This window comes from Nonomuraea sp. NPDC026600, assembly GCF_040638335.1.
Taxonomy (GTDB): domain Bacteria; phylum Actinomycetota; class Actinomycetes; order Streptosporangiales; family Streptosporangiaceae; genus Nonomuraea.
In genome coordinates this window covers 1-56,550 of the sequence record NZ_JBEZYD010000008.1, presented here as the reverse complement: position 1 = coordinate 56,550, position 56,550 = coordinate 1, and the positions used below count along the sequence as shown (strand labels likewise).

53 protein-coding genes and 2 pseudogenes (1 of these 55 only partly in view) are annotated in these 56,550 nt (G+C 70.0%); 18 read left to right on the top strand and 37 right to left on the bottom strand.

Going from position 1 to position 56,550, the window contains the following annotated elements; translation table 11 throughout:
* Together AB0F17_RS20500 and AB0F17_RS20495 are read right to left on the bottom strand one after the other, a co-directional pair.
* A protein-coding gene (locus tag AB0F17_RS20500) for a hypothetical protein (RefSeq protein ID WP_358025086.1) crosses the window boundary here: on the bottom strand, positions 1-373 show its 5' portion. Its footprint begins 605 nt before the window's first position; 373 of the gene's 978 nt are visible here — the first part of the coding sequence; it begins with the start codon at positions 371-373; its stop codon lies beyond the left edge, outside the window.
* The gene (locus AB0F17_RS20495; protein WP_358025084.1) at positions 373-1,713 is read right to left on the bottom strand and encodes a Rieske 2Fe-2S domain-containing protein; all 1,341 of its coding nucleotides are present in this window, start codon (positions 1,711-1,713) and stop codon (positions 373-375) included. Before AB0F17_RS20495 ends, AB0F17_RS20500 begins: the two co-directional genes overlap by 1 nt.
* 135 nt (positions 1,714-1,848) lie before the next feature.
* Between AB0F17_RS20495 and AB0F17_RS20490 the strand changes: the two genes are divergently transcribed.
* Positions 1,849-2,820, top strand: a complete 972-nt coding sequence (locus AB0F17_RS20490; protein ID WP_358025082.1) for an NAD(P)/FAD-dependent oxidoreductase — start codon at positions 1,849-1,851, stop codon at positions 2,818-2,820.
* Between the two features lie 30 nt (positions 2,821-2,850).
* The gene (locus tag AB0F17_RS20485) at positions 2,851-3,192 is read left to right on the top strand and encodes a ferredoxin family protein (protein ID WP_358025080.1); all 342 of its coding nucleotides are present in this window, start codon (positions 2,851-2,853) and stop codon (positions 3,190-3,192) included.
* A 42-nt stretch (positions 3,193-3,234) separates the two neighbouring features.
* Here AB0F17_RS20485 and AB0F17_RS20480 read toward each other — a convergent pair whose 3' ends face one another.
* The 3 genes from AB0F17_RS20480 to AB0F17_RS20470 form a co-directional block, all read right to left on the bottom strand.
* Positions 3,235-4,002 carry an enoyl-CoA hydratase-related protein gene (locus AB0F17_RS20480; RefSeq protein ID WP_358025078.1) on the bottom strand — a complete coding sequence of 256 codons (768 nt, stop codon included), beginning with the start codon at positions 4,000-4,002 and terminating at the stop codon, positions 3,235-3,237.
* A 14-nt stretch (positions 4,003-4,016) separates the two neighbouring features.
* Positions 4,017-6,473: a CoA transferase gene (locus AB0F17_RS20475; RefSeq protein ID WP_358025076.1), complete on the bottom strand. Its 2,457-nt coding sequence runs from the start codon at positions 6,471-6,473 to the stop codon at positions 4,017-4,019.
* Between the two features lie 90 nt (positions 6,474-6,563).
* Positions 6,564-8,255: an AMP-binding protein gene (locus AB0F17_RS20470; RefSeq protein WP_358025074.1), complete on the bottom strand. Its 1,692-nt coding sequence runs from the start codon at positions 8,253-8,255 to the stop codon at positions 6,564-6,566.
* Between the two features lie 167 nt (positions 8,256-8,422).
* On the opposite strand from AB0F17_RS20470, the gene AB0F17_RS20465 reads away from it, so the two are divergent.
* Positions 8,423-8,551, top strand: coding sequence for a hypothetical protein (locus AB0F17_RS20465; RefSeq protein ID WP_358025072.1), 129 nt, complete (start codon positions 8,423-8,425; stop codon positions 8,549-8,551).
* A gap of 7 nt (positions 8,552-8,558) precedes the next feature.
* On the opposite strand, the gene AB0F17_RS20460 is transcribed toward AB0F17_RS20465, so the two are convergent.
* Positions 8,559-9,458: a DUF4097 family beta strand repeat-containing protein gene (locus tag AB0F17_RS20460; RefSeq protein WP_358025070.1), complete on the bottom strand. Its 900-nt coding sequence runs from the start codon at positions 9,456-9,458 to the stop codon at positions 8,559-8,561.
* A 111-nt stretch (positions 9,459-9,569) separates the two neighbouring features.
* A complete protein-coding gene (locus AB0F17_RS20455; protein ID WP_358025068.1) occupies positions 9,570-10,727 on the bottom strand; it encodes a serine hydrolase domain-containing protein in 1,158 nt (385 codons plus the stop codon).
* A 235-nt stretch (positions 10,728-10,962) separates the two neighbouring features.
* Between AB0F17_RS20455 and AB0F17_RS20450 the strand changes: the two genes are divergently transcribed.
* Positions 10,963-11,688, top strand: a complete 726-nt coding sequence (locus AB0F17_RS20450) for a MarR family transcriptional regulator (RefSeq protein WP_358025066.1) — start codon at positions 10,963-10,965, stop codon at positions 11,686-11,688.
* 31 nt (positions 11,689-11,719) lie between these two features.
* Here AB0F17_RS20450 and AB0F17_RS20445 read toward each other — a convergent pair whose 3' ends face one another.
* Positions 11,720-12,364, bottom strand: a complete 645-nt coding sequence (locus AB0F17_RS20445) for a DUF1707 domain-containing protein (protein WP_358025064.1) — start codon at positions 12,362-12,364, stop codon at positions 11,720-11,722.
* Positions 12,365-12,523: 159 nt separating this feature from the next.
* A complete protein-coding gene (locus tag AB0F17_RS20440; RefSeq protein ID WP_358025062.1) occupies positions 12,524-13,114 on the bottom strand; it encodes a TetR/AcrR family transcriptional regulator in 591 nt (196 codons plus the stop codon).
* Between the two features lie 176 nt (positions 13,115-13,290).
* Between AB0F17_RS20440 and AB0F17_RS20435 the strand changes: the two genes are divergently transcribed.
* Positions 13,291-14,139, top strand: a complete 849-nt coding sequence (locus AB0F17_RS20435) for an LLM class flavin-dependent oxidoreductase (protein WP_358025060.1) — start codon at positions 13,291-13,293, stop codon at positions 14,137-14,139.
* 64 nt (positions 14,140-14,203) lie between these two features.
* Positions 14,204-15,157 carry a chlorophyllase gene (locus tag AB0F17_RS20430; protein ID WP_358025058.1) on the top strand — a complete coding sequence of 318 codons (954 nt, stop codon included), beginning with the start codon at positions 14,204-14,206 and terminating at the stop codon, positions 15,155-15,157.
* Positions 15,158-15,198: 41 nt separating this feature from the next.
* On the opposite strand, the gene AB0F17_RS20425 is transcribed toward AB0F17_RS20430, so the two are convergent.
* The 4 genes from AB0F17_RS20425 to AB0F17_RS20410 all read right to left on the bottom strand — a co-directional run bounded on the left by AB0F17_RS20425 (position 15,199) and on the right by AB0F17_RS20410 (position 17,945).
* Positions 15,199-15,582 carry a hypothetical protein gene (locus AB0F17_RS20425; RefSeq protein ID WP_358025056.1) on the bottom strand — a complete coding sequence of 128 codons (384 nt, stop codon included), beginning with the start codon at positions 15,580-15,582 and terminating at the stop codon, positions 15,199-15,201.
* Between the two features lie 138 nt (positions 15,583-15,720).
* Entirely contained in the window at positions 15,721-16,113 is a 393-nt protein-coding gene (locus AB0F17_RS20420) for a tautomerase family protein (protein ID WP_358025054.1), read from the bottom strand.
* Between the two features lie 39 nt (positions 16,114-16,152).
* Positions 16,153-16,716: a TetR/AcrR family transcriptional regulator gene (locus tag AB0F17_RS20415; protein ID WP_358025052.1), complete on the bottom strand. Its 564-nt coding sequence runs from the start codon at positions 16,714-16,716 to the stop codon at positions 16,153-16,155.
* 74 nt (positions 16,717-16,790) lie between these two features.
* Positions 16,791-17,945, bottom strand: coding sequence for an FAD-dependent monooxygenase (locus tag AB0F17_RS20410; protein WP_358025050.1), 1,155 nt, complete (start codon positions 17,943-17,945; stop codon positions 16,791-16,793).
* A 180-nt stretch (positions 17,946-18,125) separates the two neighbouring features.
* On the opposite strand from AB0F17_RS20410, the gene AB0F17_RS20405 reads away from it, so the two are divergent.
* Positions 18,126-18,515 (top strand): nuclear transport factor 2 family protein, encoded by a 390-nt coding sequence (locus tag AB0F17_RS20405; protein ID WP_358025048.1) that lies wholly within the window; start codon positions 18,126-18,128, stop codon positions 18,513-18,515.
* On the opposite strand, the gene AB0F17_RS20400 is transcribed toward AB0F17_RS20405, so the two are convergent.
* A complete protein-coding gene (locus AB0F17_RS20400) occupies positions 18,505-18,882 on the bottom strand; it encodes a hypothetical protein (protein ID WP_358025046.1) in 378 nt (125 codons plus the stop codon). The genes AB0F17_RS20405 and AB0F17_RS20400 overlap by 11 nt on opposite strands.
* Complete coding sequence (locus AB0F17_RS20395; RefSeq protein WP_358025044.1) at positions 18,882-19,316, bottom strand: hypothetical protein; 435 nt, start codon at positions 19,314-19,316, stop codon at positions 18,882-18,884. The genes AB0F17_RS20400 and AB0F17_RS20395 overlap by 1 nt, the downstream gene beginning before the upstream one ends.
* Positions 19,317-19,495: 179 nt before the next feature.
* Between AB0F17_RS20395 and AB0F17_RS20390 the strand changes: the two genes are divergently transcribed.
* The gene (locus AB0F17_RS20390; RefSeq protein ID WP_358025042.1) at positions 19,496-20,905 is read left to right on the top strand and encodes a glycosyl hydrolase family 28 protein; all 1,410 of its coding nucleotides are present in this window, start codon (positions 19,496-19,498) and stop codon (positions 20,903-20,905) included.
* Positions 20,906-21,055: 150 nt separating this feature from the next.
* Here AB0F17_RS20390 and AB0F17_RS20385 read toward each other — a convergent pair whose 3' ends face one another.
* Complete coding sequence (locus tag AB0F17_RS20385; protein ID WP_358025040.1) at positions 21,056-22,066, bottom strand: helix-turn-helix domain-containing protein; 1,011 nt, start codon at positions 22,064-22,066, stop codon at positions 21,056-21,058.
* Positions 22,067-22,156: 90 nt separating this feature from the next.
* Here AB0F17_RS20385 and AB0F17_RS20380 point away from each other — a divergent pair, with 90 nt between their 5' ends.
* A complete protein-coding gene (locus AB0F17_RS20380; RefSeq protein ID WP_358025038.1) occupies positions 22,157-25,477 on the top strand; it encodes a S8 family serine peptidase in 3,321 nt (1,106 codons plus the stop codon).
* Between the two features lie 67 nt (positions 25,478-25,544).
* On the opposite strand, the gene AB0F17_RS20375 is transcribed toward AB0F17_RS20380, so the two are convergent.
* Positions 25,545-25,817: a hypothetical protein gene (locus tag AB0F17_RS20375; RefSeq protein ID WP_358025036.1), complete on the bottom strand. Its 273-nt coding sequence runs from the start codon at positions 25,815-25,817 to the stop codon at positions 25,545-25,547.
* Between the two features lie 20 nt (positions 25,818-25,837).
* Positions 25,838-26,305 (bottom strand): hypothetical protein, encoded by a 468-nt coding sequence (locus tag AB0F17_RS20370; RefSeq protein ID WP_358025034.1) that lies wholly within the window; start codon positions 26,303-26,305, stop codon positions 25,838-25,840.
* Positions 26,306-26,468: 163 nt separating this feature from the next.
* On the opposite strand from AB0F17_RS20370, the gene AB0F17_RS20365 reads away from it, so the two are divergent.
* The gene (locus tag AB0F17_RS20365; protein ID WP_358025032.1) at positions 26,469-27,176 is read left to right on the top strand and encodes a TetR/AcrR family transcriptional regulator; all 708 of its coding nucleotides are present in this window, start codon (positions 26,469-26,471) and stop codon (positions 27,174-27,176) included.
* Here AB0F17_RS20365 and AB0F17_RS20360 read toward each other — a convergent pair.
* The 15 genes from AB0F17_RS20360 to AB0F17_RS20290 all read right to left on the bottom strand — a co-directional run bounded on the left by AB0F17_RS20360 (position 27,169) and on the right by AB0F17_RS20290 (position 42,660).
* Complete coding sequence (locus AB0F17_RS20360; RefSeq protein ID WP_358025030.1) at positions 27,169-27,660, bottom strand: hypothetical protein; 492 nt, start codon at positions 27,658-27,660, stop codon at positions 27,169-27,171. The two genes, AB0F17_RS20365 and AB0F17_RS20360, sit on opposite strands and share 8 nt — an antisense overlap.
* A gap of 123 nt (positions 27,661-27,783) precedes the next feature.
* Entirely contained in the window at positions 27,784-28,473 is a 690-nt protein-coding gene (locus AB0F17_RS20355; protein WP_358025028.1) for a hypothetical protein, read from the bottom strand.
* Positions 28,470-29,021, bottom strand: a complete 552-nt coding sequence (locus tag AB0F17_RS20350) for an RNA polymerase sigma factor (RefSeq protein ID WP_358025026.1) — start codon at positions 29,019-29,021, stop codon at positions 28,470-28,472. The genes AB0F17_RS20355 and AB0F17_RS20350 overlap by 4 nt, the downstream gene beginning before the upstream one ends.
* A gap of 76 nt (positions 29,022-29,097) precedes the next feature.
* Positions 29,098-30,354, bottom strand: coding sequence for a hypothetical protein (locus tag AB0F17_RS20345; RefSeq protein ID WP_358025024.1), 1,257 nt, complete (start codon positions 30,352-30,354; stop codon positions 29,098-29,100).
* 9 nt (positions 30,355-30,363) lie between these two features.
* Complete coding sequence (locus AB0F17_RS20340; protein ID WP_358025022.1) at positions 30,364-31,683, bottom strand: MFS transporter; 1,320 nt, start codon at positions 31,681-31,683, stop codon at positions 30,364-30,366.
* Positions 31,680-32,093 carry a hydroxyphenylacetyl-CoA thioesterase PaaI gene (gene paaI, locus AB0F17_RS20335; protein ID WP_358025020.1) on the bottom strand — a complete coding sequence of 138 codons (414 nt, stop codon included), beginning with the start codon at positions 32,091-32,093 and terminating at the stop codon, positions 31,680-31,682. The genes AB0F17_RS20340 and paaI overlap by 4 nt, the downstream gene beginning before the upstream one ends.
* Positions 32,090-32,938, bottom strand: coding sequence for an SDR family NAD(P)-dependent oxidoreductase (locus tag AB0F17_RS20330; protein WP_358025018.1), 849 nt, complete (start codon positions 32,936-32,938; stop codon positions 32,090-32,092). The genes paaI and AB0F17_RS20330 overlap by 4 nt, the downstream gene beginning before the upstream one ends.
* Entirely contained in the window at positions 32,935-34,188 is a 1,254-nt protein-coding gene (locus AB0F17_RS20325) for an MFS transporter (RefSeq protein ID WP_358025016.1), read from the bottom strand. The genes AB0F17_RS20330 and AB0F17_RS20325 overlap by 4 nt, the downstream gene beginning before the upstream one ends.
* Positions 34,185-35,414, bottom strand: coding sequence for an AMP-binding protein (locus AB0F17_RS20320; RefSeq protein ID WP_358025014.1), 1,230 nt, complete (start codon positions 35,412-35,414; stop codon positions 34,185-34,187). Before AB0F17_RS20320 ends, AB0F17_RS20325 begins: the two co-directional genes overlap by 4 nt.
* The gene (locus tag AB0F17_RS20315) at positions 35,411-36,403 is read right to left on the bottom strand and encodes a hypothetical protein (protein WP_358025013.1); all 993 of its coding nucleotides are present in this window, start codon (positions 36,401-36,403) and stop codon (positions 35,411-35,413) included. The genes AB0F17_RS20320 and AB0F17_RS20315 overlap by 4 nt, the downstream gene beginning before the upstream one ends.
* A complete protein-coding gene (locus AB0F17_RS20310; RefSeq protein ID WP_358025011.1) occupies positions 36,400-37,761 on the bottom strand; it encodes a lysine 2,3-aminomutase in 1,362 nt (453 codons plus the stop codon). Before AB0F17_RS20310 ends, AB0F17_RS20315 begins: the two co-directional genes overlap by 4 nt.
* A gap of 8 nt (positions 37,762-37,769) precedes the next feature.
* Positions 37,770-39,473 (bottom strand): class I adenylate-forming enzyme family protein, encoded by a 1,704-nt coding sequence (locus tag AB0F17_RS20305; RefSeq protein ID WP_358025009.1) that lies wholly within the window; start codon positions 39,471-39,473, stop codon positions 37,770-37,772.
* The gene (locus AB0F17_RS20300; protein WP_358025007.1) at positions 39,466-40,812 is read right to left on the bottom strand and encodes an FAD-dependent oxidoreductase; all 1,347 of its coding nucleotides are present in this window, start codon (positions 40,810-40,812) and stop codon (positions 39,466-39,468) included. Before AB0F17_RS20300 ends, AB0F17_RS20305 begins: the two co-directional genes overlap by 8 nt.
* Positions 40,809-41,027, bottom strand: a complete 219-nt coding sequence (locus tag AB0F17_RS20295) for an acyl carrier protein (protein WP_358025005.1) — start codon at positions 41,025-41,027, stop codon at positions 40,809-40,811. The genes AB0F17_RS20300 and AB0F17_RS20295 overlap by 4 nt, the downstream gene beginning before the upstream one ends.
* 13 nt (positions 41,028-41,040) lie before the next feature.
* Complete coding sequence (locus AB0F17_RS20290; protein ID WP_358025003.1) at positions 41,041-42,660, bottom strand: amino acid adenylation domain-containing protein; 1,620 nt, start codon at positions 42,658-42,660, stop codon at positions 41,041-41,043.
* 202 nt (positions 42,661-42,862) lie between these two features.
* On the opposite strand from AB0F17_RS20290, the gene AB0F17_RS20285 reads away from it, so the two are divergent.
* The 4 genes from AB0F17_RS20285 (at position 42,863) to AB0F17_RS20270 (ending at position 47,706) form a co-directional block, all read left to right on the top strand.
* Positions 42,863-45,154: a BTAD domain-containing putative transcriptional regulator gene (locus AB0F17_RS20285; RefSeq protein ID WP_358025001.1), complete on the top strand. Its 2,292-nt coding sequence runs from the start codon at positions 42,863-42,865 to the stop codon at positions 45,152-45,154.
* A 48-nt stretch (positions 45,155-45,202) separates the two neighbouring features.
* Positions 45,203-46,210, top strand: a complete 1,008-nt coding sequence (locus AB0F17_RS20280) for a hypothetical protein (protein ID WP_358024999.1) — start codon at positions 45,203-45,205, stop codon at positions 46,208-46,210.
* A 198-nt stretch (positions 46,211-46,408) separates the two neighbouring features.
* Positions 46,409-46,993: a hypothetical protein gene (locus AB0F17_RS20275; RefSeq protein WP_358024997.1), complete on the top strand. Its 585-nt coding sequence runs from the start codon at positions 46,409-46,411 to the stop codon at positions 46,991-46,993.
* A 74-nt stretch (positions 46,994-47,067) separates the two neighbouring features.
* Positions 47,068-47,706 carry a class I SAM-dependent methyltransferase gene (locus tag AB0F17_RS20270; protein WP_358024995.1) on the top strand — a complete coding sequence of 213 codons (639 nt, stop codon included), beginning with the start codon at positions 47,068-47,070 and terminating at the stop codon, positions 47,704-47,706.
* Between the two features lie 57 nt (positions 47,707-47,763).
* On the opposite strand, the gene AB0F17_RS20265 is transcribed toward AB0F17_RS20270, so the two are convergent.
* Positions 47,764-48,258, bottom strand: coding sequence for an NmrA family NAD(P)-binding protein (locus AB0F17_RS20265; protein ID WP_358025620.1), 495 nt, complete (start codon positions 48,256-48,258; stop codon positions 47,764-47,766).
* Between the two features lie 59 nt (positions 48,259-48,317).
* Positions 48,318-48,650 (bottom strand): annotated as a pseudogene (locus AB0F17_RS20260) (NmrA family NAD(P)-binding protein); the annotation flags it as partial.
* Between the two features lie 120 nt (positions 48,651-48,770).
* On the opposite strand from AB0F17_RS20260, the gene AB0F17_RS20255 reads away from it, so the two are divergent.
* The 4 genes and pseudogenes from AB0F17_RS20255 to AB0F17_RS20240 form a co-directional block, all read left to right on the top strand.
* Positions 48,771-49,493: a helix-turn-helix domain-containing protein gene (locus AB0F17_RS20255; protein ID WP_358024993.1), complete on the top strand. Its 723-nt coding sequence runs from the start codon at positions 48,771-48,773 to the stop codon at positions 49,491-49,493.
* Between the two features lie 223 nt (positions 49,494-49,716).
* Positions 49,717-51,897 (top strand): substrate-binding domain-containing protein, encoded by a 2,181-nt coding sequence (locus AB0F17_RS20250; RefSeq protein ID WP_358024991.1) that lies wholly within the window; start codon positions 49,717-49,719, stop codon positions 51,895-51,897.
* A gap of 137 nt (positions 51,898-52,034) precedes the next feature.
* On the top strand, positions 52,035-52,259 hold the full coding sequence (locus AB0F17_RS20245) for a helix-turn-helix transcriptional regulator (RefSeq protein ID WP_358024989.1): 225 nt from the start codon (positions 52,035-52,037) through the stop codon (positions 52,257-52,259).
* Positions 52,223-52,993 (top strand): annotated as a pseudogene (locus AB0F17_RS20240) (serine hydrolase domain-containing protein); the annotation flags it as partial. The gene AB0F17_RS20245 and the pseudogene AB0F17_RS20240, both read left to right, overlap by 37 nt.
* Positions 52,994-53,020: 27 nt before the next feature.
* Here the strand turns inward: AB0F17_RS20240 and AB0F17_RS20235 are convergent.
* On the bottom strand, positions 53,021-54,364 hold the full coding sequence (locus tag AB0F17_RS20235; RefSeq protein WP_358024987.1) for an MFS transporter: 1,344 nt from the start codon (positions 54,362-54,364) through the stop codon (positions 53,021-53,023).
* 98 nt (positions 54,365-54,462) lie between these two features.
* On the bottom strand, positions 54,463-55,497 hold the full coding sequence (locus AB0F17_RS20230) for a hypothetical protein (protein WP_358024985.1): 1,035 nt from the start codon (positions 55,495-55,497) through the stop codon (positions 54,463-54,465).
* Positions 55,498-56,550: the final 1,053 nt, after the last annotated feature.

Genomic DNA, 56,550 nt, shown 5'->3' with positions numbered 1-56,550 from the left:
GGCTCTGGCCGTGGTCGATCTGCAGCTTCGCCGAGATCGCCACCTCGGTGCCCGCGGCCACCAGGGATTCGGCGACGGCCTGGGCGACGGCGGGGCGGGTGCGCTGCGGTCCCGACGGCGTTCCCGACTCTCCCGAGGAGATGACCTCGTCCACCCCGAGGGTGAAGGCGGGAATCAGGTCCAGCCAGAAGCCGCGGAAGTGGTTCGAGCCGATGATGATCGCCACGTCCGGACGGGCGGCGGCGAGGGCGTCTCGGGCCGTGCCGAGCGCGTCGCGGAAGCGTTCGGCGCGGTCTTTGTGCTCGACCTGCTCCCAGTGCGTGTTCATCAGCGTCGAATGGGAGGCCCCCACGCCCAGGACGATCATGCCCATCAGCCGGCCTGCTTCGAGGGGTTCTCAACGGCCAGCCCGGAGGCGTGCAGCCGTTCGATGCGCTCCTCGGTGACGTCCTCGGCGAGCTTGCGCCACTGCAGGAGCGAGTCGTCGGGGCGGTAGAGCCGCTCCGGCGGCGCGTCGGTGACCTCGACCATCCATTTGTCCTGGGCGGAGAACTGGCCGTGGAAGAGCCAGCGGACGGCGCCGAGATACTTGGCGTAGAAGGGCAGCGTCCTGATGCCCTTCTCGAAGTTGGCCATCACGCCGACATAGAGGTGGTTGTCTGCGTCGACCGGCACGTAGAACTCGTAGTGGATGAAGGTCGGGTAGACGATGCGCAGGACGCCCGGCATGCTGACCGAGGCGAACCCAGGGAAGTCCTCGGCGGCGATGGCCGGGTTCACCTGCCGGTGGCTGCCCGTGTTCCCGATGTTGGCGACCTGCTTCGGCGGCTTGAGCTTGAACCACGCCTGGTTGTTCCACCGGCCGAGGCCGGGGAAGTCGGCATCCCAGTGCTGAGCCTCCTGCACCCGGTAGATCCAGCGGCCGCGGCGCTCGATCCGGGTCTCGTTCCACACCGGCATGGCCTTGAACAGCCGCCACAGCGCCGTGCGGTGCAGGTACTTGGCGTGCCCCTCGTCATAGCCGTTCTCGCAGGCGAAGCGCCAGTTCCCCTCGCGCGGCTGAATGCGCGCGCCGATCACGGCCGGGTTGTCGCGCAACTCCTCGGGGAGCTGGTCGTCGATGGGCGGCGCGTCCTCGCCGTCTCCCACGAAGATCCACACCATGCCGAGGCGTTCCTCGACGTCGTAGGTGGGCTGGGTCACCTTTCCGCAGATCGGTGACTGCGGGCCGTCGGTGATCGCCGCCTTGAGATCGCCTGTCTCCAGGTCGAACGTCCAGCCGTGGTACGCGCAGGAGATCGTGCCGGGGAACTGCTGGTTGCCGTAGCTCAGCGGCACGCCCCGATGCGGGCAGCGGTCCTTCAGCGCGTACGCCTTGCCGCCGTCGCGGATGACGACGATACGCTCGCCGAGCAGCGTGATCGCCTTGGGCTTTCCGGTGATGTGCGAGGAGAACGCCACCGGATACCAGTAGCCGCGAAACCCGCTGCCCGCGCCCTGGTAGTGGGGCCAGCTCGACCAGTCCTGGCGGCCCGGCAGCTTGCCGCGCCGTGACGGCCGGCGCCTGGCAGCGCCTCCGGCCGCAGTCGGCGCATCCGCCTCTGCACTCATTCTCGCCTCCGCTTCCCATGGCTGTGCTCGCGGCGCCCCGATGCGGCCGCCGACCACGACACGCAGTTCACCACCGGCCCGGCCGAGCGCCCAGCGGATCATCCCGCCCAGCGGACCGTGTCCCGCTGAGCGAGCCGCGTTCCGGTCAGCGGTCCGCGACCTGCGGGTTCCCGCTGCCGGGGTGTGTAGCTTCCGTGGCCTGACAGGCGACTACCGGGAGACCTAGGTGGAACCAGCGTGATCGAGACCGACATCGTGATCATCGGGGCGGGGCCGACCGGCCTCTACGGCGCCTACTGCGCGGGCTTCCGCGGCTTGCGGTCCGTGGTCGTGGACGCGCTGCCACAGGTCGGCGGGCAGATTTCGGCGCTGTACCCGGAGAAGGAAGTACGGGACGTGGCCGGCGTCCCCGGGCTGCCCGGACGTTCGCTGGTGGCCGCGCTCTCGGCCCAGGCGGCGGCCTACAGCCCGGTCTACCTGCTGGGCAGGCAGGCCGTCGAGCTGCGCCGCGACGAGGACGAGCGACCCGTCGTGCTGCTGTCCGACGGCACGGCCGTCCAGGCGCAGGCCGTCATCCTCACCTCGGGCATCGGGACGTTCACCCCGCGCCCGCTGCCGGCCGGCGAGGAATGGCTCGGCCGGGGCCTTTCGTACTTCGTGCCAGATCTGTCCGAACACACCGGCCGCGACGTCGTCGTCGTGGGTGGCGGGGACAGCGCGGTCGACTGGTCGCTGGCGCTGGCGCCGCTGGCCAGGTCGGTCACCCTGGTGCATCGCCGGGCGGCGTTCCGCGCGCACGCCGCCGGCGTCGAGGCCGCCCGGAAAGGCGGGGTTCGCATCGTCGTCGACAGCCAGGTGGTCGCCCTGTCCGGTGGCGAGCGGGTCGAGCAGGCGCACCTGCGTAAACGCGGTGAAGAGGACCGGGCGCTGCCCGCGGAGTCCGTCATCGCGGCCCTCGGGTTCATCAGCGACCTCGGCCCGCTCGCGGACTGGGGCCTGGAGCTGCGCGGCAGGTCCGTCCTGGTGAATCGGCGCATGCGCACCAACCTGCCCCGCGTGTACGCGGCGGGCGACCTCGCCGACCACGAGGGCAAGGTCCGCCTGATGTCGGTGGGGTTCGGCGAGGTGGCCACCGCCGTGAACAACGCCGCCGTCGAACTGGACCCCGAACTGGCCCTCTTCCCCGGGCACTCCACGGACACCGCCTGACCCCGTACTCCAGCAGACAGGAGAAGATCCATGAGCTACGTCATCGGCCCCGCCTGCATCGACGTCAACGATCGCGCGTGCGTGGACGTATGTCCCGTCGACTGCATCTACGTCGGCGACCGCAAGAGCTACATCAACACCGCCGAGTGCATCGACTGCGGAGCCTGCGAACCGGAGTGCCCGGTCGAGGCGATCTTCGTCGATCGCACGGCGCGCGGCGACGAGACGCGCACGCTCTTCCTGCACGACTCCAAGGCCTTCTTCACCGAGGTGCTGGCCGGACGTGACGAGCCGCTGGGCAACCCAGGCGGCGCCCGCAAGGTCGGCGACATCGACACCGACACCTCGCTGGTCACCGGCTACAGCGGCTGAGAAACGGCGGAGGTCCGGCTGTCCGCCGGACCTCCGTTGTTCTCAGCGGCCGGTGAACCGCGGCACGCGCTTGTCCAGGAACGCCTGGAGCCCTTCGGCGGCATCGTCGGTGTGGATCAGCTCCATGACCGCCTGGCGCTCCATTTCCAGCGCCTCTTCGATCGGCAGGCCGTACCCGGCGTCCACGATCTGCTTGAGCAGGCCGATGGTCCCCGTCGGCTTGGCCGCCAGGTTCTCGGCGTGCTCGGCCACCACGCGGTCGAAGTCCTGGTCGTCCGCCACCACGTCGACCAGCCCCAGATCGAGCGCTTCGGCCGCCGACAGGCGGGCGCCCTCGATCATCAGGCGCTTGGCGCGATGCGGGCCGAGCAGGCGCGGCAGCCGCTGGCTGCCGCCCGCTCCCGGGAACAGGCCCAGGTTGATCTCGGGGAAGCCGATCGTCGCCGAGGCCGTCAGAATCCGCAGGTCACAGGCGAGGGACAGCTCGGCGCCGCCGCCCAGGGCGTGACCGTTCATCGCCGCGATCACCGGCTTGGGCGCCAGTTCGAGCAGCCGCTGTACGTCGATCCAGCGGCGCATCTTCACGTGGTTGGCCGGCGAAAGGTCACGCATCACGGCGATGTCCGCCCCCGCCACGAAGAAGCGGCCGGTCCCTCGGATGACCAGGCAGCGGACCGTGACGTCCTTGGCCAGCTCGGGGAGCAGCGCCAGGAACTCCTCGATCATCGCGGGGTCGACGGCGTTGGCGGGCGGGCGATTGATGACGATCGTCGCCGTCCCCCCGTCGCGCCGCACGTCCAGCACGTTCATTTGCTCTCCCCATTTCATTCCAGGACCCCGGCCTCGCGTAGCCGGGAGAGCTCGTCGTCGTCCATGCCGAGCAGGCCCTTCAGCACCGCGTCGGTGTGCTCGCCCAGCAGGGGGGCCGGTGCCGTGATCGCTCCGGGGGTGGCGGACATGCGGACCACGATGCCCTCGTGCCGGACCGGACCCGCGAGCACGTGTTCCAGCACCGGGTAGAAGCCGCGCGCGGCCAGGTGTTCGTCGGCGTCCACCAGGTCCCGGCCGGTGGCGACGACGGCGGCGGCTATGCCCAGCCCTTGCAGCTCGGCCGCCAGAGACTCACCGTCGTGTTCCGCGCACCACACCGCCAGGGCGTCGTCGATCTCGTCCTCGCGCCGGCGCCGCTCCTCCAGTCCGGCGGACGCCAGGTCCGGCAGTCCAGCCTGCTCGGTGAGGCGCCGCCATTCCGCGTCCCCGCGTACGGCCAGTGCGAGCCAGCGATCGTCGCCTCTGGTCGGGTACACACCGTGCGGGACCATCCGCCGGTGCCGGTTCGGCTGGGCCGCCGTACGGGCATCCGTACCGGGGTCGCCGAGCTCCGCCTCGAGCACGGCCGGCCCCATCGACGCGGCCATCGACTCCAACTGGGAGAGGTCCACGTGTCCCCCGCGACCGGCCGCGATCATGTCCAGGACGGCCAGGACGGCCGAGTTGGCGGCCACCATGTCGCCCAGCCCGAAGGTCAGCCCCTGCGGCTCCTCGCCGGGGTCGGCGGTCTCGCTGGTGAGCCCGGACATGGCGGCGAGCGTGTCGGCGAAGGTCACCGCGTCCCGCCAGGGCCCGCTCTGCCCCACTCCGGCCATCGACACCAGGATGACGCCGGGGTTCAGCTCCACCATCCGGTCGAAGGACAGCCCCCACCTGTCGAGCACGCCGGGACTGAAGTTCTCGATGACCACGTCGCATTCGGCGACGAGCCGCCGCAGCACCTCACGACCGGGCTCGGTACGCAGGTTGAGCGCTACGCCGCGCTTTTCGCGGTTGAAGTTGATGAAGTAGCCGCTGTCGTCGAAACCCGCTTCGGGGCGCAGCCGCATCGACGGGGCGAAGCGCGTGGGGTCCTGCCGATGCCGGGATTCGATCTTGATGATGTCCGCGCCGTGCTCGGCCAGCGTCTTGGTCGCGTACGGGCCCGCGAGCACCCAGGTCAGGTCCAGGACCCGGACCCCGGCGAGCGAACGCCCGCCGGGCCCATCGCTGGCCCCCTCCCGGATCCCGGCGAGCGAACGCCCGCCGGACCCGTCACTGATCCCCTCCTGGCGCCCTCGGGGGCGCGAGGTCTGCCAGGGAGCCTCGGCGTCGGCGGGAAGCGGCTCGCTGAGGCGTACCGGACGTGGCAGGCCCAGGGCGGCGAAGGGGAAACCCACGTCCGTGACGCCGTCGCGCGGCAGCCCTTCGCCCAGGATGCGGGTGAAGAAGGCACGCTCGGTGAGCTGGGGGTTGGCGGGCAGGCGGGCGGCCGTGGCGACCTCCGCCCAGGGCAGCGCCCGGGCGCGTCCTTCCGCGGCGATGGACGCGGCGGAGCGTTTCGCGGCGAACCTGGCCACGATCTCGTCCACGTGGGCACGGCCCCGCCAGCGGAAGACGGGATCGGACCACTTCTCCTCCGTCAGGTCCTCGGCCTCGCCTGACTCCGCCATCCAGGCGAGCAGATCCGTCCACATGCGGTCGCTGCCGGAGTACCCGCCCGCGACGTGGCCGTCCGCGGTACGGAAGACGCGGTGCGCCACGTGCTCGTACACCCCGCCGTTACGGGACGGGTACCGGCCGGCGTGGATCCAGGAGATGGCGGCCGTCTCCAGCGTGGCGGCCACCGCCTCCTGCACGGAGACGTCGATGAGCTGCCCCTGCCCGGTACGGTCGCGGGCGATGACGCCGAGCAGCGCCGCGATGGCCGCGTGCGCCCCCGCGAGCTGGGTGGCCTGCTCGCGGGGCGGCGGCTTGGGCGGCTGGCCGGGCTGCCCGCCCAGCCAGGCCATGCCACCGGCGGCCGCGGCCACGAGGTCGTCGGCTCGCCACATGCGGCGGGGGCCGGTCGTGCCGAACGGCGTGACCACGACGTGGACGACCCCCGGCCAGCGCGACGACACCGTGCCGTCTCCTGTGCCGTCCTCTGTGCCGTCTTTCGGGCCGTCTTTCGGGCCGTCTTTCGTGCTGGATGCCGGGTCGGCTCCCGCGCGCACGCCGAGGAGCTGGTCGAGGGGGCCGCTCTCGATGACCACATCCGCCTGCTCCACGAGCCGGTCGAGCGCGGCGGGGCTCTCCGGGACGCCCACGACCCGCTTTCCCGCATGCCAGTGCAGCGTCTCCGCGCGCGACAGTGCCGGATCGGGCGAGCGTTCCACACGTACGACATCCGCCCCGAGACCCACCAGTAGCCGGGCCCCGTGGAAGGCCAGCTCATCGGTGAGGTCGAGAATCCGCAACCTGTCCGGCATGCCGGTCTCCTCCCATGTGCAGAAGGCTCGAACGTAGAGCGCGGGATCGCCGGGGCGCGACCATCCCGGTCTGTCCAGCGGTCCGCGTGGTCAGGCTCGGGCGTCCCAGGCGTCCGGTGGGACTCCGTGACCGCGCAACTCCCCCTTGATCACCTTGGTGTTGGTGTTGCGCGGCAGGTCGTCGAGCACGCGCACGTAGCGGGGGACGGCGTGCCGCGGGAGCCGATCCAGACACCAGGCGTGCACCTGCGGCGCACGCAGTACGGCTCCGGACGCCACGGTCACCGCCACCAGCACCTCCTCCTCGGTCAACTCCGATGGCACGCCCACCGCGGCCACCTCCAGGACACCGGGCATCGCGGCCACCACCTGCTCCACGTCCCAGGTCGCGATGTTCTCGCCGCGCCGTCTGATGACATCCGCGCGGCGACCGGCGAAATACAGGAACCCGTCCTCATCGAGCCGCCCGCGATCCCCCGTCCAGAACCACCCGTCGCGCAGAACCTTCCCGGTGGCGTCGTCATCACCGGCATACCCGGCGAAGACGATCGACCGCGTCCTGGGCCGGGCGGTGATCTGCCCGACCTGTCCCGCCGGCAGCGGAAGTCCATCCTCGTCCCTGATCACCACCTCGTACTCCGGGACGGGCCGCCCGGCCGACCCCGGCCGCCGGACCCCGGCCGTGCTCGCCGCCACATCACCGAGCTCGGTACACGCATACGCCTCCAGCAGCAACACACCGAACCGATCCAGAAAACGCCTCGTCAGGGCCTCGGGCGCCGGTCCCCCGTAGGCGCGGCGTACCTGGTGGTGGTGGTCGGTGTCGGTGGCGGGGGCGCGTTCGAGGATGGCTGCCACGGCGCCCATGAAGTTGAAGGCGGTGATGCCTTCGTGTCGGCAGGTGTCCCAGAACCGGGAGGCGGAGAAGCGGGAGTGGGCCACGAGGGTGGCGCCGGAGATCAGCGCGGGTAGCAGGCCGGCGTGTCTGACGTTGATGTGGTTCCAGGGGAAGACGTTGTACAGCACGTCGTGCGGGCCGTAGTCCATGGTGCGCACCACCCGGCGGGCGTGCCGGACGCCGGCGAAGTGCGGCAGCAGCGCCGCCTTGGCCCGGCCGGTGGTGCCGGAGGTCGCCATGACGACGGCCGGATCCGCCGGCCCCGGCCGCCAGGCCGGAAGACGCCCCGGCGAGGCGAGCAGGTCGTCCAGATCAACCGAACCCGGCACCCCGGCCTCCTCCCGCCCGATCCCCCGCTCGGCCTGCCGCTCGATCTCGCGCTCGATCCCCCGCCCGGTGCCCCACTCGGCCTCTTCCCGCCCGGTCCCTCGCCCGGTCCCCCGGCCGATCCCCCGTTCGGTGACGAGCACGACGTGGTCCATCCGTGCGGCCAGTGTGCGCAGGTCAGGGTTGTCGTGTACGGCGTCGGTGCCGGTGATGAGCACCCGCGCCCCTGTGGTCGCGGTGAGCTGTTCGGCGGCGGCAAGGCGGGTGTCCAGGGCCAGGGGCACTTCCACGGCGCCGAGCCTGGCCAGGGCGAAGAGCACCTCGATCAGTCGCGGGCCGGGACGCAGGCACGTGAGGACCCGGTCGCCGGGCGACACCAGGCCCGCGAGCCCTCGCGCCACGGCGATCGCACCCTCGCGGCACTCCCCCACCCGCAGCGACGCCCCGTCCTCGAACCGCACGAGCTCCGCCTCCGGCGTGCTGGCCGCGCGGCGTTCCAGCACGTCGAGCATCGTCTCGGGCAAGGCCGTGACATCGTCCGCACCACGACTGTCCATGTTCTCCCCCGATCGGCACGGTCCGCCCACCGGACCCCGGATGGAGGGACGCCCGGCCATTCCCGCACCATATGAGGATGTCTTATACCTCATCGCACAGACCGCAGGGGGTCGCCGCTGATGGGAGACTTCATCCACATTCGCGGAGCCTGGCGCGCGAGGAGGGGGTGCCGATCGGCTACCGCGTCGTCGACCCGCGTGCCGGCCGTACCGTGGCGACCGGACGCCGGGAGCCCGGCCGGCTGATCGAAGATCAAGAGCACGGGGCCCGGGTCATCATCTTCTACGACGAGTGACCTGGGATCAGGCGCGTCTGATCACGATGTCGCCGTCGTGGCTGCGGGCGCGTACTTCGACGACCTCGTCGGAACCCTCCGCGTTGTCGTGCGGATCGAGGGAGTTGTGCAGGCTGCCGTTGGCCGTGCTCACGTCGAGCCACGCGGCGGTGCCCCGCTTGATGCCGACCTCGACGTCGCCGGACTGGCTGGCCAGCACGACCGAACCGCGGGTGACCTCGCCGATCCGCACGCTGCCGTGCACGGACTTGGCCTCGACCGCGCCGTGGGCGCGGTCGACGGTCATGTCGCCGCTGTCGCTGATCAGCCGGAGGTCGCCGGTGATGTCGCGGATGTGGCTCTCGCCGTCGTCGTTCGTGATCGACGCGGTGCCGTCGATCTCGTGGACCGTGATCTCGCCGGACGCGCTGGTGATCTCGGCGTGGCCGGTGACCCGTTCCACGGCGATCTCGCCGCTGTCACTGGTCAAGTCCACCGGGCCGGCCTGATCCAGACGGATGTCGCCGTAGTCGGTACGGAGCCGGCACTCGCCGAGCGTGCCCGAGCAGTGGAAGCCGCCTCCCATCGTCTGGCCGTGCACGTGCGAACCCGACGGCAGCTCGATCGTCACCTGCACCGATTCGCAGCCGCCGACCAGCAGGTCCCGGCTCAGCTGTTTCATGGCCTGGACGATCAGATTGCCACCACGGGGGCGGGGCGGCTCCGAGTCCTGACGGCTCGCGCTCGTGACGACCAGGTTGCCGCGCTCGTACCCGACCTGGATCGCGGCCTCCTCGTCGTCATCGTCGTGCCGCACCTGGACCACCGTTTCCGTGCGGTCGCTCGCGATGATCCGCACGTCGCCGCCGGGCAGGTCGATCCTGACCGAGATCGGCTCAGGGGTGTCGAACGTGGGATTGGGTTCCATGACGCCATTCTGGCGCTATTTCGACGCCATGACAAGTCATCGCGTCATCGGTGATGTCACATTGGCGTCATGGCGTAGAGGCGATGGTGGAGGTCCCCGGTAGGCGGCTTGTCAGGACTCAGCCGGGCAGAACTCCGCCGCGAGCACGTCGTTGAAGGCACCGAGGCCGCTCCAGTCGCCGTTGACCTGGCTGACGACCATGTGCTTGCCGTCGCGGGAGCCCATGGCGTACGTCCACGACCCGTACGTGGCGCCGGCGTTGCCCCAGACCGTGACGCCGCACGACAGCTTCTGGGCGAAGACACCGAGGCCGTATGTGGTGCCGGGGATCCAGTTCTGGGTCGTGACCATGGTGAACATCTCCCGCTGCTGGGCAGCCGGCAACAGGCGTCCGCCCAGCAGCGCGCCGAAGAACCGGCCGAGATCCCCGGTGGTCGAGACGATGCCGCCGGCCGCCCAGGCGAAGGACTGGTTCATCTCGGTCGCGTCGTAGATCTTGGGATCGGCGTCCTGGGAGAACAGCGTGGAGTAGTGCACGGGGTGCACCCCGCGGATCTTCGCCTCGCCACCCGGCAGGTACGTCCCGGTCAACCCCAGCGGGCGGAAGATCCGCCGCGAGAGCTCTTCGGCGTACGTCCTGCCGGTCGCCCGTTCGACGATCATGGCGGCCAGGAAGTAGTTGGTGTTGGAGTACGCGAAGCCCCCGCCCGGCTGGAAGTAGGGCGGGTTGGCCAGGCCGATCCGCACCAGTTCCTCGGGGGTGTACGTGTCGTAGCGGTGCTTGAACCACGCGGCACCCACGCCCTTGGCGAAGAAATCCTTGTCGTTGCCGTAGTTGAAGATCCCGCTGGTGTGGTTGAGCAGCCGCCGGATGGTGACCTTCCTGCCGTCGTAGCCGTTGCCCTCGACCAGGCCGGGCAGCCACTTGTCCACCGTGTCGTCCAGGCTCAGCTTGCGTTCGGCCGCCAGTTGCAGGACCACGGCGGCCGTGAACGCCTTGGTGGCGCTGCCGATCCGGAACCGCTCCTGCGACTGGCGCTTGCGGCCGGTCTTGGTGTCGGCCACGCCCGCCGAGCCGAACCACTTCCCGTGACCGTCGCGGACCTCGGCGACGATGCCGGGAGCACCGCTCTTGGCCACGGCATCGTCGAGCGCCCGCTGGACTCCGGCATGGCCGGACGCGGATGCCGCGGGGGCCGCCATGGTGGCCCCCGCCACCGTCACCGCGGTGATGAGCAGCCTTGCCGCGACAGGGAGGGATCTGGTCATGTCGATTCCTTTGCGATAGTACGTGTTCAGCGCACGGCAAAAGCTACTTTGCCTTCACAAAATTGTCAACGTAAATAATGGCTCTATTTCTATTTATGCAGGTGAATGCATCACATCTTGCAATGAGCATGAAGTCGAATGCAACATCTACCCATCAGCTATTGCAATGAGATGCCCGCGAACGCAATACTGTCGAACGCACTGGGGATGACACAGCAACAGGAGGCGACCACCGATGCCGGGAGGCAGACTCACCCATCAGGACCGCCGCCACATCGCCGAGGGGCTGGCCGAAGGACTCACCTACACCGAGATCGCCAGGCGCCTGGAACGGCCGACCTCGACCATCACCCGGGAGGTGACCCGCAATGGTGGCGCCGGCGGCTACCGGCCCGACCAGGCACACCAGGCGACAGAAAGCCGCGCCCGCCGGCGCAGGCCGACCCCGGCCCCGGGGCCACGGGTCGCCGGCGAGACACCCGGGCGAGACCCAGAAGCGGTCCATGAGCTGGAGGAGCAGTTCACCGTATTGATGATCCAGACGGGGCTGCCGCGCATGACCGCCCGGGTGCTCACCTGCCTGTACACCACCGACAGCGGCAGCCTCACGGCCGCCGAACTCGTCCAGCGCCTCCAGGTCAGCCCGGCGTCCATCTCCAAGGCCATCGGCGAACTCGAACAACAGGAGCTGATCCGACGCGAACGCGACCCGCGCCGACGGCGCGACCGGTACATCATCGACCCCGATGTCTGGTTCCGAGCCTGGCTGGTCAGTGCCCGGCAGAACGCCACGCTCGCCGAGTTCGCCCGCAAAGGAGCCGAGGTCCTCGGCGCCACCACACCCGCCGGCACCCGGCTACAGGACGCGGGCCGGTTCTTCGAGCACGTCGGTCGCGACATGATCGAGGCAGCCGAGCGCTGGCGGCAGCTCTTCTCCGGCAGCCGGACGACAGACCGTTAGCACGCCGAAGCGACGCACCGAGTGCGTGGGGTCAGGATTCGGTGGCGATCGCCCTCCTGGCCAGGCCGCGTGCGGACCGGACCTTCACGCGGCCGTAGCCGAGCCTCCCGGTGATCTGGACGTGCAGCGTCCCTGGACGCGGCCGACCCGCCGTCTTGCAGATCACGCTGCCCCATTCGGTCTGCGTCCCGTCGACGTTCGCCGTCGCGCCGGGCGGCAGGACGATCGTGGCGGAGCCGTACGCGAGCTGGAGGTCGATCTCGATCACGGAATGCGCGATGACGGCCCGCGACAGATCGAGGATCACGCCGCCGTACTCGGACTCGATCCGCAGCACGCGCGGGACCTGCCAGTCGCCCGTCCGCCTGACGCGCCCGTTGGCGGTCTTCAGCCGGACCACCTCGTCGGGGGGCTCGGGCAGGTCGGCGACCGCCCGCGCCAGATCGGCCTGGGTCACGGCGGTGAGAGCCGTTTCGAGCCGCTCTTCCATCTCGGCGAAGCCGAGGCGTCCATCGGCGAACGCCCGCTGGACGCGCGCGACGATCGGGTCGCGATCGACGTCGTGGAGCCGGGCCAGGGGGTGGGCCATTGGCTGACCGCTCACTTCTACCCCCGGGTGTCCAGCGGGCGAGCGCGCGACGCGGTGGAGGTGCTCGACGTGCGGCACAGAATCCATGACACAACTATGACGCCATAGTGGCGTCATCGCAAGCCCAAATGGCCTAGTACGACGTCAAGCGGGCCGCCGTTCCACCTCGCGACGCACATCGGGACGAATATTCGGAACATCGTTCCTAATGTTCGTCAAGAGCCGCGTTCTCGATACGCGTGGCGGCTAGCGCGGCCGGCACAGGCCCGCGACGAGGAGTTCGACCAGCCGACGCGCGTCGTAGCGGGGATCGTTGTCCGCGCCGATGCAGAGGTTCCCGACGCCGCGCATGAGTTCGTAGGCATCGATGTCGGAGCGGATCTCGCCGGCGACGGCTGCGGCGTCGAGCAGTTGGGCGCACACGGGCACGAGCCGGTCGAGGAAGTAGGCGTGCAACGTGTCGAAGCCGGCGCTGTCGGACTGCAGCACGGCGGCGAGCCCGTGCTTGGTGACCAGGAAGTCGACGAAGAGGTTGATCCATCGCCCCAGCGCGGCGTGCGGAGTCGCGCCGCTCGCCAGCAGGGCCGGACCGGCCTCGGCGCAGGCTTCGACCTGGTGCCGGTAGACGGCGATGATGAGATCCGCTCGCGTCGGGAAGTGGCGGTAGATCGTGGCCAGCCCGACCCCCGCCCTCGTCGCGATGTCGCGCACCGGCGCTTCGACGCCCGAGGTCACGAAGACCGCTGCGGCGGCGTCGAGCAGCGTCCTCTCGTTACGCCGGGCGTCGGCCCGCTTGCGCGGGGCCCCGCCCCCTGCGCTCCCGTCGCTGTCGTTCACCGCGCCGTTCCCTCCGTTTCCGAGCTTGCCAAACGGAACAACGTTCCTTATCGTAATCGGAACAAGGTTCCTCTTGCCCATGATGCCAGAGCAGGGGCAGAGCACCAAGCCACGCTTCCCCGTGTTAAAAGGACGAATACCCCATGCCGCAAACACCCCGAACTCGCTTCGGGATCATGACTGCCCCATCACAGGTCGACTACCAGGACATTCTGCGGGTCTGGCGCGAGGCCGACACGATCCCGGAGATCGAGCACGCATGGCTGTTCGATCACCTCATGCCGATCTTCGGCGACCCGAGCGGACCGACCCACGAAGGCTGGACCATGCTCTCGGCCCTCGCCCCACAGACCCGGCGACTGCGTATCGGCGTGCTCGTGACCAGCAACCGCTTCCGGCCGCCCGCGATGCTGGCCAAGATCGCCGCGACCGTCGACATCGTCTCCGGCGGACGGCTCGACTTCGGCATCGGCGTCGGCTCACGGCCCGGCCACCCTCTGGCCCGGCGCGAGTACGAAGCACACGGCCTGCCCTTCCACGACACCGCCCACGCCGTGGGAAGCCTCGCCGAAGCATGCACCGTGATCCGGCGGTTGTGGACCGAGACCGAACCGTTCGACTTCCACGGCACCTACGTCCAGGTCACCAGAGCGTTCGGCAACCCCAAACCCGTCCAGCGCCCCCATCCGCCGATCATCATCGGCGGGCGCTCGGCCTCGACCCTGCGCGTAGTCGCCGAGCACGCCGACCTCTGGAACATCCCCGGCGGCGACATCGACGACGTCATCCGCCGCAGCGCACTGCTGGACCGCTACTGCACCGAGATCGGCCGGGATCCCGCCTCGATCACCCGCTCGATCCACCTGCCGGTCTCCTATGACCAGCCCGGCAGCACCCGGGACGCGATCGGCGAAGCGATCGACGCCGGCTTCCGGCACATCGTCCTCGGACTTCCGGCGCCCTACCCCGCCAACGTCGCACGGTGGGTCACCGACGAGCTCATCACCACGTCGGCCCAGCGATGACGACAGCGGCCCCGCACCGCGTCGACCACATCAACCGCAAAGTAGCTGGAAGGAAGACCTTTTCATGAGCAAATCAGACCTGGCGCCGAGTGCGCCCACTCCAGTCGTCTCGGTGAAGCCGGTAGTGCTGTCAGCCCCAGGACGCGATGAGGATCTGCAAGTGCGCGTGTCCGCGCCCGCGATTGGGCACGAACTGCCGATCATCGTCTTCTCGCACGGCTTTGGCTGGTCGTTGGATGGCTATGCCCCGTTGGTCGACTTCTGGGCTGCCCACGGCTTCGTGGTCATCCAACCCACCCATCTCGACTCCAGGACGCTGAGCCTGCCTCCTGACGATCCGCGTACACCACTGATCTGGCGTTTCCGAGTCGAGGACATGAAACGCGTCCTCGACCAGCTTGATCTCCTTGAAGGCTCCGTTCCCGGCCTCAGCGGGCGCCTCGATCGAAGCCGCATCGCCGCAGCCGGACACTCCTGGGGCGGCCAGACGGCGAGCATGCTGCTGGGCGCGCGAGTCCTCGATCCCGAGGGCGGAACGGGAGAGGACCTGTCCGACTCGCGGATCAAAGCAGGTGTGCTGCTCGCCACTCCTGGCCAGGGCGGAGCTGACCTGACGCCGTTCGCAGCCGAGCATCTCCCCTTCATGAACCCGAGCTTCGCGGACATGACCACGCCGGCCCTGGTGATAGCTGGGGATCGGGACCAGTCCGCCCTGTCCGTTCGGGGGCCGGACTGGTTTACCGACCCGTACTTCTTGAGCCCAGGTGGCAAGTACCTGCTTACGCTTTTCGCGGCAGAACACTCGCTCGGCGGAATCCCCGGGTACAACGTCACGGAAACGACGGATGAGAGCCCCGAACGAGTCGCCCTGATCCAGCGGCTGACGTGGGCTTACCTTCGCCATGCTTTCTATCCTGAAGACCCCGGCTGGCTCGCGGCGCGCTCCGCGTTGACGGAAGGGCCTGATCCGCTGGGCAGGTTGAGTGCGACTGAAGCCCTGACGGCCACATCGACCTGACAGCCGCGACAGTTCCGCGCACGGCCACCGGCCTTGAGGGTTCACTGCGCCAGTTCCCGCTTGCGGCGCAGCAGGGCGGCACGCCGGGCATGGGCCCGCACCGCGAGCACGGCGGCCGCGGCGATGAGAACGGCCCCGACCACGGCTGCTGGGAGCAGACCGGATCCGCGCTGGGCGGCGAGGGTCGTGGTGAGGGCGGTCGTGGTGATCGAAGCGGCCAGGGCGAGCCAGGCGGCGATCACCCGGTCCAAGGCGAACAGCGCGGCCCGCCGCGTGATCGCCCAGCTTCCGTATCCGGCCCACGCCAGGCAGAACAGCGTGAACAGGGCGAAGGCGAGCTGGGTGCGGCCCGGCAACGGACCAGGTTCGGTCGCCCAGAGCAGGACGACGAAGACGGCCCCGGCCAGCCCTGCCAGCAGGGCCACGACGCCACGAAGGCGCCGCCACGGGGACAGAGCCCCCGACAGCCGCTCGATCGTCGGTCATCTCGTTCTCCTGTCGCCCGTCACCAAGCACAGTCGGTGAGCGAGGCCGCCAGGTTCACGCCGGGGGCGGCTGGATCGTCAGCCGGTCTCCGCGTACTGTGCCACGCCGTTGCCGAATGACCAGTCGAGCGGCTCGTTCTCGGTGATCGTGACGAAGACGTTCCGCGGCTCGGTGCCCGCGTACTCCTCGGCGAGCTCGGCGATCCTGCGGTAGAGAGCCTGCTTCTGACCCGCGGTGCGTCCGGAGCGCATGGTGATGGCGACGAACACGATGTCGTCGTCCCGGTGTACGCCGAGGTAGTGGCCGTCGTAGCGGAACACGCGCTGCGTGCCGTCGTGGCTGGTGAGCACCTGGAACAGGTCGTCTTTCGGGATGCCGATGGCGTCGACCAGGGCGTCGTGCACGGCCCGGCCCAGTGCCTCCAACCGCTTCTCGTCTGCACGGAGCGCGTCGATGCGTACAAAGGGCATCGTTTCGTCCTTTCCCTCGGGGTAGAAGAACCGGTCAGCTCAGCGGGCGTGTCCGGCGAGCAGGCCAAGCGCGCCGTCAACAGCCTGTGCGTAAACCTCCGCGTCGCCGGCGGCGCGGGCCAGCACGTATCCCCCCTGCAGTACCGCGACGAGCGCGGTGGCGGTGGCCGCCGGGTCGAGCACGGTGTCGAGCTCGCCGTCCGTCCGCGCTTCGGCGAGAACCCCGGCCAGCCGGGTGCGCAGCCAGGCGAAGGTCTCCTCGACCGGACGGCGCAACGTGGGATCGGCCATCACGTCCCGGTCCTGGGTGAGACGGCCGACCGGGCAGCCCCGGAGAGCCTCCCGCTCCCGGCGCAGGTAAGCGGTGATCCGCTCGACCGGAGCTCCGGGGCCGGAGAACTCCGCCTCCGCGCGATCGCGCAGTTCCTCGGCGCTGCGGGTGATCGCGGCCAGCGCCAGGTCGGGTTTGCCGCGGAAGTGGTGGTACATGCTGCCCTGGCCCGCCCCGGCTCGCTGCTGGATCGCCTTGGGCGAGGTGCCCACGTATCCGTACTCCCACAGCAGCGCGCGGGTGCTCTCGATCAGCCGTTCCCTGGTGTCCACACCGCTGACCGTACATACTAGTAGGTACAGAATGCAAACCCCGACTCGCGATCAGGTCATCCGTTTCAAGCGCCCTACGAGCGCGGCGACGAGAGCCGCCCGGCCACCTGGTCGATCCGGTAGTACAACCACGGCGGGAGGTGCGGGAGCAGCCGGGAATGCCGCTGACCGAGCAGCGCGACCATTTGCGCCGGTGGCAGGTCGATGTAGCGCGGGAGGTTCTCGTACCACCGGGCGCTGTGGCGGGCCGCTTTCTGAGTGCCGCGGATCGCGGCCTTGCGTTCCCGCTCGTAGCGGGCGAGGGCGGGCTGGAGGGGCATGCCCATGTGCAGCGCGCCGACCAGGAAGGAGGCGTCCCCCAGCGCGAGGGCGGTGCCCGTGCCGATGGAGTAGTGCGTGGTGTGCGCGGCGTCCCCGAGCAGGACGAGGTTGTCGTGGTACCACTTCCGGTTGGTCAGGGTGCGGAAGTTCAGCCAGTGCGCGCTGCCGTCGGTGTGCGCCCGGCCGATCAGCGGGTGCCCGTCCAGCATGTCGGCGAAGAGCTTCTCCAGGAGGGCCAGGCCGTCGGCCTCGTTCGCCTCGTGGAGCCCGAGCCCCCTCCAGGTCTCGGGGGAGCACTCGATGACGCAAGTGCTGTGCTGCTTGCCGAATCCGTAGCCGTAGCACCAGATCCAGCCGTGCGCGGTCTCCACGAAGGCGAAGGTGAAGTGGTCGAAGAGCTTCGTGGTGCCGAGCCAGGTATAGAAGTTACGCCCGACCGCGATCTCGGGGCCGAAGTGGTCGGCGTGGCGCTTGCGCAGCACACTGTTGACACCGTCGCCGGCGACGACGAGGTCGGCATCGGCCAGCTCGCCCTCGTCGGTGATCTCACGCTCGAACTCGACGCGCGCGCCGAGGGAGCGGGCCCGCTCGGTGAGGATGCCGAGCAGCTCGTGCCGGCCGATGCCGAAGCCCTCGTCACCGTTCTCCACCGTCACCGTCGCGCGGTCGCCGACGTGGGCGACCCAGCTGTCCCAGCGGACCGAGCCCTCCCTGATGGCACGCGCGGACTCGGGGTCGGCATCGTGAAGGTCGTGGAGCAGTTCGTCCCAGTAGGTCACGCCCCAGCCGTACGTCGATCCGGCCGGATTCCGCTCGTAGACGGTGATGTCATGGGACGGGTCCACCAGCTTCATCAGGATCGAGAAGTACAGGCTGGCGGGTCCGCCGCCGACGCAGGCGACTTTCACACGAGCTCCTATTGGTGACAGAAGGTAATCAATACGTAGCATAGAGTAGCAGACGTGTGTACGGCGGGGCGGTCTGCTCCTGCTCGGCCGCCGGTCACGAGATGCCCAATTATCTGATTTGACCCTGTCACCGGCGTCAACGTTTACCCTCGGTCCCCGACCACCGACGAACGGACGCACATGAGCACGGACCGCGCCACGCTCCTCGAGCACGACCAGAGCTTCTTCGACGCCTTGGTGGCCAACGACCTCGACCGCCTGAAGGAGTTGCTGGCGGACGACTTCATCCTGGTGGGGGTCGAGGACGGGGCGGTCGCCGACAAGGGGATCGTCCTCGACCTGGTGGCGTCCGGGTCCCTGCAGTTTCCGCGGATCGCCTCATTCCCGGACGAGGCGATTGTCCGGGTCATCGGGAAGGTGGGCATCGTCGTTGGACGTACCGGGATGAACTTCACGAACCCCGACGGCACCACGTTCAGCGCCGGGAGCCGCTACACCCACGTGTACGTCGCCGACTCCCCCGGCTCCTGGCGCCTCACCTCCGCCCAGGGCACCACGATCAAGGCTTGACCGGGATGAACAGCGCCTCGAACGGCGGGGCGCCGACGCCGGCCGTGACGTGTCCCACCCCCGTCGTGTCGGCGGCCAGCACCAGGTCGCCGGGGCCGAAGCGGCGGCGGGTGCCGTCGGTGACCGCCACCTCGATCGTCCCGCGCAGCATCACCACCCACTGCTCCCGCGGCGCCGTGTGCGGGGCGCTGTCGAACTCGGCGCTCCGCAGGAAGAGCACACCGCCCGTCGACGGCACACCGCCCACCGCCATGGCCGGCACTCCATCGGCGACCGTCTGGCCGGCGAGCACGATCTCACCGTCCTCGAACGCCGACCCGCCGTCGTCGGTGCGAGTGATCCTGGTGAAACGTACGCTCTCCTCCATCAACTCGCCTCGATGAACTGGTGGTCGGTACGGATCCTGCCGTCGCCGTCCAAGGCCAGGACGTCCAGGCCCCCGCCGACGGCCTCGGCGCCGCGGGCCGACACCATCGACCACCGGACCCCGACCACGTTGGGCAGCAGGAGGAACGCGTCCCCGCGAGCCTGGAAGACGTACTCGCCCGGTGCGACGAACATCTCGTAGGCACGGGCCACCCGGGCGTCCAGGGCGTCAAGGCCACGGACCTCCAGGGGCGGCACGGGAAACGCGAGCCGCTCGGCGGCTTCGCGGATCTCCTGGGGCGGGTCGACCAGGACCTGGATCCCGTCGTGCGCCCATAGCTCGCGGATGAGCGCGCTTCGAGCCGCCGGATCGGGCTCGTTCCACTGGGCGACATATCGGTCGGCCAGCACTTTCACATCAAGCTCGTTGCTCATGCGCAGCAGTGTGCTGCCCCGGCCTGCGGCTTGGCGATTCCCCGCAGGGAATCGCGCGGCCAACGAGCGTCGAAGGCGCCCACCACCCAGCACGAATTAACTTCGTCAAGATTTGAATTCCGAGAGACTCGCATTTACGCTCCAGAGATCCGATGTCTCCGCACCCCCCGGTGGTGACCATGCCCTCTCGACGATCTCTACTGAAGGCCGGTGGAGTTCTCGCCGCCGCCACGCTGGCCCCCGGAACCGCGGGAACCGCGTCGGCGCAGGCCGAGGACCGATCAGGCGATCCATGGCGCAAGGTGCCGGACATCCTGCGTAAGATCCGACCTCCTCGCTTCCCTCGCCGACGGTGGGAGGTCACCGCCTTCGGCGCCGTAGGTGACGGCACGACCGACTGCACGGCCGCGTTCAAGGCGGCGATCGACGAGTGCCATCGCGAGGGCGGCGGCCGGGTGGTGGTCCCGCCGGGCCGCTTCCTCGCCGGTGCCGTCCACCTGCTCAGCAACGTCGACCTGCACGTGTCCGAGGGCGGCGTGATCGCCTTCAGCACCGATCCGAACGCGTACCTGCCGGTCGTCCGCACCCGGTGGGAGGGTACGGAGTGCTACAACTACAGCCCCTTCATCTACGCCCACGGCCAGCGGAACATCGCGGTCACGGGCAAAGGCACGCTCGACGGCCAGGCCAGGCAGGGCCCGTGGGAGAGCTGGTACGCCAACGGCGGCCCCCAGGGCGCCGACCAGCGCGCGCTGCGCAAGATGGGCGACGACGGCGTACCGGTCGAGCAGCGCGTGTTCGGGGCGGGCCACTACCTGCGCCCCTCCATGGTCCAGTTCGTGAAATGTCAGAACATCCTGGTCAGCGATCTCACGATCCTCGAGCCTGCCATGTGGACCGTGAACCCGGTCCTGTCCACGAACGTCACCGTGCGCGGCATCACCGTCGTCAGCACGCTGTACAACACCGACGGCTGCGACCCCGAGGCGTCGTCGTACGTACACATCCACGGCTGCCGGTTCAACACCAACGACGACTGCGTGGCGGTCAAGTCGGGACGTGACGCCGACGGCCGCAGGGTGGGCGTGCCCAGCGAGAACATCGTCGTCCAGGACTGCTTCTTCTCCGGCCGCTGGGGCGGCATCACGGTCGGCAGCGAGATGTCGGGCGGCGTCCGCGATGTCTTCGCCGAGCGGTGCGTGATCAACTCGCCGGACTTCCCCGGCAACTACCCGGTGAAGTATCCCGTCTACATCAAGGCCAGCAAGAAACGCGGCGCCTTCGTCGAAGGCGTCTACGTACGCGGCTTCACCGGCCAGAACGTGGACCGCGAGGTGATGTTCGTCAACATGGCCTATGCGAGCAACGAGCAGGGCACGGAGCCGGTGTCCGTACGTGACATCCGCATGGAGCGGACCAGGCTCGACGGCGCCGACGCCGTGCTCAACCTCGTCGGCCTGGAGAGCGACCACCTGGCCGGGGTGCGCTTGGAGCACTGCGTGTTCACGAACGTCACCGGCCCGAACACGATCACGTTCACCGACGACCTGACCCTGCGGAAGGTGTTGGTGAACGGCGTGGAGCAATAAAGCTGAGGCGGCCCCGCTCCCCAGATCGCGGGGCCGCACGGGAAAGTGGCCACCGCTTCAGGCGGCAGCGCGTCCTACTCGGCCTTCGGAGTCTCCCCCGTCCACGCCGAATCGTAGCGGTTCGACTACTGAGAGTTTCTCTGTTTCGGCCTATACGAGGCCGCGGCGGCTGGCCTGGGCGCCCGCCTGGAAGCGGGTCTCGGCGTTCAACTGGTCCAGGAGGTGACGCAGGCGGCGGCGGAGGCTGCGCGGGCTGGTACCGAGCTGGCGGGCGATGGCGTCGTCCTTGAGCCCGGCCGCGAGCAGCGTAAGGAGCCGCCGATCCTCAGGGCTGAGCTCCGCCAGGTCCAGCTCCTCGTCGGCGGGCTCCGGGGCCGAGGTCGGCTCCTGCCATAACTCGGGGCGCACCGGCAGCGCCTCCCGCCACAGGCGCTCGAACAGCTCCACCAGGGCCACCACCATGGTGGACCCGCTGATCAGCACGCCGCGCGTCAGCGGCGGGTCCATGTGCAGCGGCATGACCGCGCGCCACCGGTCGACGATCGCCATCTTGAACGGCAGCCGGGGCAGGACCCGCGCCTCCTCGCCCGCCTTGATCAGGCTGCCCACCTCGTCGAGCGCCCCCGCGTGATCGAAGGCCTCCGGCACGTAGATGGTCCGGTAGCGGACGCCGCTGCGCAGCAGGCCGGTCTGCAGCGGGTTGTGATAGTCCAGCACGTACGGGGGCCGGTCGAAGGTCAGCACCTCCTCCTTGGCCTCCTGCTGCAGCCGGACGTACCACCGGGCCTGCTCCTCAGGGCCGGCCAGGACCTCGAACTGCCCGCCCTCCTCCGGGTCCTGGCCGACGGTGCGGAACGCGGCCTCCAGTTCGTCGGCCGTGTCGGTGAGCCGGTCCAGCTCGCTCTGCAGGCCGCGCACCAGAGAGCGGATCGAGGTGCCCGGGTTCGTCACCGTCCAGCGGGGCGAGCGCCCCCACAGGCGGCTGACGAGGCCCTTGGCACGGAGCCTGCTCAGCGAGGTCTGGATGCGGGCCGCGCTCTCCCCGCTCCTCATGACGAGCTCCTGCACCGTGATGCCAGGGCTGGCCAGCACCCCGCGGTAGACCCGCTCGTCGAACGCGCTGACTCCCACGACCTCCAGCGCCCGGCCGTCCTCAAGCATGCCTACGATCGTGGCCACTTCCGGCAGTTGCCGCAATAGGCCACACCAATCACCTTGTCAACAAAAGTAACAAACAACTAGAAAGCGGAGGTGCTTCAGAGAACCGCCCTCCTGGGCGTCGCGATAACGGCCCTGTTAGCGGCCACCACTCCGGCCCAGGCAGCACCCACTCCCGCTCCGTCGGCCCAGTCCTCCACCCCCACAGAACAGCCCAAGACCATCACCCTCATCACCGGGGACAAGGTCACCCTCCGCCCGCTCCCCGACAAGCAGACCCAGCTCGACGTCCAGGCCGCCCCCGGCAGGGAGAAGATCACCTTCGTGCACCGCCGGGCCGCGGACGGGCTCAGCATCGTCCCCGTCGACGCGATGCCCCTGCTGGCCGCGGGCCGGCTGGACCCCCGGCTGTTCAACGTCACCCGGCTCGCCGCCCTCGGCTACGACGACGACGCCAGTTCGGCGCTCCCGCTGATCGTGACGTACCCCGGCCAGACCGCCGCCGCCACGCTGCGCGTCGCGGGCGGGCGCCCGCTGCCCGCGATCAACGGGATCGCCCAGAGCGAGCCCCGCGCCGCCGCCGGCACGCTCTGGAAGTCCCTGACCGGGCAGGCCAGGGCGGCGGCCGCGCCCGCGAAGATCTGGCTGGACGGCAAGGCCAAGCTGTCCCTCGACGTCAGCGTCCCGCACATCGGCGCCCCCACGGCCTGGGCGGCCGGCCAGACCGGCAAGGACGTCACGGTCGCGGTGATCGACACCGGCTACGACCCCGGCCATCCCGACCTCCAGGGCCTGGTCGCCAAGGCCCAGAACTTCACCTCCGAGCCCGACGTCCGCGACCTCAACGGCCACGGCACCCACGTCGCGTCGACGATCGCCGGATCCGGCGCCGCCTCGGGCGGCCGGTACAAGGGCGTCGCCCCCGGCGCCCGGCTGCTGATCGGCAAGGTCTGCCTGCAGAGCGGGGACTGCCCGGACTCGGGCATCATCGAGGCCATGACCTGGGCGGCGGAGAACGGCGCCCGCGTCGCCAACCTCAGTCTCGGGGAGGCCGACACCCCCGGCGACGACCCGGTGGAGCAGGCCGTCAACAGCCTGTCGGAGAAGTACGGCACGCTGTTCGTGATCGCGTCGGGCAACGACGGCCCGCAGACGGTCGGCTCGCCGAGCACCGCGGACCGCGCGCTGTCGGTCGGCGCCTCCTTCCGCGACAAGGACACGGTCGCGCAGTTCAGCAGCACGGGCCCGCGCGCGAGTGACGGCGCGGTCAAGCCCGACCTGATCGCGCCCGGCGTGAACATCGTCGCCGCGAGAGCCGCGGGCACCTCCGCCGGCTCCCCGGTCGACGACTCCTACACGACGCTGAGCGGCACGTCCATGGCGACACCGCACGTGGCCGGAGCGGCCGCGATCGTCGCCGGGCAGCACCCCGACTGGAAGGCCGGCCAGATCAAGGCCGCGCTGATGGCCTCCACCGCACCCGGCGACGAGCTGGGCGCCTACGTCCAGGGCTCCGGCCGGGTGGACGTCGCCCGCGCCGTCACCCAGCAGATCACGGCCGAGCCCGCCGCGCTGAGCATGGGAGACGTCGAGCTGCCCAGCCCGGCTCCCAAGGAGCAGACGCTCACCTACCGCAACGACGGCGCCGCCGCCGTCCGGCTGGACCTGAGCGTGATCGCCAAGGACGGCGCGGGCGCGACGGTGACGCCGTTCAAGCTCGGCGCCGCCACGCTGGAGGTGCCCGCGCACGGCACCGCCCAGGTCAAGGTGACCGCCCAGCCGGGTCCGGCCGGACTGTTCAGCGGCACGGTCATCGCCAGGAACGCCGACGTCTCCGTACGCACCGGCATCGGCATGCGGGTCGTGCCGGAGAAGCGCGGGCTCAAGCTGCGCTTCACCGGCACGGACGGGCAGCCCGCCCAGGCCGCCTTCGCCGGGCTGATCGACCTCGACACCAAGGAGCAGCGCAACTACGACATCTCCGGCGGCGCGCTGGACCTCAAGCTGGACAAGGGCCACCGCTTCACCGTCGTCAGCCTCATGGCCGACCATGACGGCACTCTGGTGATGGCCTCCGATCCGGAGTTCACCCTCGACGCCGACCGTACCGTCACCGCCGACGCCCGCAAGGCCAAGGCAGTGGACGTACGTACGGAGGAGCCGACCGCGCGGCTGGCCGTCGGCATGCTCGGCATGCTCCAGCTCGTCGACGGCCGGCAGCCGTTCGGCGTGGACGTGGACCTGGCCGGCATGTGGGGCGCGGATCGTATCGAGGGCATCAAGGCCATCCCGACGACGCGTACGGCGAGCAAGAAGTTCGCGTTCTACCGCTGGACCCAGTGGGCCAAGCCGAAGGCCGACGGGAGCTACGACGACAGCCCGTACTTCTACCACCTGATGAAGGCCGAGCCGCGCATCCCCGCCGACCCCGGCTACCGCCCGCGCCGCCGCGACCTCGCCGAGGTCACCTCCACCTATGCCACGCAGAACGACGTCAAGTTCGGCGAGCACTTCGCCCTGCCCGTGCTGTACGGGACGGAGCTGGCCTGGATGCCGTACGGCCAGGTGTCGCGATTCGCGCTCCCGTTCCACCGGACGGAGTACTACACCCCCGGCGACACCGGCTGGTACCCGTCCTTCATCCAGTACCGGACGCCGCCGGACGGCTGGAACGACACCGACCAGTTCTTCTTCGGTGACACCACCGTCTACCGCGCCGGCCAGAAGACCGACGACCGGTGGAACACCGGCGTCTTCGCGGCCTCGCTCAACCCCCGCGGCGACTACAACTGGCGGGAGGAGAACCTGCTGCAGTTCGCGGCCGGGCTGTTCGAGGACGGCACGCCCGACCGCATCTCCTACGGCGAGTACGTCGCCCCGCAGGCCAGGCTCTACCGGGACGGCAAGGAGATCTACGCCACCGACTACCTGCCCGGCACGATCGACGTGCCCGCGGAGAAGAAGGAGAGCGAGTACCGGTTCACCATGACGGCCGACCGCGTGCCGGCCCAGACCAAGGTGTCCACCCGGGTCAGCGCCGAGTGGCGGTTCAGGTCGAAGACCCCCGAGCCGGGCCGGCGGCAGGTGCTGCCGCTGCTGACCGTCAAGATCGATCCGGAGCTGGACGACCGCAACCGGGCCGCAGCGGGCCATATGCGCATCCCGCTGCGCGTTCAGCGTCAGGACGGCTCGCCCGCGCTGAAGCTGCGGACGCTCACCGTGGAGATCTCCTACGACGACGGCCGTACCTGGCTGCCCACGCTGGTGCACCCGTCGGCCCAGGACGCCTGGTCCGCCGAGACCTGGCACCCGGTCAGCGCGCGCGGCAAGTTCGCCTCGCTGCGCGTCAAGGCCACCGACACCGGCGGCAACGGCTTCGCCGAGACCGTCATCAGGGCATACCAGGTCAAGTGACCACCGGGACGCCCCGCCGCGCTTGACCAGGCGCGGCGGGGCGCTTCGGGCGCGGGCCTTACGCGTGTCAGGGTGGCGCCTGGAACCAGACCTTGATCGTGTTGTACACCGCGCCGGAGATGGGGTCGTCCGGCAGGTAGATGCGCAGTTGGCCGCGGCCGCCCAGGTTGCCGAACTCGTCGGAGACCGCGCGCATGTGGCCTTCATCCGTGACCACGATCGCCGAATCGAAGGCGATCACGACGTGGCCGGTGGAACGGGCGACGCCCAGGGGATGTCCGCCGTCTCCGATATGGCAGTTGCCCAGCAGGATGACGTCATTCGCCTTCAGCATCGGCATGTGCAGAAGGAGAGCCCCCATCAGCGTTGCGTCCAGGTCCCGGTCGCCGATCGCGTTGCCTCTTTTCGAGCCGTGCCCGTCCACGTAGAAGGCGCCGTCAATACCTGCACGGCCAGCACCTTCAGCCTGACCCCGGAACTGAACAGCGCGTGGGCGGGCTTGCCCGACAGGTCTCCCACGTCGGCGTACTCGCTCGCCCTGATCGTCAGCCGGACGCTGTCGGGCAGGTCGCCCAGCTTCGCGGGGTCGTCGACGCCTTCGAGCATCCCGTGGAAGACGACCTCGTCGCCGGGCCGGACGGCGCTCGGCAACCAGTCCTTGGGGACGCGGGCGGAGACGTGGCCCGACGTGGTCGGCCTGGCGGCGAGCTCGGCGTCCGCCCTGTCGAGGGTCGTCTCGGCCCAGGCTACGAGCGCGCGGTCGTCACCGCGCCCGACGGCCAGTTCGTTCACCTGGCGCAGGTTGACGCCTTCGAGGAGGTGTGGCAAGGCCGGCACCTGGTTGCCGGGCGGCCGCCACGGCGTCTCCCGGAAGTCGGGGACCAGCGGGGAGGGGTCGTGCAGCGGGCCGAGATCGAGCGGGGATGCCTCGAACCTACAGGGCGCGAACGCGAGGCGTCCGTGACGAACATGTTCGTGCTAGGTTGCCCGCATGACCTCCAGCGACCGCGCCCGGGCACCCGTCAGCCGCCGGGAGCGTCCGGCGAAGCCCGCGCTGACCAGGCAGGGGATCATCGACGCCGCACTGACGATCCTGCGTGACGAAGGTCTGGGCAAGGTGACGATGCGGCGCATCGCCACGGCGCTGGATACCGGACCGGCATCGCTGTACGTCTATGTCCGCGACACCGAGGATCTGCACGCGCAGATCCTCGACACTCTGCTGGCTCCGGTGACGGCGACCACGCCCGGAGGCGGCTCGTGGCGGGACCGGTTGAAGGCTCTGCTGACCGGCTACCGCGACGTCCTGTTCGCTCATCCGGAGATCGCCCGGATGGCCCTGTCCACGCAGCCCAGCGGCCCGAACTACCTGGCCTTGGGCGACGCGATCGTGGGCCTGCTCAACGAGGGCGGCGTGCCGGACCGGGCGGCGGCGTGGGGCCTGGACCTGCTGTTGCTCTATCCCACCGCGATCGCCGTCGAGCTGAGCAGTCAGAAGTCGGCCACCCAGAAGGCCGACGATCTGACGGCCCTGGCCGCGCAGATCGCCGTCGTGGACGCGGCACGTTATCCCCGCCTGGCCCGGCTCGGCGACGAGCTCGTGTCCGGCGACGGCCCGGACCGAGCCGATTGGGCACTCGACGTCCTGCTCGACGGCATCCTCGCCGCTGGTTCGCGCGCCCCGGGGAAGGTCAGTTGACGCAGTCCTGGGTCTTGAGGCCGAGGGCGAACTGCTCGACCTTGTTGCGCTGGTTGACGCCGAAGTAGTAGTACGCCTTGGGGTTGCCCGGCACGGTGGCGTACCAGCCGCTCTCCTCCTTCTTGACGCTCGGGTAGGCCTTCTTGACCTGGCTGAGGGAGGAGCCGACGCCGACGCCCTTGGGGGTACGCACCCCGTTCCACCCGAAGATGACGGCGACGCCGCGCTTCTTGGAGATGTAGAGGCTGATCTCGTCCTTGGGGTTGGGGTGGACCTTGTAGTCCCAGCCGGCGCAGTAGCCGGGCATCTTGAGCACGATCTTGCCGGTGGCCTTGGCCTGCTTGGCGGTCATCCCCAGTTTGATGCCGCCGTAGCCGTACGGGCCGAAGGTGCCCGGCGCGGCGGCGGTGGCCCCCGCCGGGCTCGCGATCACCAGCGCCGCGCTCGTGGCCGCCAGCGCCGCCACCGTCACCAGTCGAGTCATGTGCATCCCCGTCGCCCCATTTCTTTGAACACGTGTTGGTATCCCCCTCTCTGATGCCGCCCGGCGGCGAAAAGTTCGCCGCCGGAGCGGGTAGGCGCTCAGGGCACGGCGGGCGGCTGGAGATCAGTTTCCGGTCGGCGCTTCTACGGAGTCCGCGTTCACGGGTTGGCACGGCGCGACCGGGCTGCCCGCCTTGGCCAGGTAGGGGAGGAACGCCCAGCTCATTCCTGGCTGGTTACCCGGTCGGAACTCCAGGACCAGCGTCTCTTCCGGCCGCATGAAACGCGGGGAGATCACGAAGGTGTCCTGGTTGATCGGCGCGGCGACGTCTCGGGAGCGCCAGTTGTCCGGCTTGTCGAACTCCTTGCGCTCCTGGTCGGTCATGTTCTGGGTGTTCGGTGGGTCGTAGGCCAGGTCCGCGCCGACGAAACGGCCGCGGGCGCACTGCTTGCCCGCCTCGGTGTACGTCACGTCGGCCGTGATCCCCTCGGTCCTGAGCTTGGCCTCCAGCCCTTCGGGGTCCCGCAACTCCTTGACCGTCACCTGGACGGTGCCGTCGGAGTTCTTCGTGACCGCGTACGCCGCACTCGACGACCCTGAGATCACCGGCACGGCCACCAGCGCGGCCGCCGCGAGGCCCGCGACCGCCGCCCCCGCCAGCAGGGGACGACGCCACGGTGAACGGCCGCGGCGCGGCGCGGGCGGGGTCGCCACGATCTCCGCAAGGAGGTCATGGACGCCCTGGCTCATGGAAGGCTCGGTGCAGGCCGCGGCCGGATCGATGGCGGACACCATACGGTCGAGCTTGTTCATCGTGTCTCTCCTCTCAGCGCGGTCATCACCGTGACCTCATCCGTCGTGTCGAGCAGCCGGGCCAGTCGTCTACGGGCCCGATACAGCCGGAGCCGGGCGGCGGTGCTGCTGCAGCCCAGTACCGTGGCGATCTGCGGCCCGGTCAGCTCCTCCCAGGAGGCCAGCGCGAGCACGTCGCGGTCGGCCGGGTCCAGGGCGGCGAAAGCGGTGCGGACCGCCTCGGTCCGCGGATCGGCGGGCGCCGCCTCCTGGCCGACGGCCAGTTCGCCGCGGAGCCGCGAGGCCAGCGCGCTACGGCGCGACTCCCCGCGCCGGTGATTGGCCAGGACACGGCGTGCCGCGCCGTACAGCCACAGCACGGTGGCGTCCCCGTCGGGAACGTCGTCCAGCCGCCGCCACGCGGCGAGGAAGGTCTCCGCGATCACGTCGGCGACGTCGTCGGCCGAATCGGTACGGCGCAGCGCGTAGCGATGTACGGCCGGATAGCAATCGAGATAGAGCCGCTCGAAACGATCTCGCGTGTCGGGGGGCACGCGTGGATCCTGCACAGGTGTCTCCTTACCGAAGAATGCCGGAACACCTCACTAGGTGTCCGGCATCTCCGCAAGTGTTTCCTGTGACGTGTCAGGAGTGGGGGCGTTCGTCCACCACCTGGAGGACCTTCCCGGTACGGGGATGCAGCACCAGCTCCGTCGGCCGTACCCATTCGATCGTCAGCGGATGGATGAGCCCCTCCTCCACGGACTGGGGATACAGCGGCTTGGCCGCGTACACGGCGTCGATGAGCCGTTGCGTCAGCTCCGGCGGCGGCTCCTCGACGCAGGCCAGCCGCAGCAGCAGCCCGTCCTTGCTGTTCCAGCGGCGCTGCACCATCTGCATCCCCGACATGGCCCGGTCCGGGTCCGCCGCGACGAGGACCGCGCGGATGGCCTCCGTCGACATCGCCACCGTCTCCACCCTGGCGCCCTCGTCCGACCTGCCGACCAGCCGGAATCCGCGGCAGTCCGCGTCGGTCCACTCCGCCAGGTCGCCGACCGGGTAGCGGATGATCGGCATCAGCGTTCTGAACAGGTTGGTGACGACCACCCGGCCACGTACGCCGGGCACGGTGATCGGTTCACCGGTCGTGTCGTCGATCAGCTCCACCAGCGTCCGGTCGGCGAACGCCTCGTGCACCCGCACGTCGTCGCCCGGCACCGGGCCGCCGACCAGCCCGGCGTCCACCGACGCGTAGCCGAGCGAGGCGATCACGGCCCCGGGGAACGCCTTGGCGAGCTGGGGACGCAGGTCGTCGAAGAGCAGGTCGCCGGCGAACAGCAGCAGCTCCACCGTGTCGGCCACCTGCCCACGGGCGGTCACCGCCTCGGCCACGCTCGCGAGCTTCATCGGCGGGCCCGCCAGCACGTCGACGCCGAAGTAGGCGATCAGATCGGCGACGGAACCGTCGGACGCGTGGCAGGCGATGGGCAGCCGGACGTTCTCCACCGGGGCGTTGTGCAGGGCGTGCTCGATGTAGAGGAATCCGCCGTACATCTCGCCGGCCGAGAACAGGTTCGCCACCCGGTGCCCCGGCCGCAGCCCGGCCCGGACCATGCCCGCGCCGAACGCGGTCACCGAGTCTGCGTGCTCCGTACGGGTCCACGGGGAGAACTTCGGCGCGCCGGTGGTGCCGCCGGAGGTGTACACGCCGGCGTCGGTCAGCGGTCCGGTCAGCAGCCGGTTGTCCGGGAAGACGTTCGCGGCCCAGAACGCCTTCTGGTCGACGATCGGCAGCCGGGTGAGGTCGGAGACGCCGTCGGGCAGGTCGCGGTACGCCTCGGCGTAGAAGGGCGAGTGGCGACGGGCGTACTCGATCAGGTCACGCAGGGATTTCGCGGGCATGTCTCGCTCCTAGATTCGGCTGTGGGCCAGATTGGGGACCCGGGCCAGCACCCGGCGGCGGTAGAACCACCAGTTGGTCGCCAGGAACACGGCGTAGCCGCCGATGAACACGTACAACGCCAGGTCGATGGACCCGGTCTGCCCGAGTGACATGGCGAAACCGCGCGGGATGAGGAACCCGCCGAACGCGCCGATCGACGAGGCGATGCCGATGGCCGCGGCGGCCTCCCGTCTGGCGCGCAGCCGGGCGTCGGGCTCGCCGTGCTCCGCCTGGGCCGTGAAGATCGCCGGAATCATCCTGTACGTGGACCCGTTGCCGATCCCCGAGGCGGTGAACAGCAGCATGAACGCGCCCAGGAAGAGCGCGAACCCGTGCTGCCTGAGCCCGGCGAGCGCGCCGACGACCCCTGCCGCCATGGCCATGAACGACCACGCGGTGACCCTGGCCCCGCCGTACTTGTCGGCCAGCCACCCGCCGACCGGCCGCGACAGCGAGCCGACCAGCGGACCGAGGAAGGCGAAGTACGGCGACGCGGACTCGGCGAACGTCGCCTTGACGACCAGCGGGAACGCCGCCGAGTAGCCGATGAAGGAACCGAAGGTGCCGATGTAGAGGAAGGACATGACCCAGGTGTGCTTGCGCAGGAACGCCTTCCCCTGGGTGCCGAAGTCGGTCTTCGCCACGGCCAGGTTGTCCATGAAGAAGTACGCGCACAGCGCGGCGGCCACGATCGGCACCACCCACACCAGCCCGGCGTACACCAGGCCGGCCGTCGCCACGAGCGGGATCAGCAACTGCACGACGGCCACCCCCAGGTTGCCGCCGGCCGCGTTCACACCCAGCGCGAACCCCTTGCGCCGCTCGGGATAGAAGTAGGAGACGTTGGCCATGGACGAGGCGAAGTTCCCGCCGCCGAACCCGGCCGCCGCCGCGGCGATCAGGAACATCCAGTACGGATGCGCCGGGTCCGTGACCAGCCAGGCGAGCACCCCTACCGGCACCAGGAGCAGCAGCGCGCTGGCCACGTTCCAGTTGCGGCCGCCGAAGGCCGAGACCGCGAACGTGTACGGCAGCCGCAGCGTGGCCCCAACCAGGTTCGGCACCGCCACCAGCCAGAAGAGCTGGTCGACGGTGAACGGGAACCCCGCCTTGGGGAGCAGGACGACGATCGCACTCCAGAGCAGCCAGATCGCGAAGCCGAGATGCTCCACGAAGATGGAGAAGACCAGGTTCCTGGTGGCGACGCGGCGCCCGGTGGCCGCCCAGAAGCCGGGGTCCTCCGGCTCCCAGTGATCGATCCAGCGCCCGGTCCTCCGCCTCTCACTCATGAGTGCTTCCCTTCGCTGGTGGATCCATCGGGTCGGCCGGAGACCATCACGCTCTGGCCGCGGAACTCCGCGACGATCTCGCCGGCCGGACGGCGTACGGTCACGTCGTAGACGCCGTTCCTGCCGTACCTGACGCGCTCCGTGGCCTCGGCCACCAGCTCGTCGCCGGCCGCGGCCGGGCGCAGGAACGTCACCTGCGCGCTGTGCGCCAGCGTGACGTGGCCGTAGGTGTTGCAGGCGTACGCGAACGCGGCGTCGGCCAGCAGGAACAGGTAGCCGCCGTGGGCGATGCCGTGGCCGTTCACCATCTCGTCGGTGATCCGCATCCGCAGCCGCGCCCGGCCGGTGGCCACCTCCTCCAGCGCGATGCCGAGCGAGCGGCAGGCCGGGTCCTCGGTGTTCATCGTCATACCGAGGCTCCGATCCACGTCCTGGCCAGAGCCTGGACGGCCGAGCCGTCCGGATCGGCGAGCTTGCGCGCCAGGTACTCGGCCACCCAGGCGCTGGTGGCGACGCGGAACGGCGGCTCGTCCTCGCTCAACGTACGCACCACCACCTCGGCCACCTCCCACTTGGACTGGCCGGCTCCCTCCCAGCCCGCGCCGCGCACCCAGTCGAGGTAGCCGTCGAACGTCCCCGCGTACGGCCCCGAGGCCGCCCGGATGGTCTCCCGGTTGATGTCCGGAAAAATCCCGAACTCGGTGTCCGGGACGAAGCCGGGCACGACCACGCCGACCCGCACTCCGTGCGCGGCCGCGACCGGAGCCAGGCTCTCCATGAACCCCTCGACGGCGCACTTCGCCGCCGCGTACGCCTCGTTGAACGGCTGCCCGACGACGCCGTGCACGCTGCCGACGGTCAGCAGGCGGCCACGGGCGGCGCGCAGCAGCGGCATCGCGGCCCGGCTCACTGCTATGACGCCGAAGAAGTTCACCTCCAGGTTGGCCCGCAGGGCCTCCATGGTGGACATCTCCATCGTCGGGTCGAAGTTGGAGACGCCGGCGTTGTTGACCACCGCGTCCAGCCGCCCGTACGCCTCCCGCACGTCCTGAAGGCATGAGGCGATGGACGCGGCGTCGGTGACGTCGAGGCGGCGGACGTCCAGCGTGACCCCGGCGTGGTCCGCCGCCTCGCGCAGCGAGCCGTCTCTGCCCGGGTCACGCATCGTCGCCACCACGGTGAATCCGGCCTTGGCGGCGGTGACCGCGGTCGCCAGGCCGATGCCGGACGACGTTCCGGTGATCAGCACGATCATGCCGGGCTCCCCTCGAACCGCTTGGCGCGGTCCAGCAGCGGCTGGATCCCCACCGCGGGCAGGAACGAGAACGCGGCCAGCAGCGTGCCGCCGACCATGACCGCCCTGGCCGCGTCGAGCACGCCCAGACCGCCGGTCAGCAGGGTGACCGCCGTCCCCCCGGCGAGGGCGGCCAGCGGGATCACGCCCCACGTCGCGGTGCGGAACGCCGCGTGCATCACGCCCTGGTTCTCGGCCGTCATCCGCGACTGGCGGATCGGGGCGCTGCAGACGTTGATGCAGGACATGAAGAAGCCGTAGCAACCGAAGGTCACGCCGATCACGGCCGCGGCGGGCAGCGCGGGCGCGGCGAGGATGCCCAGGCCGACCAGGCAGTGCAGCAGCAGCCCCCAGGCCATGGTCCGGCCGAGGCCCAGCCGGTCGCTGATCTTGGGCGCGACGAGCGCGCCGAGCACCGCGCCGACCGCCCCCGCCGACATCGCCGCCCCGAACACGCCCACCGAGATGCCCAGACCCCGGTAGGCCAGCACCGGCAGGACCGTGACGAAGATCGGGCCGCCCGAGTTCAGGGTCACGGCGGCGATGACCACCCGGCGCAGCACCGGATCGGCCCAGTTCAGCCGGAACCCCAGCACCAGCCGCGACCACACGGAACCCTGCTGGACGGCCTTGGTCCCCCAGGGCCGCATGGCCCGGAAGCACGCCGCCGAGACCAGGTAGCTGGCCGCGTCGATGAGCAGCGCGGCCACCCCGAACACGTGGTACAGGCCCGCCGCGATCGACGGCCCGGCCACCTCGGACACCGTGCTGCTGCCTTCAAGCCGCGAGTACGCCCGCACCAGCTTGTCCTCCGGCACCGTGGTGGGCACGGCGACGAGGTAACCGACGTTGAAGAAGATCGTCGCGCCGCTGATCAGCGCCACGCAGACGAACAGCACCGGCGTGGACAGCACGCCGAGCCAATAGGTCACGGGTATGGCCGCCACCGCCACCAACCGCACGACGTCGCACATCAGCATGGTCAGGCGCTTGTCCCACCGGTCGACCAGCACCCCGGCGACCGGCCCCAGCAGCGGGATGCCGAGGTACTGGGCCATGGCCACGATCCCCACCTCGAGCGCGGAGGCGTGCAGCACGAAGATCATCAGGGTCGGGACCACGAACACCGTGACCCGGTCGCCGACGAGACTCACCGTCTGGCCGCCCCAGTACAGGTTGAACTGCCTGCCCAGGGATCCCGGGAACCTCACGACTCCTCCCGTACGACGAAGCCTGAGGTCTTGCCGGTGCGCTCGTTGCTGATCAGCGCGTCGACGACCTTGACCCGGAACGCGTGCGGATCGTGCTGGAAGGCCGTGCTGATCGTGAACGTGGCGGACATGAGCTCGCCGCGCAGCCGTTCGGGCAGGTCCGGCGGCGCGTCCCGGTCGGTCAGCAGCAGCACGTCCACCGCGGACACCCGGCCCCGCTGCTCGGTGATGAGGATCTGCGCCCGGGAGACGCCCGGCTCGCGCTCCGCCTGGGCGACGATGTCGTCCACGTGCAGCCCCAGCCCGCGTACCTGCACCACCGAGTCCCGGCGGCCCAGCACCCGCACCGCTCTGTCCTCCCGGCCGCACGCGCACGTGACGAACCGGCCCGCGTCGCCGGTCCGGTAACGCAGCACCGGGTTGAGCATGTCCGGGTCGAGCGTGGTGAAGTCCAGCAGTTCGTCGGCGTCCGCGTGGACGAGCTGCGCGGGGAGCGGGTGGAAGACGTCCGCCGGGCACTCCGGGGTGTTGGTGCCGATGACCCAGGTCTCCGTGCTGCCGAACATGCCCCAGCGGCGCGCGTCCGGCGCCACCACGGCCATGTCCTCGTCGAGCTGAGGGTGCCACGCCTCCCCGAGCCAGAGCACCTTGCGCAGCGCGGGAAGGCGCACACCGGTGGCCCGCGCGTGCGCGAACCACAGCCGCAGCACGCTGGGGGTGCCGCCGAACGCGGTCACCTCCTGGGCGGCGAGGAACGACAGCCAGTCGCCGTACTCCTCCTTCGTCACCGAACCCAGCGCGATGACCCGGCAGCCGGACAGGTCGGCGAAGGCACCGGCCAGGAAGTGGGCACCCCACATGCGGCCGGCGCCCCAGCCGTTGACGAAGACGTCGTCGGGCTCCAGCGGCCGCCACTGCTCGTACACACCGGCCATGTAGAACCCGGTGGGGGCGTAGCCGACCTTGGGCGCGCCGGTGCTGCCGCCGCTCTGGAAGAGCCAGGTGGCGCCCTGCTCGGCCTTGGGTCTCAGATGCGCCAGCGCCACGTTCAGGTCGTCCTTCACCAGTGCGGGAAGCGCGGCGACGTCCTCCAGCGTGAGCAGCTTCTCGCAGCCGGCGTAGCGCGGCGCGAGCGCGGGCACGCTCCTGAGCCGCTCCAGGGCTCGCCGCGGGACGCGCAGGTGCGGCTCGGCCGCCTCGGGCGACAGCGAGAATGATTCGATCATTTCGTCACCAGACTTTCGGTCAGCCAGCGGGTGTGCGCGTCGCGGTAGGCGGTCCAGCGGGCCCGGGTGACGTCGCGCTGGAGCGTGCGGTGCGGGTCGCCGTAGTCCGGCGCGATCACACCGTCGGGTTCGAGCTCGGAGAACCAGTACCGCTCGCCGTCGAACAGGAAGTCGACGCAGAAGAAGGGAATGGGCAGCTTCTCGTAGAAGTACGCCGTCGCCTCGGCCAGCTCGGGCGGGACGGGCGGGAACTCCATCGTGCCGCCCCGGCTGGCGTTGGCCACCGGCGAGCCGGGCTCGGGGATCCGCTTCATCACGGCGTACGGCTGGCCGTCGACGACGTAGACCCGGTAGTCGATCGTGCCGTCGCCCAGGTAGGGCTGGATCACGAGCGTGGTGTCGCCGCCCTGCGCGAGGCTGGCCAGGCCCCGTATCTCCTCGGCGTCGCGGGCCAGGTTCACCCCGCCGCCGCCGCACCACCCGGCCGGCTTGACGATGGCCGGGTAGGTCAGGTTCGCCAGCGCCACCTCGTACAGGTGCTTGCTGGTGTCCCGGCCGGTGCCGATGCGGAGCGTGGGCACCGACGGGACCGGCGAATCGTGCAGGTAGAGGACCGTCGCCAGCTTGTCGTTGGCGATGGGCGACAGGCCCGGCGGGAACGACAGGTAGAAGCCGGCCTGCTCCAGCACGGCGTACAGGGCGTACTGGTTGAACACGTCCATGGACTGGTAGGGCAGCGAGTACAGCGCGGTGATGAAGAGTGTGTCCTCCGGGGTGACGGGTTCGTCGTCCACGTAGACGCGCGTTTTGCCGGGCTCCAGGCCGTCGACCGTCACCGCGTCGGGGGAATGCCTGCTCCAGCGCAGGCCGAGCTCGGCGGCCACGTCGGCGTAGAGGTCCCAGAAGAAGGGGTGCCACATCGCGGTGCCCCGGGTGGACTCGCGATCGGGAAAGATCCAGCACATGCGGCGCAGCGTGCTCGGGGTCATGGTCGTCCCTCTCCGTCGGCCCACCAGCGGCGGCCCGGCTCGGGCAAGGTGTCGATCGGGTCGTAGAAGGGGAAGCGGCGGTCCTGCTCGGCCGGCTGGAGCCCGATCCCGTGGTTCTGGCTCCAGTACGAGATGCCGCGTTCCCGGTCGTACTCCGCCACCTGGTGCACCCAGCGCTTGCCGACGTACGGCACGTCGCACACGAGCCGCGGCGTCGCGTAGCCGGGGAGGTAGCCCATGATGGCTTCCTGCAGCCGCTGCGCCTGGTGGACCGGGATCCGCCAGTGCTCCGCGTTGGGGATCAGGTCGCAGAGATAGAAGTAGTAGGGCAGGATTCCGGCCTCGCCCTGCAGGGCGAAACACAGGTCCAGCAGGTCGCCCGGGGTCGTGTTCACGCCCCGCAGGAGCACGCCCTGGTTGCGCACGTCCCGCACGCCCGCCTCGAGCATGGCCCGGGCCGCCTCGGCGACCAGCGGCGTCACCGACCGCGCGTGGTTGGCGTGGGTGTGCATGGCCAGGTTCACCCCACGGGCGCGGGCGATGGCGGCCACCCGGCCCATCCCCTCGACCACGGCGGGCTGGAGCCAGTGCTGCGGCAGGCCGATCAGCGCCTTGGTGGCCAGGCGGATGTCCCGTACGGACTCCAGTTCGAGCAGCCGCAGCAGGAACGACTCCAGCCGCGGCCAGGGCAGGTTGGCCAGGTCGCCGCCCGAGACCACCACGTCGCGCACGACCGGCGTGCGCTTGAGGTAGTCCAGCATCAGCTCCTGCCGGTCCACGGGTTTGAGCATGAGCCGGGCCTTGGCGACCTGCGGGGTCGAGGTGCCGACCAGGTCCATCCGGGTGCAGTGGCCGCAGTACTGCGGGCAGGTGGACAGCAGCTCGGCCAGCACCTTGGTCGGATAGCGGTGGGTCAGCCCCTCCACCACCCACATCTCGGCCTCGTGCAGCGAGTCGCGGCGCGCGCGTGGATGGCTGGGCCAGACCGGATGCCGGTCGGAGCCGACCGGCAGCATGTAGCGGCGGACCGGGTCCGTCAGGAACGCCCGGGTGAAGGCGGCCGGATCGCTCACGGCGTCCGGCGCCATCACGTTGAGCAACTGCGGTGTGATCAGCATGGACATGGTCGCGAACCGGGCCCGGTCGGCCGCCAGGTCGGCGTAGAAGGACTCCTGGAGCAGGTCGCCGACCACCGCGCGTAACTGCCCGGCGTGCTGCACGCAGTGGGCGCGCTGCCACTGGGCATCGCGCCACTGCGCGTCGGTGACGCCGCACCAGCCCGGCAGCCGTCGCCAGTCCGGCTCGACGAGCGGACGGCGCACATAGGTGTACGGGTGGCGGGCGGCGTCGGCGTTCATCTGAAGGCTCATTCGGTGAACAGCACCGCGTGGCGGGTGCGGAGCTCGCGCTTGAGCACCTTGCCCGTGGGGCCGAGCGGATAGTCCTCGTCGCTCCGCGCGATGATGACCGCGGCGAGTGTGGCCAGACCGGCGTCGGCGAGGGCCTTGTTCGCCTTCTCCCGCACCTCGTCGGCGGTGGCGTCGGCGGCGTCGGCCTGCGGCCGCACCACGGCGATCGGGCGCTGCCCCTCTCCTGCCCTGCCGGGCACGCCGACGACCGAGCAGTCCTGGACGAGGTCGGCGCAGTCGGCGATGAGGATCTCCTCGATCGGCAGGCTGTAGACCGGCCCGGCCGCGGTGTCGATGACGTCCACGGTGCGGTCGAGGTGGTAGAAATTGCCCTCGCTGTCCCTGCGCGCCACGTCTCCGGTCAGCCAGTAGCCGTTGAGCTCGAAGCTGCGGGTCAGCCTCGGGTCGTTCCAGTAGCCCGGCGTGCGCGAGGGGGTGATCACGGCCAGCAGGCCGACGGTCCCGTCGGGCACCTCTTCGCCGTTCTCGTCCAGCGCCGCGGCCTTGATCACCGCGTCCTGCGCCTTGCCCACGCACCGGTCGTCGCGCGGGGTCTCCGGCGCGGTCACCTGGCCGAAGAGCGCCATCCCCATCTCCGAGGAGCCGAGGCCGTCGACGAACTGGGAGCCGGGCAGCGGTTCGCCGGCGGCGGCGCCTTCCGGGAGCAGCCACGACTTGATCAGCCCCGCGGGCCGCTCGCCGAGCTGGACCAGCCGCCTGATGTGCCCGTAATGGGCGCTGTCTCCGGTGTTGAACCAGGAGTGGACCTTCGCCGCGGCCTTGACCGGGAGCTCGCCGGTGGCCAGCTCCACGAACGTCCGCGGGAACGAGGCCACCATGGTCGGCTGGAACGCCTCCATCACCGGCTCCACGACCGTGCGCCGCCAGTCCGCCATGACCACGGTCGGCAGTCCGAGCAGCACCGCCGTGAGGAAGTAGCTGAGCCCGCCGGCGTGGGTGTGCGGCATGAGCGACATCAGCCGGTCGTACGGCTCGGCCGGGAAGCGCAGCATCCGGGCCTGCTTGCCGTCCCAGAAGCTGCGATGTCCGAGCGTCGTCGACTTCGGGGTGCCGGTGGTGCCGGAGGAGTGGATCAACGCCACGATGTCGTCCGGAGCGTGCCGGTGGGGGTACTCCTCCGGCAGCCGGCCGGACTCGGCGTCGTGGGCCCGTACCTCGGCGGCCAGGGCGATGAACCTGGGCCTGGTCTGCGGGGCGTTGCGGTAGGCCAGTAACAGCCTGGTCGTGTCGTCGGCGACGATGCCGACGACGCCCACGTGGTCGAGGTAGCGGACCATGACGTCGGCGCGCATCGCGTCGTTGATCATCGTCGGGATGGCGCCGAGGGCCGTGAGCGCCAGGAAGTGGAGCAGCGGGTCGAGCCCTTCCGCCACCACGATTCCCACCGGCTCGCCGGGCCGCACTCCGTTGGCCCAGTACCACTTGGCGTACCGGTCGCGCAGCGCCGCGAGGTCGACCAGGCTGTGGCCGCGCAGCACCACCCGGCCGCGGTGGTCGTTGTGGTGGCTGTAGACGAACGGGACCGCCCGGTTCGGGTTGGCCGCCAGAGCGTGCTCGAGGAAGTTGCCCGCGCCCAGTCCGGGCTCGGTCATGAATCCCTGCCGGACGGCCAGGGGGGCGATGGATGTGCTGTCAGTCATGGATGTTCCTCCATCGGTACATCGCGTTGATCTCCGCGGCCACCCGGTGTCCCGATCGGATGGCGCCTTCCATCAGGCCGAAGAACTCGGTGCTCGTCTCGGTGCCGGCCCAGTGCACCCGCTGGTGGGGAACCGCCAGCCGCGGGCCGAGCCGTGACCAGTCCCCCGGCCCGAACAGCGCGGCGTAGCAGCCCCGGCTGTACTCCTCGTGGACCCAGTCGGTGACGTGGCAGCCGATCGGCTCGGGCAACCCGGGGAACAGCCGCGCGGCCTGGGCGAACGCCTGCTCGCGCTGCTCGGCGGCGGGCAGCGCCGCGTACCTGTGCGCCTCCCTGCCGGTCACGAACCCGGTCAGCACGCCCACCCCGCCGTCCACAGGCGAGTCGTCCACGGTGGACAGCAAGGGGCCCCGCGCGTTGACCGACCAGCCGGACAACCCGCTGTCCCGCCAGGCCGGCACCGGATACACCAGGTGGACCTTCACCGCGCAGCCGGGCACCGTGCGGGCACCGGAGCGGGGCGACGGCGGGCCGGGCCGGTAGTCGATCGTGTCGGCGAGCGCCGGCGGCACCGCGACGACCGCGGCGTGGGCCCGTACCGATCCGGTCGCGGCGACGACGGTCACGCCGTCGCCGTCCTGATGGATCGCGCGCACCGGCTCGCCGAGCCGCACCCGGTCGCCCAGCCCCGCTGCCAGCCGCCGGCACACCTGGTGCGCGCCGCCGTCGATCCTGTTCTCCTGCGCGCCGCCCGCGAAGGCGTTCAGGTAGCGGATCCCACCGCCCGAGCGGAGGTAGAACGCCAGGTGCAGGACGGACACGTCCGCCGGGTCCGCGGCCATCATCTCGCCGAGGAACAGCGGGAAGAACAGCCGCGCGTCCGGGTGGCGCAGGTGCTCGCGCGCCCACTCCGCCGCGGTCAGCCGGTCCAGCCGGGCGGCGTCCGCGGACAGCCAGGGGGCCTCCGCGCGTACGCCTCGGTCCAGCTCGTCCAGCGCGTCGAACAGCTCACCGAGCGCGACCGCGGACAGCGGCGGGAACCGGCCGGCCCGGGTCCGGCCGTCTCCATCTCCGCCCAGCGCGAACCGGCTGGCGCCGGTCATGGTGGTCGGGGTGGTCTTCAGGTCCAGCTCGGCCAGCAGGGCGGTCAGCGCGGTGTGCCGGTCTCCCAGGTACGCGGCGCCGGCGTCCACCCAGGCGCCCGGGGCCACCTCGATGCCGTGCGTACGGCCGCCGACCCGCTCGCGCGCCTCGAAGACCGTGACCTCGACGCCGCGTGCCGCGAGGTCGGCGGCGGCGGTGAGCCCGGCCAGCCCGGCTCCCACGACGACGACGCTCATACCTGGCTCGCTATCTTCTTGGCGAGGGCGCCCGGAGTCGGCGCGTCGAGGAAGTCGTCGAAATCCAGTTCAACGCCGCTGGCCCGGGCGATCGCGCTCAGGACGCGGGTGGCGAGCAGCGAATCCCCGCCCATTACGAAAAAGTCTGAGTCCGCGCTGACTTCCGGGTTTTCCAGTACGCGCCGAAATACATCCGAGACGGCATTGACATTCACGGAATGGTCTCCCTCAAACGGTGGCGGACGCGTATCTCCGGTGCGAACCGGCCCGGTCGACTTTTCCGCTCGCCGTGTAGACGAGTTCGGGGACGACGGTGATCCGGCTGGGCACGAGATGGCACGGGACGCGGTCCCGCAGGTAGTCACGGACGTCGGCGGCCAGTGCCGGGTCGTCGTCGGCGGGTGGGCCGGGGACGATGTAGGCCGCGAGCGTCGTGTGGTCGGCGACGGTGACGCCCGCCACCGCCACGGCGCCCACCCGCGGATGACCGGAGATCTGCGCCTCGACCTCGCCCGGATCGACCCGGATGCCGCGGATCTTGAGCTCGTGGTCGAGCCGGCCCTCGTACGTGAGCACGTCGTCGGCGACCTGGCTTTCGGCGATCGGGCTCTCGGCGGCCGGGCTCTCGGCGGCCGGGCTTTTGGCGGCCGCGCTGACCCGGTCGCCGGTGCGGAAGTACCGCTCGGAGCCGAGCTCGACGAACCGCTCCGCCGTCGCCTCCGGCAGGCCCCGGTAGCCCAGCGCCAGTGACGGCCCGCCGACCAGCAGCTCACCGTCCTCGCTGAGGTGCTGCCTGACGTGCGGCAGGGGGCGCCCGATCGGCACCCGCTCCCCCGCTCCTCCGGCCGCCAGCGGGCCGTGCAGGTCTATGGCGTGGGTGATGAGCGTGGTCTCCGTACACCCATAGGTGTTGACCAGGCGGATCCCGTCGGTGCCGAGCCCGCGCCAGTCGGCCAGCCGCGCCGGGCTCACCGCCTCCCCGCCGATGACGACCAGCCGGACGCACGCGGGCAGCGTGGCCCGCTCGTCCGCCAGGTGGCGCACCAGCTCGTGCCAGAACGCCGACGGCAGGTCCAGCACGGTGATCCGCTCGGCGCCGATCATGCGCAGCATGCGGTGGAACGATCCCGAGTGGGCGTGGTCGTGGAAGACCAGCGTCGCGCCCGTGGTGAGCGTGGGCAGGATCTCCTCGAAGCAGGTGTCCCAGTTCAGCGAGGCGAACTGGAGGACGCGGTCGCCCGGGGTGAGGCCGAACAGCTCCCGCAGCGCGCGGGTCGCGGTGGTGATGGCCCGCCTCGGGGTCACCACGGGCTTGGGCGCGCCGGTGGAACCGGACGTGAACAGGATGTAGGCCGGATCGTCCCCGGCGACGACCGTGTCCGTCTCCGGCTTATGGGCGGCTTCGGCGGGGTTGGGGAGGTCCGGGAGGCCGACCAGGCGCTCGCCGGGCTCGGCGGGCTCGGCGGATTCAGTGGGCTCGGCGGATTCGGCGGGCTCGGCGGGTTCAGCGGGTTCAGCCAGCGCGGCGGGGTCGGTCGCGATCACCGTCGCACAGCCGCTCGCCGACATCAGCGCCCGTCGTCTCGGCCACGGGTGCGCCGGATCGATGGGCACGTACGTTCCGCCTGCCGCCAGCGTGCCGAGCAGGCCGGCCACCGTCGCCGGCGACCGTGACGCCATCACCCCGACCACCCCGGGACGCGGCCCCAGCCGCCGGGCGGTCGCGCGCACCCACGCGTCGAGTTCGGTGTAAGTAAGAGTCCGGCCGTTGTGCGTGATCGCCGGGCGGTCGGGATAGCGGCTGACCGCGCCGGCGAAGTCCTTCATCAGGTCGTGCGGATAAGACAAGGTTGCCTCTTTCCGAGATGCTCCGGGGAGCACCGCGTACTTTCATCCCATGGTCATTCGAGTGCGAATGAACCCCCGAGAACGCGTTCAGAGTTCCGCACTGCACAGCACGGGGGCTTGATTTCGTCAGGATTTCTACTGGACTGCGTCTCGTGTCTTTCGTATGGCGGTGTGTAACCACGAGTGCCAGACCGGGAGCGATATGCCAGACGGATTAGAACTGCCGGCCCTCGACCACGTACTGAAGATCGGGCTGCTCGGAGCGGTGCGGGCGTGGCGTGAACACCAGGAGGTCCCCCTCGGACCGCCGCGGCAGCGGGCGGTGCTGGCGCTGCTGGCGCTGGAGGCGGGCCGGGCCGTGTCGGTGGAACGGCTGATCGAGGGGCTGTGGGGAGAGCGGGCTCCGACGGGCGCGCGGGGCATGGTGCAGGGGTACGTCTCGCGATTACGGCCCGCCCTGGCCAGAGCCGGCGTCACGATCGCGTACTACCCGAGGGGTTACCTGCTCGTGCTCGCCGCCGAGCAGGTGGACGTACACGAGTTCAGGATCGCGGTCGCCCGGGCGCGGACCATGGAGACCGACGAGGCGCAGGCCGCCGGGCTGAGACGGGCCCTGACACTGTGGCGGGGCGAGCCGCTGACCGGCGTGTCCGGCGGCGGGCTGCTGGACCGGCTGCGCGACGCCCTCGGCGAGGAACGGCTGGCGATCACCGAGGAATGCCTGAACGTCGAGACGCGGGCGGGCCGGCACGCCGGGCTGGTCCCCGAACTGACCGCGCTCGTCGCCGAGCACCCCTTCCGGGAGGGCTTGGTCGGACTGCTCATGCTGGCGTTATGCCGGGCGGGTCGCCGGGTGCACGCACTGGAGCAGTACGAACGCACCCGACGCCGCCTCCTCGAGGAGCTCGGCCTGGACCCCGGCCCGGAGCTGCTGCAGCTCCGCCAGCGGATCCTCCGGGGGACCGTCTTCACCGTCAGATCACCCGGCCTCTCCGCCCCGGCCGGGACGGAGGCGGAGGTTTTCGCGGAGGTTTCGGCGGTGCCGGCGCAACTGCCGCCGAAGCCGGGGCAGTTCACCGGCCGGGCGGCCGAGCTCGGTTTGCTGGACGCGGTCGCGACCGGCGGCGACCCGGTGGGGATCGCCATGATCACGGGCGCGGGCGGGGTGGGGAAGACGGCGCTGGCCCTCCACTGGGGGCATCGGATCCGCTCCCGGTTCCCGGACGGCCAGCTCTACGTCAACCTGCACGGCCATTCGCCGGAACGGCCACTGCGCCCGATCGAGGCACTTGGGCAGTTCCTGCGCGGGCTCGGCGTGCCCGCGGAACGCGTGCCGGCCGCGGAGGAGGAGGCCAGCGCCGCCTACCGCAGCCTGCTCGCCGACCGGCGGATCCTGGTGATCCTGGACGACGCCGGCAGCGAGGAGCAGATCCGTCCGCTCCTGCCGGGTGGCCGGCGCTGCGCCGCCGTGATCACCAGCAGGGACCGCCTGGCCGGCCTCGTCGCCCGGGACGGCGCGGTCCCCGTTCCGCTCGGCATGCTGGCCCCGGACGAGGCGGGCACCCTGTTCGGCAGGCTCCTCGGCGTCGAGCGCCTGGCGGCCGAACGGGAGGCCGCCCGTGAACTGGCCAGAGTCTGCGGGTACCTCCCCCTGGCGCTGCGCATCGCGGCGGCCGGCGTCCTCGGCCGCCCCGGCGCCGGCATCGCCGGCCAGGTCCGCCGGCTCACTGTGACCCGGCTGTCCTCGCTGGCGGTCGTCGGAGATCCGCACGCGGCGGTACGGGGCGCGTTCGACCTGTCCTATCACCGCCTGGATCCGCCGTCACGGCGGCTGTTCCGGCTGCTCGGTCTCATCCCCGGGCCTACGTTCACCACCGAGGCCGCCGCCGCGCTCTCCGGTGCGCCCCTGGCCGAGACCGATCACCTGTTGTGCCGGCTCGCCGCCGCCCACCTCGTCGAGGAGGGCGAGCCGGGCCGTTACACCTTCCACGACCTGATGCGGGAGTACGCCCGCGAACGCGCCCGGGCCGAGGAGAGCGAACCCGACCGTACCCGCGCACTGGACGCGCTCATGGACTGGTACCTGCGCGTCGTGCGAGAGGCCGGGAACCTCGCCCACCCCCACACGCTGCGCGCACCCGCACCCGCACCCGCGGTCGGCGGCGATCGCCCGATCGGCTTCACGGACAGTGCCGCCGCACTGGCCTGGATGAACGCCGAACGCGTCAACCTCGTCGCGGCGGTGAAGAGCGCCACCCAGCGGCCGCACGGCTGGCGGCTCATGGACGCGATGAACGGCTACCCCGAGCTGACCGGAGGACCGCCGGGCTGGACGGGCGTCCTGCTGGACGCGCCGCCCAATGATCCGCGCCGTGCTCCAACAGACTCGGAGAGCTTGCGAATAAAAGAGGTATTTGAGAATGCAGGGCGTGATGTGACTGCCGCGCATAATGCGAGCAACAGTTCATGTCTGGCTGATGGCGCTTTCGGGTAGAAGTTCTCCAGAGAGGTCGGGTCTCGTGATCTTCCCAAAGGTGGCGCCATGCGGCGGTGGCTCATTCGGGCGAAGGAACAGGCCGACACCGCGCTCGCGCTTGCTTTGGCAGTTGTTTTCAGTGTTCTCGGAGTGCTGGAAACCGTCTCAATCGACGTGGTGAACAATGCGATTCTGGTGACGCTGGCCGTGCTGGCCTTCTCACTGCTCAGGGACCGCTGGCGCAAGCAGGACACGGGCGAATCGGTGCTGCGTAAATTCTCCCACCTCGTCAACGAGCTCGACGCGACGCTCGGCAAGCACCGGGAGGCACAGGATCTCAGCGGAGAGCTGGCGCCGGTGCGCGGACTTCTCAGAGGTCTGGCAGAGGTCGAGGTCCTGGCCGGGCCGGCGATCAGCCGAGCCTTCGCGGACGCCCGTCGAGCCTGCGCCTTCTGGGAGTTCAAGGGGGGCACCGGCACCTACCTTCGGGCCAAAACCCTGCCCGAGCTCGCCCGGCTGTCGCGAATGCGCAGCAGACCCATCCGCGTCCGCATTGAAATCCTTGATCCAGACGATTTACCGCTGTGCGACGCCTATGCCAGATACCAGCAGCAGATCACTCGCGAACTATGGCCGCAGAACAACGGTGAAGGCACCGGGAAGAATATTCAGCTGTCCTGCCTGGCAACCATTCTCGCGGCTTTCCGGTACAGTCAGAGCTCGCTCCTGGACATAGAGTTGTCGCTATCCTCGGTCTGGTCGAACCAACGCTTCGATCGCTGCGACGACTATCTCCTGATGACCGTCCGCGACAAAGGGTGGCCCGCGTACCGGATCCGGAGCTACACGAAACTCTACGCGGACTATTTGACACACCTGTCGATCAGCTTCCGGCAGGGCCGGCTGGTGAGCTTCAGCGCCGCCGCTGACATCATGCTCGCAGAATCACCCACCATGGCGGAAATCAGACAGCTTTTCGAGCAACTCCATCTTCCCCTGCGGTCCCATACAGACCATGACGTCGCGTGCATCATCCAGCAGGCGTCAGCCCCGTCAAACCCCTACGGCGACTGACTGGCGTGTCCCCTGAGATGCGGCTCATCTCCTAAGGTAGCCTGCGTCTCGCGATCTTCGGATGCGTGGATGTGCAGCTATCGGTGCAACGTCGTGGGGAGATCCGTGTCCCGTTTGGCCGACAGGTTTGACTTTACGGAGATTGCCAACCTCCTTCAGACGCAAAACCTTCAGCCTCTTGAGAAGGCGTGTTCCGCATTGATCGACGACCTCGCCGAGGATTGTCACGACGTGGAGCCGTTGCTGCATCCTCTGGGCTTCATCTACACGCCGCTCGCCCGATGGGGACACGCCACACTTCGACTGCATCTGTGGCCCCCGGTCGCCCAGCGCCGAGGCTTGGCGGCCGACGAGGTGTCCCCCATGCACGATCACACGTGGGACCTCATCAGCTACATCGCCCACGGTTGCCTCGACAACATCGAAGTCGGCGTCGTCGAGGTGGCGGAGCCGTCCAGCGCGGATTTCCGGGTTTTCAACATCTGCGGCGAGGGCCCCGTCGACCGGGTGACCCGCACCGATGCCCTGGCCAGAATCGAGCACGAGCGCAGAACGCGTCACGTGGCCAGGAGCATCTATACGCAGCCGGCGGAGGTGGTCCACAGAACCGAGGCCGGGGCTGAACCAACGGTCACCCTCGTCCTCGCCCTGCGTACGGGAAGGCAGGTGGAACGCGCACTCGGCGCCCTGGACCTACCTTCCTACACCAGCAGGCGGCAGGCGTTCCCCCAGACCTCATTCGGCGAAGCACTCCGAGACGTACTGGCCGGTCACCGGAGCTGACAGGGCACGAGGCCGGAGATCGTCGGCCGCCGTCCCGGCACGGCGACGCGGACCACGGGCTAGCATCGTCCGTCGTGACCACATCCCCCTCCTATCTGAGTGCCACCGCGGAGGCCTACGACGCCGTCGCCGTTCGCTATACCGATCTCTTTCGGGGCCACCTCGCCACGGTGCCGCTGGATCGCGCGATACTCGCCGCGTTCGCCGAGTTCGTACGGACCGCCGGCGCTGGGCCCGTGGCCGAGCTTGGCTGTGGGCCCGGATGGGTGACAGCGCACCTGCGGGACCTGGGATTGGACGCCTTCGGCGTCGACCTGTCCCCGGTGATGATCGACCTGGCCCGCCAGGCCTACCCGGACCTGCGCTTCGAGGTCGGTTCGATGGACGCTCTGGACCTGACCGGCGGCACGCTGGGCGGTGTCGTGTCCTGGTACTCCGTCATCCACACACCGCCGGAGGACTTGCGGCCGTACTTCGCCGAGTTCCGCCGGGTGCTCGCCCCGGGGGGTCACCTTCTGCTCGCCTTCTTCGAGTCCGAGGGCGACCCGGTGACGGTGTTCGACCACGCGGTGGCGCCGGCTTACCGGTGGCCGATCGACGACCTTGCCGGGCTGGCGCACGAGGCGGAGTTCGTCGAGGTCGGCCGGATGCTGCGTGAGCCCCTGGAGGAAGAACGGTTCCGCCGAGGCCACCTGTTGCTGCGCAGACAGTAGATTCTGCGCGTCACTCCCCCGGCGCTGAAAGTCGCGTTGGCCGGAGCGTTCGATCGGTTACGCCGGCAGGGAGTCCAGTTGCGCCAGGAGCCGCGCCCTGCCTGATCGGTCCAGCCAGGTGCTGAAGTCCATGAGGGTGGCATGGGCCTTCCGCAAGGGCGCCACGTCGGTGTCGTAGTAGGTCTCGTTCGCCCAGGTGAAGACCTTCGCGACCTCGGAGTTGTGCTCCCAGAGAGTCTTGAGCGGAATCCGGGTGTGCGGCACCTGGCGACCGGCCGCCGTGCTCAGCGCGTCGGCGATCCGCGGGGCGGTCAGCCTGTCGCCGGTGATCTCCATGGTCTTGCCCAGGTAGACGGCTGGTTCGGCGAAGGCCAGCGGGGTGAACGCCCCGATGTCGTCGATGGCGACGAGCTGCATGACCAGGTCGTCGTGCCAGGGCACGTTGAGCGAGCCGTTCTGGAAGAACCGCGCCGGGCTGGTGAAGTCCTCCATGAACCCGGCGGGGCGCAGGATCGTCGCGGGCACCCCCAGACCACGGAGGTGCTCCTCGATCTGCCACTTGTCGATGGACCCCAGCCGTGCTCCACGTAGAACCGGTTCTGGCTCTCGACGCCGCCGACCGACGAATACACCATGTGCCGCACGTCCGCGGCCTTGGCGGCGTCCGCGATGTTCTTGCCCTGGGCGATCTCGTTGTCGTTGGCTGACTGGACGCTGTAGACGCCGTACGCGCCGCGGATCGCCGCGTCGATGGAGGCTCGGTCGTCCAGGTCGCCGCGGACGAGTTCGGCGCCGGCGGCGGCGAGCGCGGCGGCCGCCGGCACGGTGTCGTCCCGGACCAGGGCGCGAACCCGCCAGCCGGCGGCGAGCAGGTGGCGGGCGGTTGCGCCGCCCTGGTTCCCGGTGGCGCCGGTGACGAGGATGGTCTTGCCGTGAGTGTTCATGACTCGCTCCTGTCTCAAGGGGTGCCGCTGTTTCGACGTGACCATATGACGAAATTTGAAAGTTAGTCAACAGCAAGATGATGGTTGACCAAATCTCGCATCTGGTCATATGGTCCCTGCGTGAGCACCAGCACCGAACGACTCCGCGACCCACAGCAGCGAGCCGAACGGGCCACCCGGATCCTCGACGTGGCGGCGGACCTGCTGCTGCGCCACGGCTACCGACGGGTGACCATCGACGACGTGGCCGCCGGAGCCGACATCGGCAAGGGCACCGTCTACCTGCACTGGAAGACCCGCGAGCAACTGTTCGGCGCGGTCTTCGCGCGCGAGGTGCTCTACGCGATGGACGAGCTACGTCAGGCGCTGCGGCAGGACCCGCGGACATGCCTGCTACGCAACTTCGCCCGCGCCTACTTCCTGGCCATCACGAACCGCCCCCTGCTGCACGGGTTCCTCCTGCAAGACCCCCACCTGCTCGGCAAGCTGACCAGCTCCCCCGATACCGCCCGCGACGACCGGCACGGCAACATGGCGCGCGCCTACCTCGAACTGCTCGCCGAGCACGGCCTGCTCCGCGACGACATGCACGCCGACGAGCTCGGCTACGCCTACCAGGCCACCTTCGAGGGCTTCCTGCGCGCCGAAGGCGCCCAAGGCGCCGCCCCAGCGGGCGGCCCGGAACAACGGGCGGACCTGCTCGCGCGTACCGTCCAGCGCGCATTCGAGCGCGAGCCGGCGATCCCCGACACCACGCTGACGGACCTCGCCGCCACCATCGTCACCTTGCTCAGCGACCTGATCGACGCCGATCGCACCGACTCCGGCATCCCCGCGGCCTGACGACCTCGGGCCGGGACGCACGGCCTCGCCAGTACAACCCAGGTGACGTTGTCGCCGGTCCTGCGGCAATGGACGTCACCGTGGCGAGGGCCTCGGTCCCGAGCACCGCTGGGGCGGTTGACTCGTTTTGTCACCATTGGTGACTGTCTGTGGATAAACTTCTTCTCGATCTTCTCAAGCAGGGCTTGTTCGGCCTCACTCGTCCTGGCCGAAAGGGATGTGGATGAAACCGCTGGAAGCATCGGATCCGGCTGCCATCGGGCCGTTCCGGGTCCTGGCCGAGCTGGGCCGGGGTGGCATGGGACGGGTATTCCTCGGCAGCGGCTCGGACGGGCGGCTGGTCGCGGTGAAGCAGGTGCACCCGCAGTTCGTGGAGGACGAGGGGTTTCGGGCCCGCTTCCGGCGGGAGGTGAACGCCTCGCGGCTGGTGTCGGGGGCGTACACGGCCGCAGTGATAGACGCGGACGAGGACGCGCCCCTGCCGTGGCTGGCGTCGGTGTTCGTGCCCGGACCTTCGCTGAGTCACACCGTCGACGTCGCGGGGGCGCTCGCGGAGGAGCCGGTACGGCGGTTGGCGGCGGGGCTCGCGGTCGCCCTGGTGGAGATCCACCGTGCCGAGTTGATCCACCGGGATCTGAAGCCGTCCAACGTCCTTTTGGCCGCTGACGGTCCTCGACTGATCGACTTCGGGATCGCGCGGGCCACTGACAGCCAAGAAGGCAGCCAGATCACCCGCACCGGGTGGCTGGTCGGCTCGCCCGACTTCATGTCTCCCGAGCAGGCCGAAGGGCAGCCGCTGACCCCCGCCAGCGATGTGTTCTCGCTCGGTACGGTGCTCGTCATGGCGTGCACCGGCGTCAGCCCGTTCGCCGGGCCTTCGATGCCGCAAACCCTCTATAACGTGGTGCACAAGGAACCCAACCTCGCCGCGGTTCCTGCAGCTCTGCGGGAGATCATCGAGCCGTGCCTGGCCAAGGACCCGGCTCGCCGCCCAAGCCCGGCCCAGCTCCTGGAATCCGTCGGCCGGCTCGCCCCGTCGGCGCAGGTCTGGCCAACCCCTGTGCACGACCTCATCACGAGCCAGCAGAACGAGGTCGCCCGGCTCCTCGGCGTACCGCCGGAACAGCCCGCCATACCCTCAGCCGCTCTCCTCAACACCGCCCCACCCCCGGCCGCCCCTTTCAAAGCCACCCCACCCCCGGCCGCACCGCCCAACACCACCCCACCGCACGACCCGACCCTCGCCTACACCCAGCAGAACCCCAGCCCACCTCCCGCCGTTCCGGATGCGCGGATTCGACGGCGAGGCCCACTCCTCGCGGTGCTCGGCGTGCTCGGCGTGCTCGGCGTGCTCGGCGGAGTGGCGGTGCTGGCCAACGGCGTCATCTGGGCCCGGCCGCCATCCGCGGGCGGCGCGAAGGCTCTCGTCGGCGTCACCATGCCGACCAAGTCGTCCGATCGCTGGACGCGCGACGGCGACATCGTCAAGTCGCGGCTGGAGAAGCTCGGCTACCGGGTCGACCTGAAGTACACCGAGAACGACGTCCCGGCCCAGGCCGACGAGATCGAGAACCAGATCAACAAGGGCGCCAAGCTCCTGATCGTCGCCGCGATCGACGGCACCGCGCTGACCTCGCAACTCCAGCAGGCCGCCGCCAAAAAGATCCCGGTCATCGCTTACGACCGGCCGATCCGCGACAGCTCGAACGTCGACTACTACGCCTCCTTCGACAGCTTCAAGGTCGGCGTGCAGCAGGCCACTTCCCTCCTGGCCGGGCTGGGCGTCGACAAGGGTGCGAAGGGCCCGTTCAACGTCGAACTGTTCGGCGGGTCCCCTGTCGACAGCAGCGCCACGATCTTCTGGAACGGCGCGATGTCGGTGCTCAAGCCGAAGATCGACAGCGGGACGCTGAAGGTCCCCAGCGGCCAGACCGACTTCAGGCAAGCCGCCACCCCGCAGTGGAACTCCGGCATCGCGCAGCAGCGGATGCAGGACATCCTCGCCGAGACCTACGCCGGCGGCAAGAAAGGCGAGAAGGTGGACGGCGTGCTGTCGCCGTACGACGGCCTGTCGATCGGCATCCTGGCGGCGCTCAAGAGCAACGGCTACGGGACCTCCGGCCGGCCGTACCCGATCGTGACCGGCCAGGACGCCGAGCCGGCGTCGATGAAGTCGATCATCGCGGGTGAGCAGTACTCCACGATCTTCAAGGACACCCGCAAGCTGGCCGAGGCCACGGTGGTGATGGCCGACGCCGTCCTCAAGGGCGGCAAGCCCGAGGTGAACAACACCAAAGACCACGGCGTCCCGTCCTACCTGCTCAACCCCCTCATCGTCGACAAGTCCAACTACGAGCGGATCATCATCGGCGGCGACTACTACACGGCGGACCAGTTGGAGTGACCCGCACCGCGTCAAAGTGAGTGCGTGCCCAGCCCTGCGGCTCTGGCGACCTTCCTCCCGCACGTGGGCGGGCCGGCATCGAGAGTCCCCCAAGTGTCCGGTCTTTTACCTGGTGAACTCCCTGAGGCCGGTCAAGAATGCACAGGTGTCGCGGCAGCAAGGGGAGGCACCCGATGGACGTGGTGACGGCGTCGTTCTGCAGGCGACTGCGTGTGGTCAGGCTTCGGGCGGGATTGACGCAGGCTGAGGTGAGCGAACGCGCGAGAGTGAGCGTGCGCACGCTCCGCGACATCGAGCGGAACCGGATCGCCCGGCCACGCCCTCCTGGACGCCGGGAACGAGTCACGGCTACCACGCCCTGACCTACGGCTGGCTCCTCAGCGAGCTCGTGTACCGCGTCACCGGCCGGCGCGCCGGCGACTTCTTCCACGAGGAGATCGCCGTTCCCCTCGGGCTGGACACCAGGATCGGCACGCCACCGGCCGAACAACCGCTGGTCGCGCCCGTCCTCCCGTTCTCGTTCGCGGGCCTCCCGCCGGAGGCCGAACGTCTCCACGAGGCGCGGCAGGCGCGCACCCGCGATCCCGACACGCTGGCCGGCCAGGCGTTCGCCGCGAGAGACGGCGCCACGTTCCTCGACCGGGTCGACACGTTCTTCGCCGACCCCGGTGTGCTGGCCGCCGAGATCCCCTCCGTCAACGGCACCTCCACAGCCCGCGGCATCGCCCGGCTCTTCGCGCTGCTGGCGATGGGCGGCGAACTGGACAGCGTGCGGTTGCTGTCACCGGAGACCGTGGCGGCCTTCGGCACGGTCCGGGTGAAGAGCCCTGACGCGATCAGCGAGGACGGCCCGGGCGCGCTCCTCGTCCCGCGAACTCTCGGCTATATCGGCAACTTCGCGGCTCCCGGTCAACCCCCGCGCTACGGTCCCACCCCCGAGGCGTACGGGGCCGAGGGAGGTGGCGGCGAGATGGGCATCTGCGACCCGGTGAACCGCGTCTCCATCGGCTTCGTCCGCAGCCACCTGGCCATGTCAGGCGCGTTCTCCGCCAGACTTGTCGACACCCTCTACCGATGCCTGGCCGAGCGGAACTGAGGCGCCCTGTCCTGCCGGGGGTGGACGTCACGCAGGTCGAGGCAGGCACTCTGGAGACGGTTCCGCCGCCGTGGCCGAACCGTCCTTGATCGACCGGCCGGCGATGGCCAGCCCGGCCAGCGCCATGACCAGCGTGGCCGCGAACACCGCCCAGTAACCCGACCCCGAGGCGGTGAACAGCGCAGCGGTGACCGCCACCGCCACCACCGAGACCACCGACTCGCCCACCTGCAGCGCCGAACTGTTCTCGCCCTGCTCCCCCGGCGCCGACAGCTCCAGCGTGAGCACCGACAGCGTCGGGTACACCAGCCCGATCCCGAATCCGGTGATGATCCACGCCGGATACGCCAGCGCCACCGGGACCGAGGTGAACGCCACCGTACCCATGATCAGAATGCCGAGCGCCATCATGGCCGAGCCGAACCGCAGGTTCGTCTTCTGGCTGAAGAGCTCTCGCCCCTGCACCCAGGACGCGAACGACCAGGTCAGCGACCCTCCCATGAGCGCGAGCCCGGACGCCCACGTGGGCAGGTGGCGGTGGTCGACCAGCATGAGCGACACCATCACCTCGGCCGCGAAGAACGCCCCGGCCGACAGACCGCGCAGCCCCACCACGGCAGGCAGCCCGCGGGCGGCGCGGAGCGTGCCGCGGGGAAGGAGCCTCGGGAGCGCCACGGCCAGCACCACCAGGCCGGCGATCAGCAGGGGCAGCCGCCCGCCGCCGCTGCCGTACTGCATGAGTCCCGCGCCGACGGCGGTCAGGGCCGCCCAGCCGACCTTGCCGAGCAGGCCGGGGGCGGGCCGGCTCTGCCCGCCGCTCACCGGCTGCCCGGCCAGCCCGCGCAGCAGCACCAGGCCGGCGGCCACGGTCAGGATCGGCACCAGCAGGAACACCCAGCGCCAGCCGAGCGTGTCGGTCACCACGCCCACGATCGCCGGCCCCACCATCGAGGGCACCACCCACGCGGTCGCGAACAACGAGAAGATCTTGGGATGCCGGCTCTCGGGGTAGACCCTGGCCACCACCACGTACAACGCCACACTGACCAGCGCCCCGCTGAAGCCCTGCAGGAACCGGCCCGCGATCAGCACCTCCATGGTCGGCGCCAGCCCGGCGACCGTCAGCCCCGCGGCGAACCCCGCCGCCCCCGTCCACAGCGGAGCCTGAGGACCGCGCACGTCCGCCCACCGGCCGCCGAGCACCGTGCCGATGACGCTCGCGGCCATCGCGCCGCTGAACGCCAGCCCGTACAGCTCCAGCCCGCCGAGGTCCTTGGCCACGACCGGCATGGCGATGGCGACCGCCATGTACTCGAAGGCCACCAGCGACACCATCGCCACCAGGCCGGCCGTCAACGCGTTCCTCGTCATACCGACGAACCTACGATGACCTGCGGCTCCGCACCTCCGGCGGGGGTCCTGGACCCGTACCGGCAATTAGTCCTAGGACCGGCGCGGAGCTCCGCGCGTCAGCGGAAGTCGGTGAGGCGGAAGACGGCCATCATGTCCTTGGTCCTGGGCCCGCCGGGGTAGAAGGACGCCTCCGCACCGACCCAGCCGCGGAAGGCCCCGCTGTCGTCGATGATCTGCATCAGCGGTTTCATGTGGGAGTTGCCCGAGTAGCAGAACGTCTTGCGCTCCATGGCCAGGCAGGTGCACCAGTGCCACAGGGTGTCACGGCGATCGGTGTTGGAGATCTTGGTGAGGTAGTACTGGATGGAGCTGACGTTCGCCTTGGTGCCGCCGCCGTAGTTGGGGCAGCCGCCGGACTTCTGGCAGGCGCCCGCGGAGGCCGGCTGCAGATAGGTCAGGCACCAGGTCGTGGTGGCGCAGCTACGGAAGGAGGACTGGCTGAAGGGCTGGCTGGCCGAGTTCACGATGTGATTGCCCGACCAGGAGACCAGGTCCTGCCGGAGCGCTCCGGGGAAGGCCCGCACGGAGCTCATCGCGCGGCGCGTGGTGAGCGAGGCGTTGCTTCCGTAGCCGTAGCCGTGGGTGGCCAGGGTGCTCTTCGCGAACTGCAACTGGGCGAGCTTGCCGTCCGGCGACAGCCGCACGCGCCACTGCTCGGTCCAGGTCTGGTTGATCTTCCATCGGATGCTCACCACGTTGCCGGCCACGCTGTAGGTCCCGGTACGGGATTCGTCCGGCGCGCCGGTGTAACCGGGGGCGGTCAGGACGTCACAGGCGCGTACGCGGGTGCTCTTGCCGCCTGCCTTGGTCGCGCAGCTCGAATCCGGGACGACACCGGTGGCTTGTCTGCCCTCGGGGTTGCGCTGCCACCACAGGTAGCTGTTCGCGCTGACCGTGCCGTTGGTCTTGAACTGGTAGGTACCCAGGCGCACCCAGTTCTGCGTGGACGCGGCGCGCAGGAACCCCTGCGTGACCACGAAGTTGGCCTTTCCACCGGGCAGGGCCGACAGGGATGATGCGGCACTGGCCGGACTGACTCCGGTGGCCAACAGGGTGAACGTCGCGAGCACGGCGGCAAGAACTGCGCGCACGGGAAACCTCCTCGATTTCGGTCTCCACCGATTCTTGCCTAGATTGCCGTTTGGTGCCTGCCTGTTGACATATGTTCACAGCCCGTATTCACAATGTGCCGCCGGCCCGGCCGGGCCGAGCCGGCGGCGTCAGTCGCCGGGGCGCGGCGTCAGCCGCAGTCGGGGATGACCGCGCCGCTGTTGTCGCGGGCCTCGTCGTCGCCCCACCGGCTCAGGTAGTACGCCGAGACGTAGGACCGCCCGCTCGCGCCGGAATTCACCGTTGGTCGCCTTCCAGAGCGTGCCCTGCGGCGTCGACCCATCCCACGGACCGGAGTACCCCGTGGCGTTGAGTCCTGGCGGTCACGATCATTCGGGCCGTTCCACCGGCGAACAACTGCTTGGCCAACCCCGTCTCAATCTTCGGATCATCCGATACGGCTCGCGCCGCCACCCCCGGTGACCATCGTCGCGGCGATCGAGGGTATGAACTGTTGCCGATGCTTGCCAAGCGAACCTGTGGTCGCCCGAAGAACTGTGATCGGTTTCTCTGGGCCGATCGACTGCGACTGAAGGTGATCGGGCGGTAATGGTCAGTGACAGCCGGGTGCCTGACAGTGCGCCCGGTCCCCGCCCCCATTGGTGCCCACACCAACGGGACAGCGTCCGGCGGGGCGGTGGCCCAAGAGCCGCACTCCCTCCAGGAATGCGAAGTCAGGCCCCGACAACGCGGCTCTCCACCATGGTCCGCCCGGCTCGCCGGACGGACGCGGCATCGGCTTCCACCAGATCGCCACCCGGCCTCGGTCGGCAGGCGACGAGGCTACGCCGATGTCCGCTTTACTCAGGTAAACACAGCGAGCCGAAGACGCTAAGACCGCCAGCACAGCAGGCCATTTCTTCACGTGTGTTTCCTGTCAGTCGAGATGCTTCAGCGCCGCAGCGGCGGAGGGAGCGCTCCCGCCTGGAGTGCGCGGGGTGTCAACGGCCAAGTGCGTGTGGGTCTGGCCCACTTTCCGTGATCAGTAACCGTGCAGCACGCGGATGCGGAGAAGGTCGGGGTTGGCTCGTCCG

Coding starts and splice junctions, on each gene's coding strand:
- AB0F17_RS20495 (WP_358025084.1), bottom strand. CDS start 1,713: ATGATCCGCTGGGCGCTCGGCCGGGCCGGTGGTGAACTGCGTGTCGTG.
- AB0F17_RS20485 (WP_358025080.1), top strand. CDS start 2,851: ATGAGCTACGTCATCGGCCCCGCCTGCATCGACGTCAACGATCGCGCG.
- AB0F17_RS20480 (WP_358025078.1), bottom strand. CDS start 4,002: ATGAACGTGCTGGACGTGCGGCGCGACGGGGGGACGGCGACGATCGTC.
- AB0F17_RS20475 (WP_358025076.1), bottom strand. CDS start 6,473: ATGCCGGACAGGTTGCGGATTCTCGACCTCACCGATGAGCTGGCCTTC.
- AB0F17_RS20470 (WP_358025074.1), bottom strand. CDS start 8,255: ATGGACAGTCGTGGTGCGGACGATGTCACGGCCTTGCCCGAGACGATG.
- AB0F17_RS20460 (WP_358025070.1), bottom strand. CDS start 9,458: ATGGAACCCAATCCCACGTTCGACACCCCTGAGCCGATCTCGGTCAGG.
- AB0F17_RS20455 (WP_358025068.1), bottom strand. CDS start 10,727: ATGACCAGATCCCTCCCTGTCGCGGCAAGGCTGCTCATCACCGCGGTG.
- AB0F17_RS20450 (WP_358025066.1), top strand. CDS start 10,963: ATGCCGGGAGGCAGACTCACCCATCAGGACCGCCGCCACATCGCCGAG.
- AB0F17_RS20445 (WP_358025064.1), bottom strand. CDS start 12,364: ATGGATTCTGTGCCGCACGTCGAGCACCTCCACCGCGTCGCGCGCTCG.
- AB0F17_RS20435 (WP_358025060.1), top strand. CDS start 13,291: ATGACTGCCCCATCACAGGTCGACTACCAGGACATTCTGCGGGTCTGG.
- AB0F17_RS20430 (WP_358025058.1), top strand. CDS start 14,204: ATGAGCAAATCAGACCTGGCGCCGAGTGCGCCCACTCCAGTCGTCTCG.
- AB0F17_RS20420 (WP_358025054.1), bottom strand. CDS start 16,113: ATGCCCTTTGTACGCATCGACGCGCTCCGTGCAGACGAGAAGCGGTTG.
- AB0F17_RS20405 (WP_358025048.1), top strand. CDS start 18,126: ATGAGCACGGACCGCGCCACGCTCCTCGAGCACGACCAGAGCTTCTTC.
- AB0F17_RS20400 (WP_358025046.1), bottom strand. CDS start 18,882: ATGGAGGAGAGCGTACGTTTCACCAGGATCACTCGCACCGACGACGGC.
- AB0F17_RS20395 (WP_358025044.1), bottom strand. CDS start 19,316: ATGAGCAACGAGCTTGATGTGAAAGTGCTGGCCGACCGATATGTCGCC.
- AB0F17_RS20390 (WP_358025042.1), top strand. CDS start 19,496: ATGCCCTCTCGACGATCTCTACTGAAGGCCGGTGGAGTTCTCGCCGCC.
- AB0F17_RS20385 (WP_358025040.1), bottom strand. CDS start 22,066: ATGCTTGAGGACGGCCGGGCGCTGGAGGTCGTGGGAGTCAGCGCGTTC.
- AB0F17_RS20375 (WP_358025036.1), bottom strand. CDS start 25,817: ATGCCGATGCTGAAGGCGAATGACGTCATCCTGCTGGGCAACTGCCAT.
- AB0F17_RS20365 (WP_358025032.1), top strand. CDS start 26,469: ATGACCTCCAGCGACCGCGCCCGGGCACCCGTCAGCCGCCGGGAGCGT.
- AB0F17_RS20360 (WP_358025030.1), bottom strand. CDS start 27,660: ATGACTCGACTGGTGACGGTGGCGGCGCTGGCGGCCACGAGCGCGGCG.
- AB0F17_RS20355 (WP_358025028.1), bottom strand. CDS start 28,473: ATGAACAAGCTCGACCGTATGGTGTCCGCCATCGATCCGGCCGCGGCC.
- AB0F17_RS20345 (WP_358025024.1), bottom strand. CDS start 30,354: ATGCCCGCGAAATCCCTGCGTGACCTGATCGAGTACGCCCGTCGCCAC.
- AB0F17_RS20340 (WP_358025022.1), bottom strand. CDS start 31,683: ATGAGTGAGAGGCGGAGGACCGGGCGCTGGATCGATCACTGGGAGCCG.
- paaI (WP_358025020.1), bottom strand. CDS start 32,093: ATGACGATGAACACCGAGGACCCGGCCTGCCGCTCGCTCGGCATCGCG.
- AB0F17_RS20330 (WP_358025018.1), bottom strand. CDS start 32,938: ATGATCGTGCTGATCACCGGAACGTCGTCCGGCATCGGCCTGGCGACC.
- AB0F17_RS20320 (WP_358025014.1), bottom strand. CDS start 35,414: ATGATCGAATCATTCTCGCTGTCGCCCGAGGCGGCCGAGCCGCACCTG.
- AB0F17_RS20315 (WP_358025013.1), bottom strand. CDS start 36,403: ATGACCCCGAGCACGCTGCGCCGCATGTGCTGGATCTTTCCCGATCGC.
- AB0F17_RS20310 (WP_358025011.1), bottom strand. CDS start 37,761: ATGAACGCCGACGCCGCCCGCCACCCGTACACCTATGTGCGCCGTCCG.
- AB0F17_RS20305 (WP_358025009.1), bottom strand. CDS start 39,473: ATGACTGACAGCACATCCATCGCCCCCCTGGCCGTCCGGCAGGGATTC.
- AB0F17_RS20300 (WP_358025007.1), bottom strand. CDS start 40,812: ATGAGCGTCGTCGTCGTGGGAGCCGGGCTGGCCGGGCTCACCGCCGCC.
- AB0F17_RS20285 (WP_358025001.1), top strand. CDS start 42,863: ATGCCAGACGGATTAGAACTGCCGGCCCTCGACCACGTACTGAAGATC.
- AB0F17_RS20280 (WP_358024999.1), top strand. CDS start 45,203: ATGCGGCGGTGGCTCATTCGGGCGAAGGAACAGGCCGACACCGCGCTC.
- AB0F17_RS20250 (WP_358024991.1), top strand. CDS start 49,717: ATGAAACCGCTGGAAGCATCGGATCCGGCTGCCATCGGGCCGTTCCGG.
- AB0F17_RS20245 (WP_358024989.1), top strand. CDS start 52,035: ATGCACAGGTGTCGCGGCAGCAAGGGGAGGCACCCGATGGACGTGGTG.
- AB0F17_RS20235 (WP_358024987.1), bottom strand. CDS start 54,364: ATGACGAGGAACGCGTTGACGGCCGGCCTGGTGGCGATGGTGTCGCTG.